General features: G+C 72.8%; 53 protein-coding genes (1 of these 53 cut by a window edge). 19 read left to right on the forward strand and 34 right to left on the reverse strand.

What is annotated here, in order from left to right; translation table 11 throughout:
• Positions 1-312 precede the first annotated feature (312 nt).
• A complete protein-coding gene (locus BLW43_RS18260) occupies positions 313-1,689 on the reverse strand; it encodes a FliI/YscN family ATPase (protein WP_093255662.1) in 1,377 nt (458 codons plus the stop codon).
• A 98-nt stretch (positions 1,690-1,787) separates the two neighbouring features.
• Here BLW43_RS18260 and BLW43_RS18265 point away from each other — a divergent pair, with 98 nt between their 5' ends.
• From BLW43_RS18265 to BLW43_RS18305, 9 genes are all read left to right on the forward strand, one after another.
• Positions 1,788-2,165, forward strand: coding sequence for a FlgB family protein (locus BLW43_RS18265; RefSeq protein WP_093255663.1), 378 nt, complete (start codon positions 1,788-1,790; stop codon positions 2,163-2,165).
• 16 nt (positions 2,166-2,181) lie between these two features.
• Positions 2,182-2,562: a flagellar basal body rod protein FlgC gene (flgC, locus tag BLW43_RS18270; protein WP_093255665.1), complete on the forward strand. Its 381-nt coding sequence runs from the start codon at positions 2,182-2,184 to the stop codon at positions 2,560-2,562.
• Between the two features lie 5 nt (positions 2,563-2,567).
• Positions 2,568-2,870 (forward strand): flagellar hook-basal body complex protein FliE, encoded by a 303-nt coding sequence (gene fliE, locus BLW43_RS18275; RefSeq protein ID WP_093255666.1) that lies wholly within the window; start codon positions 2,568-2,570, stop codon positions 2,868-2,870.
• A 6-nt stretch (positions 2,871-2,876) separates the two neighbouring features.
• Positions 2,877-3,143, forward strand: coding sequence for a flagellar biosynthetic protein FliQ (locus BLW43_RS18280; protein ID WP_093255668.1), 267 nt, complete (start codon positions 2,877-2,879; stop codon positions 3,141-3,143).
• A gap of 1 nt (position 3,144) precedes the next feature.
• A complete protein-coding gene (locus BLW43_RS18285; protein ID WP_093255669.1) occupies positions 3,145-3,930 on the forward strand; it encodes a lysozyme family protein in 786 nt (261 codons plus the stop codon).
• A 111-nt stretch (positions 3,931-4,041) separates the two neighbouring features.
• The gene (gene flhA / locus BLW43_RS18290; RefSeq protein ID WP_093255735.1) at positions 4,042-6,102 is read left to right on the forward strand and encodes a flagellar biosynthesis protein FlhA; all 2,061 of its coding nucleotides are present in this window, start codon (positions 4,042-4,044) and stop codon (positions 6,100-6,102) included.
• A gap of 12 nt (positions 6,103-6,114) precedes the next feature.
• Positions 6,115-6,897 carry a flagellar biosynthetic protein FliR gene (locus BLW43_RS18295; protein ID WP_093255671.1) on the forward strand — a complete coding sequence of 261 codons (783 nt, stop codon included), beginning with the start codon at positions 6,115-6,117 and terminating at the stop codon, positions 6,895-6,897.
• 9 nt (positions 6,898-6,906) lie between these two features.
• Positions 6,907-8,016 (forward strand): EscU/YscU/HrcU family type III secretion system export apparatus switch protein, encoded by a 1,110-nt coding sequence (locus BLW43_RS18300; protein WP_093255672.1) that lies wholly within the window; start codon positions 6,907-6,909, stop codon positions 8,014-8,016.
• The gene (locus BLW43_RS18305) at positions 8,013-8,438 is read left to right on the forward strand and encodes a hypothetical protein (protein ID WP_093255674.1); all 426 of its coding nucleotides are present in this window, start codon (positions 8,013-8,015) and stop codon (positions 8,436-8,438) included. Before BLW43_RS18300 ends, BLW43_RS18305 begins: the two co-directional genes overlap by 4 nt.
• 45 nt (positions 8,439-8,483) lie before the next feature.
• Here the strand turns inward: BLW43_RS18305 and BLW43_RS18310 are convergent, their stop codons facing one another.
• The gene (locus BLW43_RS18310) at positions 8,484-12,758 is read right to left on the reverse strand and encodes a chemotaxis protein CheB (protein WP_175478992.1); all 4,275 of its coding nucleotides are present in this window, start codon (positions 12,756-12,758) and stop codon (positions 8,484-8,486) included.
• A gap of 197 nt (positions 12,759-12,955) precedes the next feature.
• Here BLW43_RS18310 and pgi point away from each other — a divergent pair, with 197 nt between their 5' ends.
• Positions 12,956-14,554 carry a glucose-6-phosphate isomerase gene (pgi, locus tag BLW43_RS18315; RefSeq protein WP_093255737.1) on the forward strand — a complete coding sequence of 533 codons (1,599 nt, stop codon included), beginning with the start codon at positions 12,956-12,958 and terminating at the stop codon, positions 14,552-14,554.
• A gap of 8 nt (positions 14,555-14,562) precedes the next feature.
• On the opposite strand, the gene BLW43_RS18320 is transcribed toward pgi, so the two are convergent.
• The 11 genes from BLW43_RS18320 to msrB all read right to left on the reverse strand — a co-directional run bounded on the left by BLW43_RS18320 (position 14,563) and on the right by msrB (position 25,491).
• A complete protein-coding gene (locus tag BLW43_RS18320; RefSeq protein WP_093255677.1) occupies positions 14,563-15,348 on the reverse strand; it encodes an XdhC family protein in 786 nt (261 codons plus the stop codon).
• A gap of 15 nt (positions 15,349-15,363) precedes the next feature.
• Positions 15,364-16,548: a vWA domain-containing protein gene (locus BLW43_RS18325; RefSeq protein WP_093255678.1), complete on the reverse strand. Its 1,185-nt coding sequence runs from the start codon at positions 16,546-16,548 to the stop codon at positions 15,364-15,366.
• Positions 16,549-16,629: 81 nt separating this feature from the next.
• On the reverse strand, positions 16,630-17,499 hold the full coding sequence (locus tag BLW43_RS18330) for an AAA family ATPase (protein WP_093255680.1): 870 nt from the start codon (positions 17,497-17,499) through the stop codon (positions 16,630-16,632).
• A 4-nt stretch (positions 17,500-17,503) separates the two neighbouring features.
• The gene (locus BLW43_RS18335) at positions 17,504-19,924 is read right to left on the reverse strand and encodes an aerobic carbon-monoxide dehydrogenase large subunit (RefSeq protein WP_093255681.1); all 2,421 of its coding nucleotides are present in this window, start codon (positions 19,922-19,924) and stop codon (positions 17,504-17,506) included.
• On the reverse strand, positions 19,921-20,415 hold the full coding sequence (locus tag BLW43_RS18340; protein ID WP_093255683.1) for a (2Fe-2S)-binding protein: 495 nt from the start codon (positions 20,413-20,415) through the stop codon (positions 19,921-19,923). Before BLW43_RS18340 ends, BLW43_RS18335 begins: the two co-directional genes overlap by 4 nt.
• 14 nt (positions 20,416-20,429) lie before the next feature.
• On the reverse strand, positions 20,430-21,287 hold the full coding sequence (locus BLW43_RS18345; protein WP_093255684.1) for an FAD binding domain-containing protein: 858 nt from the start codon (positions 21,285-21,287) through the stop codon (positions 20,430-20,432).
• Positions 21,288-21,383: 96 nt separating this feature from the next.
• Complete coding sequence (locus tag BLW43_RS18350; protein ID WP_093255686.1) at positions 21,384-22,373, reverse strand: ABC transporter transmembrane domain-containing protein; 990 nt, start codon at positions 22,371-22,373, stop codon at positions 21,384-21,386.
• Positions 22,374-22,461: 88 nt separating this feature from the next.
• Entirely contained in the window at positions 22,462-23,079 is a 618-nt protein-coding gene (locus BLW43_RS18355; protein ID WP_425441196.1) for a dimethylsulfonioproprionate lyase family protein, read from the reverse strand.
• 155 nt (positions 23,080-23,234) lie between these two features.
• Entirely contained in the window at positions 23,235-24,437 is a 1,203-nt protein-coding gene (locus tag BLW43_RS18360) for an FAD-dependent monooxygenase (RefSeq protein WP_093255690.1), read from the reverse strand.
• 12 nt (positions 24,438-24,449) lie between these two features.
• A complete protein-coding gene (locus BLW43_RS18365; protein ID WP_093255691.1) occupies positions 24,450-25,115 on the reverse strand; it encodes a pyrimidine 5'-nucleotidase in 666 nt (221 codons plus the stop codon).
• Positions 25,099-25,491 carry a peptide-methionine (R)-S-oxide reductase MsrB gene (gene msrB, locus BLW43_RS18370; protein WP_093255693.1) on the reverse strand — a complete coding sequence of 131 codons (393 nt, stop codon included), beginning with the start codon at positions 25,489-25,491 and terminating at the stop codon, positions 25,099-25,101. The genes BLW43_RS18365 and msrB overlap by 17 nt, the downstream gene beginning before the upstream one ends.
• A 119-nt stretch (positions 25,492-25,610) precedes the next feature.
• On the opposite strand from msrB, the gene BLW43_RS18375 reads away from it, so the two are divergent.
• From BLW43_RS18375 to BLW43_RS18390, 3 genes are all read left to right on the forward strand, one after another.
• Positions 25,611-26,375 (forward strand): GNAT family N-acetyltransferase, encoded by a 765-nt coding sequence (locus tag BLW43_RS18375; protein WP_093255694.1) that lies wholly within the window; start codon positions 25,611-25,613, stop codon positions 26,373-26,375.
• A gap of 202 nt (positions 26,376-26,577) precedes the next feature.
• Entirely contained in the window at positions 26,578-27,558 is a 981-nt protein-coding gene (locus tag BLW43_RS18385; RefSeq protein WP_093255697.1) for an alpha/beta hydrolase, read from the forward strand.
• Between the two features lie 60 nt (positions 27,559-27,618).
• Positions 27,619-27,894 carry a hypothetical protein gene (locus BLW43_RS18390; protein ID WP_093255699.1) on the forward strand — a complete coding sequence of 92 codons (276 nt, stop codon included), beginning with the start codon at positions 27,619-27,621 and terminating at the stop codon, positions 27,892-27,894.
• Between the two features lie 5 nt (positions 27,895-27,899).
• Here the strand turns inward: BLW43_RS18390 and BLW43_RS18395 are convergent, their stop codons facing one another.
• The 4 genes from BLW43_RS18395 to BLW43_RS23720 form a co-directional block, all read right to left on the reverse strand.
• Positions 27,900-28,697 carry a TSUP family transporter gene (locus BLW43_RS18395; RefSeq protein WP_093255701.1) on the reverse strand — a complete coding sequence of 266 codons (798 nt, stop codon included), beginning with the start codon at positions 28,695-28,697 and terminating at the stop codon, positions 27,900-27,902.
• The gene (gene dusA, locus BLW43_RS18400) at positions 28,694-29,713 is read right to left on the reverse strand and encodes a tRNA dihydrouridine(20/20a) synthase DusA (RefSeq protein ID WP_093255702.1); all 1,020 of its coding nucleotides are present in this window, start codon (positions 29,711-29,713) and stop codon (positions 28,694-28,696) included. Before dusA ends, BLW43_RS18395 begins: the two co-directional genes overlap by 4 nt.
• 452 nt (positions 29,714-30,165) lie before the next feature.
• A complete protein-coding gene (locus tag BLW43_RS18405; protein ID WP_093255703.1) occupies positions 30,166-31,197 on the reverse strand; it encodes an L-idonate 5-dehydrogenase in 1,032 nt (343 codons plus the stop codon).
• A gap of 10 nt (positions 31,198-31,207) precedes the next feature.
• Positions 31,208-31,441: a hypothetical protein gene (locus tag BLW43_RS23720; protein WP_175478993.1), complete on the reverse strand. Its 234-nt coding sequence runs from the start codon at positions 31,439-31,441 to the stop codon at positions 31,208-31,210.
• Between the two features lie 356 nt (positions 31,442-31,797).
• On the opposite strand from BLW43_RS23720, the gene BLW43_RS18415 reads away from it, so the two are divergent.
• From BLW43_RS18415 to BLW43_RS18435, 5 genes are read left to right on the forward strand one after another with little or no spacing between them, the layout of a single operon-like run.
• Entirely contained in the window at positions 31,798-32,571 is a 774-nt protein-coding gene (locus BLW43_RS18415) for an SDR family oxidoreductase (RefSeq protein WP_093255738.1), read from the forward strand.
• Between the two features lie 5 nt (positions 32,572-32,576).
• Entirely contained in the window at positions 32,577-33,095 is a 519-nt protein-coding gene (locus tag BLW43_RS18420) for a gluconokinase (protein WP_217632231.1), read from the forward strand.
• Positions 33,074-33,973, forward strand: a complete 900-nt coding sequence (locus BLW43_RS18425) for an NAD(P)-dependent oxidoreductase (protein ID WP_093255704.1) — start codon at positions 33,074-33,076, stop codon at positions 33,971-33,973. The genes BLW43_RS18420 and BLW43_RS18425 overlap by 22 nt, the downstream gene beginning before the upstream one ends.
• Positions 33,970-34,308, forward strand: coding sequence for a hypothetical protein (locus BLW43_RS18430; RefSeq protein WP_093255705.1), 339 nt, complete (start codon positions 33,970-33,972; stop codon positions 34,306-34,308). Before BLW43_RS18425 ends, BLW43_RS18430 begins: the two co-directional genes overlap by 4 nt.
• A 5-nt stretch (positions 34,309-34,313) precedes the next feature.
• Positions 34,314-35,330, forward strand: a complete 1,017-nt coding sequence (locus BLW43_RS18435; protein WP_245731125.1) for a LacI family DNA-binding transcriptional regulator — start codon at positions 34,314-34,316, stop codon at positions 35,328-35,330.
• 3 nt (positions 35,331-35,333) lie between these two features.
• Here the strand turns inward: BLW43_RS18435 and BLW43_RS18440 are convergent, their stop codons facing one another.
• The 8 genes from BLW43_RS18440 to BLW43_RS18475 all read right to left on the reverse strand — a co-directional run bounded on the left by BLW43_RS18440 (position 35,334) and on the right by BLW43_RS18475 (position 43,551).
• Positions 35,334-36,317, reverse strand: coding sequence for a DctP family TRAP transporter solute-binding subunit (locus tag BLW43_RS18440; protein ID WP_093255707.1), 984 nt, complete (start codon positions 36,315-36,317; stop codon positions 35,334-35,336).
• A gap of 20 nt (positions 36,318-36,337) precedes the next feature.
• Positions 36,338-37,618: a TRAP transporter large permease subunit gene (locus BLW43_RS18445; RefSeq protein ID WP_093255709.1), complete on the reverse strand. Its 1,281-nt coding sequence runs from the start codon at positions 37,616-37,618 to the stop codon at positions 36,338-36,340.
• On the reverse strand, positions 37,615-38,097 hold the full coding sequence (locus tag BLW43_RS18450; RefSeq protein ID WP_093255711.1) for a TRAP transporter small permease: 483 nt from the start codon (positions 38,095-38,097) through the stop codon (positions 37,615-37,617). Before BLW43_RS18450 ends, BLW43_RS18445 begins: the two co-directional genes overlap by 4 nt.
• Before the next feature lie 99 nt (positions 38,098-38,196).
• Complete coding sequence (locus BLW43_RS18455) at positions 38,197-38,514, reverse strand: hypothetical protein (protein ID WP_093255712.1); 318 nt, start codon at positions 38,512-38,514, stop codon at positions 38,197-38,199.
• 795 nt (positions 38,515-39,309) lie between these two features.
• On the reverse strand, positions 39,310-40,596 hold the full coding sequence (gene arsJ / locus BLW43_RS18460; RefSeq protein WP_093255714.1) for an organoarsenical effux MFS transporter ArsJ: 1,287 nt from the start codon (positions 40,594-40,596) through the stop codon (positions 39,310-39,312).
• Positions 40,593-41,603: an ArsJ-associated glyceraldehyde-3-phosphate dehydrogenase gene (locus BLW43_RS18465; RefSeq protein ID WP_093255716.1), complete on the reverse strand. Its 1,011-nt coding sequence runs from the start codon at positions 41,601-41,603 to the stop codon at positions 40,593-40,595. Before BLW43_RS18465 ends, arsJ begins: the two co-directional genes overlap by 4 nt.
• 10 nt (positions 41,604-41,613) lie before the next feature.
• Positions 41,614-42,663 (reverse strand): ACR3 family arsenite efflux transporter, encoded by a 1,050-nt coding sequence (gene arsB / locus BLW43_RS18470; RefSeq protein ID WP_093255717.1) that lies wholly within the window; start codon positions 42,661-42,663, stop codon positions 41,614-41,616.
• A 39-nt stretch (positions 42,664-42,702) separates the two neighbouring features.
• On the reverse strand, positions 42,703-43,551 hold the full coding sequence (locus BLW43_RS18475; RefSeq protein ID WP_342741627.1) for a metalloregulator ArsR/SmtB family transcription factor: 849 nt from the start codon (positions 43,549-43,551) through the stop codon (positions 42,703-42,705).
• Positions 43,552-43,752: 201 nt separating this feature from the next.
• Between BLW43_RS18475 and BLW43_RS18480 the strand changes: the two genes are divergently transcribed.
• Positions 43,753-45,633: an SLC13 family permease gene (locus tag BLW43_RS18480; RefSeq protein ID WP_093255721.1), complete on the forward strand. Its 1,881-nt coding sequence runs from the start codon at positions 43,753-43,755 to the stop codon at positions 45,631-45,633.
• A gap of 29 nt (positions 45,634-45,662) precedes the next feature.
• Here the strand turns inward: BLW43_RS18480 and BLW43_RS18485 are convergent, their stop codons facing one another.
• The 9 genes from BLW43_RS18485 to BLW43_RS18525 form a co-directional block, all read right to left on the reverse strand.
• Positions 45,663-47,051: a glutamine synthetase family protein gene (locus BLW43_RS18485; RefSeq protein WP_093255722.1), complete on the reverse strand. Its 1,389-nt coding sequence runs from the start codon at positions 47,049-47,051 to the stop codon at positions 45,663-45,665.
• Positions 47,044-48,444, reverse strand: coding sequence for an aspartate aminotransferase family protein (locus BLW43_RS18490; protein ID WP_093255724.1), 1,401 nt, complete (start codon positions 48,442-48,444; stop codon positions 47,044-47,046). The genes BLW43_RS18485 and BLW43_RS18490 overlap by 8 nt, the downstream gene beginning before the upstream one ends.
• A 202-nt stretch (positions 48,445-48,646) precedes the next feature.
• On the reverse strand, positions 48,647-49,669 hold the full coding sequence (locus BLW43_RS18495) for an ABC transporter substrate-binding protein (RefSeq protein ID WP_175478994.1): 1,023 nt from the start codon (positions 49,667-49,669) through the stop codon (positions 48,647-48,649).
• Between the two features lie 14 nt (positions 49,670-49,683).
• Positions 49,684-50,505, reverse strand: coding sequence for an ABC transporter permease (locus tag BLW43_RS18500; protein ID WP_093255725.1), 822 nt, complete (start codon positions 50,503-50,505; stop codon positions 49,684-49,686).
• Positions 50,498-51,418 carry an ABC transporter permease gene (locus tag BLW43_RS18505; RefSeq protein ID WP_093255727.1) on the reverse strand — a complete coding sequence of 307 codons (921 nt, stop codon included), beginning with the start codon at positions 51,416-51,418 and terminating at the stop codon, positions 50,498-50,500. The genes BLW43_RS18500 and BLW43_RS18505 overlap by 8 nt, the downstream gene beginning before the upstream one ends.
• Positions 51,419-51,514: 96 nt before the next feature.
• Positions 51,515-52,591, reverse strand: a complete 1,077-nt coding sequence (locus BLW43_RS18510) for an ABC transporter ATP-binding protein (protein WP_093255729.1) — start codon at positions 52,589-52,591, stop codon at positions 51,515-51,517.
• A gap of 248 nt (positions 52,592-52,839) precedes the next feature.
• Positions 52,840-54,168 carry a CoA transferase gene (locus tag BLW43_RS18515; protein ID WP_093255730.1) on the reverse strand — a complete coding sequence of 443 codons (1,329 nt, stop codon included), beginning with the start codon at positions 54,166-54,168 and terminating at the stop codon, positions 52,840-52,842.
• Positions 54,169-54,233: 65 nt separating this feature from the next.
• Positions 54,234-55,034: an aldolase gene (locus BLW43_RS18520; protein ID WP_093255732.1), complete on the reverse strand. Its 801-nt coding sequence runs from the start codon at positions 55,032-55,034 to the stop codon at positions 54,234-54,236.
• 225 nt (positions 55,035-55,259) lie between these two features.
• On the reverse strand, positions 55,260-55,720 hold the end of the coding sequence (locus BLW43_RS18525; RefSeq protein WP_175478995.1) for a CHASE2 domain-containing protein. Its footprint extends 1,831 nt past the window's final position; the window shows 461 of its 2,292 coding nt (coding positions 1,832-2,292); its start codon lies beyond the right edge, outside the window; its stop codon occupies positions 55,260-55,262.

Here is a 55,720-nt window from a genome sequence, read left to right on the forward strand (position 1 = left end):
GGCGCGCTGGCCCATGTCGAGGAAGCCCGCTTCTACCCCGCGCTCCGAGCCCTCCGCACCCTGCTGCCAACCGAGGAGCGCCTGCTCAACCCCGACGGTGACGGGGGCGACGCCGCGCGCGGGACCGCTGGCGGGCCCGCCGCCGGAACGCACGCGGCCGAGTGACGGGCAGCCTCGCGGAAGCTGCGCGCCGCCTCGAGCGAATTGCGAGCCGACCGGATCAGTCGGCGACATCAAAACCGCGACGTGGCGGCGGCGCGGAGCGGCGGACCCGACGCAGTCGGGTCGAACGCCGCTCCAGGAGGGCGCCGATCAGTCGGCGTCGACCTTCTCCGCCTGCGCCGCGGCGTCCACGCCGAGCGCCTCGCCCAGCCGACGGAACGCGTCCGACGCTCCGTCGGGGCTGTTCGAGGCGACGAAGGCCTCGAGGGCCTCCCGCGCCGCCACGGCCGCGTCTGCCTCCGGATCGGCGCCCGCCGCGTAGAGCCCGGTGCGGATCATCGGCTCGATGTCCTCGTAGGCGGCGATGCGGCGGCGGGCGAGGGCGATGAGGGCGTTCTCCGGCTCGCTGGCTGCGTCGGGCAGCGAGCGCGAGACGGAGCGGCGCACGTCGACGGCCGGGAAGCGGCCCCGCTCGGCGATGGCGCGGTCGAGCACCAGATGACCGTCCAGCACGCCGCGCGTGATGTCGGCGACCGGCTCCTCCATGTCGGAGCCGGCGACAAGGACGCTGTAGATCGCCGTGATGTCGCCCTGCGCGCCATGGCCCGGCCCCGCGCGCTCCACGAGCTGCGCGATGGCGTGGGCGGTCGAGGGCGGATAGGCGCGCAGCGACGGCGCCTCGCCGGCGGCGAGCGCGACCTCGCGGTGCGCCTCCGCGAAGCGCGTCACCGAATCGATCAGGAGCAGCACATGCAGGCCCTGGTCGCGGAAGCTCTCGGCCACCGCGGTCGCGAGCCACGCCGCCTGCCGCTTGGCGAGCGGCGCCTGGTCGGACGTCGCGGCGACCACCACGGCGCGCTTCATGCCGTCGGGCCCTAGGCCGCGCTCGACGAAGTCGCGCACCTCGCGGCCGCGCTCGCCGATGAGGCCGACCACGACGACGTCCGCCGCCACGCCGCGCGCAAGCTTGCCAAGCAGCGTCGACTTGCCGACGCCGGAGCCCGCGAAGAGGCCGACGCGCTGTCCGCGCACCAGCGGCAGAAGCGTGTCGAAGGCGCTGAGGCCTGTGTCGAGGCGCGATCCCAGTCCGCGGCGCAGGGCCGGCGGCGGCGGCGCGCGGCGCAGTGGGGCGGGGCGCAGCCCCTCGTCGAGCGGCGCGCCGTCGAGCGGCGCGCCGAACGCGTCGACCACGCGCCCGATCCAGGCGGGGCAGGGGCGCACGCCGGCCTGCGGCTCGAGCCAGGCGCGGTCGCCGACGGCGACGCCCTCCCCGGTGCCGAACCACATCGCCCGGGCGCCCTCGCCGTCGACGGCGACGATCTCGGCGAGAACCTCGGGGCGCCCTTCCGGCGCGATTCGCACCCGGTCGCCCCGCCTGCCGGAGCGACCGAGGCCGCGCAGCCGCAGGGCCGCGCTGTCCACCGCCGCCACCTCGCCCCAGCGCCGCACGGGGCGCAGCGCGGAAATCCGCGCCGTCAGCCCGTCGAGGCCGCGCGCATCCTGCGCGCTCGCCGACGTCCCATCCATCTTTTCCGCCCGTAAATCGCCGCGATGCCGTTCGCGGACACGTTTGAGTAACCGCTTCGGGCTTAACCAGCGGTTGCGAAGCGAGGGGAGAACCCTGAATGAACGACATCGCGATTCTCAAGATGGCCGACGCCATGGCCCGCCATGCGGCGGGACGCCATGCGCTTGTCGCGCGCAACATCGCCAACGCCGATACGCCCGGCTACGCCGCGCAGGATCTCAAGCCCTTCGAGGCGGTGGTCCGGGAGCGGGAGGCGCTTCGGTCCACGCGACCGTCCCATCTGGCCGGCGGCGCGACCGTCCGGCTCGATCCGCACATGGAGACCGCGCCCGACGCGGCCAGCCCCAACGGCAACACCGTGTCGCTGCCCGACCAGGTGGCCCGCGGCTCGCAGGCCATGGGCGCGCACGACCGCGCGCTCGCGATCTACGGCAAGACCATGGACATCCTGCGCGCCGGCCTCGGCCGGCGCTGACCAGAAAGGCTGAGGGATGGTTGATTTCAGCGACGTGCAGAAGGTGGCCAGCTCGGGGATGCAGGCGCAGAGCCAGCGCCTCCGGGTTATCGCCGAGAACATTGCAAACGCGGATACGCCGGGTTTCCGGCGCAAGATGCTCGCCTTCGGCGTGGAGCGCGGGACGGGCGGCGTGGCGGTGGACGCCATGGCGTTCGACAACGCCGAGCTGCCGAAGGTCTACGACCCCTCGCACCCGATGGCGGACGCCGAAGGATACTACGAGGGCTCTTCGGTCCGCCTCATGGTCGAGGTGGCCGACGCGCGCGAGGCGCAGCGCAGCTACGAAGCCAACCTGCGCATCTTCGACCAGACCCGACGCATGTCCGCGTCGGTGCTAGATCTCATCAAACGGTGACCAGGATGGACATCCGCTCAGCCCTTGCGGGGCAACTCTACACTGACATCAAGCCGGCGGCGCGGGCGGAGCCCTCGCTGCGCGGCGCGAAGCTCGACTTCGGCCAGGCGCTGCGCGACAGCGCCATGGAGACGCTGCAGGGCATCCGCCAGGCCGAGCGCACGACCATCGCCGGCATCTCCGGCAAGGCCGACGCCCAGTCCGTGGTGCAGGCGCTCGCCGCCACCGAGCTCGCGGTCGAGACGGCCACGACGGTGCGCGACAAGGTCGTGGAGGCCTACAACGAAATCCTCCGCATGCCGGTCTGACGCGCCATGAGCGAGGGCGACATTCTCGATCTCATGCGTGAGATGCTGTGGACGACCCTTATCATGGCGAGCCCCATCCTCATGGTGGCGCTCGTGGTCGGCGTAGTGATCGGCCTGCTGCAGGCCCTGACGTCGGTGCAGGAGATGACGCTGACCTTCGTGCCGAAGCTCGCCGCGATCGCCGTCACCTTCTGGATCACCATGGGCACCACGGGGCGGCTCCTGGTGGAGTTCTACCAGCTGCGGATCCTCAGCCTCGTGGCCGGGGGCTGAGATGGCGCGCCGGGGAGCAGCGGCGGCTTCGGGCCTCTACGGCGCTCTCGCGCCGCTGAAGGTTCTGGCGGCGCTTGCCTGCCTCGCGGCCTTCGCGCCGGCCTCGGCAGGGGCCGGCGGCCTGCTGCGTCGCGCGGCCGCGCCCGATCCCGCGGCGACATGCATCGCGGAGGCCGACCGCGCCGCCGACAAGAATGGCGTGCCGCGCGCGGTGATGCGCGCCATCACCCGCACCGAGACCGGGCGCGCCGTCGACGGCGCGCTCCAGCCCTGGCCCTGGACCGTGAACATGGAGGGCGTGGGCCGCTGGTTCGACGACCTCGACGCGGCCCTGGCCTATGTCGCGCGGGAGCAGGCGCGCGGCGCGACGAGTTTCGACGTGGGCTGCTTCCAGCTCAACCACCGCTGGCACGGTCAGGCCTTCGCCTCCGTGCGGGCGATGTTCGACCCGGCGGCGAACGCGGACTATGCGGCCCGCTTCCTGGTGGAGAACCATGCCGAGACCGGCGACTGGACGCTCGCCGCCGGGCTCTACCACTCCCGGACGCCGGAGTTTCGCGACCGGTACGCGGCGCGCTTCGCGCATATCCTCGCGCGGGGCGAGGGCGCGGCCGGGCCTGTCGACACGGCGCGCGCCGAGGCGCCCGGGGAACGCGCGGGCCGCCGCGCGCCGTCGCTCTGGCGGGCCGCCGATCCGCCGCCGCGGACGGCCGGCGGCGTCGCGCTGGTCGCGCTTCGCGGCGGGCTCTCGCCCCTTCGCGCCGCGCGGGGGGGCCTGATCAACTGAGGCGACGCCCCCTCGCGCAGAAGCGCGGGGGACCGTTTGACGTGGAGCCGAGTAGAAACGATGGCCGACCCCGCAGAAAGCGCCGCAGGTCTGACGCCGCCGCGGCTGTCCATGGACATGCTGCGCCAGCCCACGGTGTTCCTCGCCGTCGCGCTGATGGCGGTGATCGCGATGATGGTGCTGCCGATGCCGGCGTTCCTGCTGGACATCGGTCTCGCGGCGTCGTTCGCGCTCGCCATCCTGATCTTCACCACCACGCTGTTCATCCAGCGCCCGCTCGACTTCTCGTCGTTCCCGACGCTGCTGCTGGCGGGGCTGATGCTGCGGCTCAGCCTCAACGTCTCCTCCACCAAGCTCATCATCGGCCAGGGCCACACCGGCACCGACGCGGCCGGCTCGGTGATCGAGGGTTTCGCGATGTTCGTGATGGGCGGCGACGTCCTGCTCGGCCTCGTGGTGTTCGGCGTGCTGCTGATCGTCAACTTCATCGTCATCACCAAGGGCGCGGGCCGCATGGCGGAGGTCGGCGCCCGTTTCGCGCTCGACGCCATGCCCGGCAAGCAGCTCGCGATCGACAGCGACATGGCGGCCGGCGCCATCAGCCATGAGGAGGCGCGCGAGCGGCGCAAGACCGAGCAGGAGGAGACGACCTTCTTCGGCTCGCTCGACGGCGCCTCGAAGTTCGTGAAGGGCGACGCCGTCGCCGGCCTGCTCATCACCCTGCTGAACCTCGTAGTAGGTCTGGCGATGGGCGTGATCGTCCACGGCATGAACGTCGGCGACGCCTTCACGACCTACGCCATCCTGACCGTGGGCGACGGGCTGGTCAGCCAGATCCCGGCCGTCATCATCTCAATCGCCACGGCGCTGCTGCTCTCGAAGGGCGGGGTGCTGGGGTCCGCCGACAAGGCGCTGAGCGCCCAGCTCGGCGCCTATCCGCTGGCGCTCGCGACGGTGGCCGGGCTGATGGCGCTGTTCGCCTTCGTGCCGGGACTGCCGTTCCTGCCCTTCATGATCGGCGCCGCGACGCTCGGCGCCGCCGCATGGCTCGCCTATCGCGAGGTGCAGGCGAAGGCCGCCCGGCCGGAGCAGGCGGAGGCGGACGCCGCGCCGGCGAAGCGCACGATCGGCGACACGCTCGACCTCGACGAGATCCATGTCCAGTTCGCGCCCGATCTCGTCGCCTCGGTGATGGACGCCGCGACCGGTCTCGACGCCCGGATCGCCAACATCCGCAATCACATCGCCTCGACCTTCGGACTCGTGATCCCGGAGATCCGCCTGACCGACGAGCCGACGCTGCCGGAAGGCGCCTACGCCATCCGCATCCACGGCGTCGAGGTCGCCCGCAGCATCCTGCGGCCGGACAAGGTTCTGGCGCTGCTGTCGGAGACCATGCCGCTCGCCGCCGCCGGCGAGGACGTCAAGGAGCCGGTCTACGGCGCGCCGGCGCGCTGGATCTCCGAGGTCGACCGCGAGGAGGCGGCGCTGACCGGCATGGCGGTCGTCGGCCCGGTGGAGGTGGTCGCGACGCATCTGCTCGAGACGCTGAAGGAGAATTTCGGCCGGCTGATGACCCGACGCGTGCTGCGCCGCCTGCTCGACGGCTTCGTGCAGGTCTCCGACCCCGTCCGCGCCGAGGCCAACAAGCGCATCCTCGACGAATTCGTGCCCGACAAGGTGCCGGTGGAGCTGCTCCAGTCGGTGCTGCGGCTGCTGCTCGAGGAGCAGGTCTCGGTGCGCAACCTGCCGCTCATTCTCGAGGCGATCGCCGAGGGCCGTTCGCTGGGGCAGGCCGACGTGGTCGCCGAGCATGTCCGCCGCCGCCTCGGCTTCCAGCTCGTCGCCGAGCTGCGCGACGAGGACGGCGCGCTGCCGCTGGTGCAGCTCGGCGCCGAGTGGGAGACGCTGTTCCAGCGCTACGAACTGCCGATGGAGGGCGGCGGCGCCGACGTCGCCCTGCCGCCGGAGGACTTCAACCGCCTCGCAAGAACCGTGGGCGAGAAGCTGGCGGAGGCCGCGCGCCTGGGCCGGCGGGCGGTGGTGGCGACGTCGGCGCGGCGTCGACGCTTCGTGCGCGGCGTCCTCCAGGCCAAGGGTCTGCCGACGCCCGTGATGAGCTACGAGGAGATCGGAGCCGACGCGCGCCCGGCGCTCGTCGGCGTCGCCTGAGAGGGGACCGCGATGGACTTCCTCGCGCCGCTCGCTCCCTTCCTCGCGCTTGGCGGCGACGCCGCGCTCGCCGCGCTCGCCGTCTTCGCGCGCGTCGCCGCGGCGGTCGCCCTGCTGCCCGGCTTCGGCGAGCGGTCGCTGCCGTCGCGCGTCAAGCTCGGGGCCGCGATCGCCTTCACCATGGTCGTGTTTCCCATGGCCGACGCGCCGGGAGACCTCGGCCGGACGGGGGTCGCGGAGTACGGCCTGATCGTCATCGCGGAGGCCGCCGCCGGCGTCATTCTCGGCCTGTCGGTGCGCCTGATGATCATGGCGCTGCAGACGGCCGGCTCGATCGCGTCGCAGAGCGTCTCTGTCAGCCAGATGTTCGGCGCGGGCATGACTGCCGAGCCGCAGCCCGCCTACTCCAACGTCCTCACCGTCGCGGGCATCGCGATGGCCTTCGCGCTGGGTCTGCCCGAATACGCCGCCTCCGCTATGATCGGGAGCTACGACTCGATCCCGTTCGGCGCCCTGCCGGTCAGCGCCGAACTCGCCGACTGGGGCGTGAGCCGGGTGGCTGGCGCCTTCGCCAGCGCGGTCGGCCTCGCCGCGCCCTTCATCGTCGCCGCCTTCGCCTACAACCTCGCGCTCGGCGCGATCAACCGCGCGATGCCGCAGCTGATGGTGGCCTTCGTGGGCGCGCCCGCCATCACCGCCGGCGCTATTCTGCTGATGGCGCTGGCCACGCCGCTGATGCTTCAGGTCTGGAGCAGCGCGTTCGTGGCCGTCATCTCCGCGCCCTATGCGCGGTAGGGGGAGCGCATGAGCGAAGGCGCCGACGAGGGCCAGGAAAAGAGTTTCGAGGCGACGCCGCAGAAGCTCCAGAAGGCGCGCGAGCAGGGCAATGTCGCCGTCAGCCAGGACGTTCACGCCGCGGCGGCCTATATCGGCATGATCGCGGCGCTCGTGGCCTTCGGCGCGGCGGCCGTGGCGGCGTTCGGCGCGGCGCTGACGCCGTTCATCGCCAGCGTCGATCGGCTCGAAGGGCGCATCCTCGGTCCGGGCGGCCTGATGCTGTCGGCCCTCATGGTCGCCACGGCCTGCGTCGCCGTGCTGCCGCTTTTCATCGGGCCGGCGCTGGGCGCGCTCGGCTCGCTGCTGGCGCAGCAGGCCGTCGTGGTCGCGCCGTCGAAGCTTGCGCCGAAGTTTTCGCGGCTTTCGCCGATCGAGACCGCGAAGAAGAAGTTCGGGCCCACCGGGCTGATGGAGTTCCTCAAGAGCGCGGTGAAGCTGTTCGTCATCGGCACGGTGACGTGGTTCTGGCTGGAGGGGCGGGCCGCCCAGATCATCGGGCTCGCCGCCGCCCCGCCGCGCGAGATCGGCGTGGCGCTGGGCGAGGCGATGCTCTCGCTGCTGACGATCGTCGCGATCGTGGCGGCGGCCATCGCGGCGATCGACATGGTCTGGCAGCGCTTCGACCATGCGCGCCAGCAGCGCATGACCTTCGAGGAGATGAAGAAGGAGAGCAAGGAAACCGAGGGCGACCCCGCGATGAAGCAGAAGCGTCGTGCGCGGGCCCAGGAGATCGCCTCCAACCGGATGCTCGCCGACGTGCCCAAGGCCGACGTCGTCATCGTCAACCCGACGCACTACGCCGTCGCCCTTAAATGGACGCGCGCGCCGGGCGAGGCGCCGGAGTGTGTCGCCAAGGGCGTCGACGAGATGGCGCGCAGGATTCGCGAACTCGCCGCCGAGGCGGGCGTGCCGATCCACCGCGACCCGCCCACGGCGCGCGCGCTCCACGCCGAGGTGGAGATCGGCAAACAGGTGCGCCCGGAGCACTACCGCGCCGTCGCCGCCGCCATCCGCTTCTCCGACCAGATGCGGGCGAAGGCGCGCCGCCGGAAGGGCGGCGGAGGCGATGCGGCGTGACGCCGAAGGCGCTCCGCACGCTCCAGCGCCTCGCCGCGCTCAAGGCGCAGCGCGCGCTCGGCGAACTCGCCGTCGCGCGGGCCCGCGCCGCGCAGGAGAGCGCCGTCGCGCGGGCCGCCGAGGCCGCCGCGGCGCGCTGCTTCGAGGCCGGCGAAGGAGGCCTCGGCGACGTCGTCCTGATGGGGGACGTGCGCGAAAAGCTGGAACGGCGCGCGCGGATCGCGCGGGCGGCGCATCTCGCGCTCGAACGTGAGGCGCAGGCCGTTGAGCGGCGCGCCGGCGCCGCCGTCGCGCGCGAACTGGGCGCAAAGGCGCTGTCCGACGCCGCCGCCGCCGAGGCCGCCGTGGTCGAGGCCCGGCGCGCCGAGCGCGGGGAGGGCGTGCTCGCGGCGCTGCGGCCCCGCTCCCCCGCCGGCGGCTAGAGCGTCTTCCGAGCTGACTGAGGCGGCGGAGAGAGGAGAGCCGCTCTAGAACAGCTCCGACGGCAGCATCACCACGACCCGTCCCGGAAAGTCGGCGTCTTCCTCCAGGCCCGCGCCATGGGCGTCGAGCACGCTGCGCAGCAGCGCCCCGCCAAGCTCCCAGCCGCCAACGGGCGACGACGGCCGCATGGCGGCGTCGAGGCCCGGCGCGACGGCCGGCGTCGCCTCCACCACGATGCGGTCGCCTTGCTCCGCGTCGACGCATACCCGCAGGGTCGGCCGGCTGTCGGGCGCGCGGCCGGCGAGCGCCTTCTCCATCATCACGCGCAGCGCGAAACGCAGGCCCTCCGGTGAGCCGCGCACGACCGGTAGCGCCTCGATCTCCACCGCCGCCCCGGCCTCCTCGATCGTCGCCGCGCAGGCGACGGCGGCGGCGCGCGCGGCGTCGGCCAGATCGACGCGGCGGAAGGTCTCGCCGGCGCCCCCGGCGCCCGTCTTGCTCCGGGCGAAAGCCATCAGATCGCGCACATGCCCCTGCAGCCGCGCCGCCAGCGCGGCCTGCTCCGCCAGCGCCGTCGCGTCCGCCCCGCCGCGCGCAGCCGTCGCGACGCCGTCCGCCAGCCAGCCGAGCGGCGCGATCAGTTCGTGACCGGCGGCCAGCGCGATCTCCTCGAGGTCGCGGCGCGCGCGCGCGAGCGCCTCGGTGCGCCGTCGCAGCGTGTCCTCCGCCTGCCGCCGCGCCGTCGCGTCGCGCCCGACCGCGGCGATGCGCGCCCCGCCGGCCATGGGCCTCAGCGCCAGCGTCAGATCGTAGGTCGAGCCGTCCCGCCGCAGGGCGAAAGTCTCGAGCCGCACTTCTCCCGTTGCGCCGTCGCGCAGCGGGGCCAGCGCCGCCTCGAACTCGGCGGCGTCGAACTCCGGCAGGAGGCTTGCGTAATGCCTGCCGCGCAGGGCGTCCTCCTCGTAGTTGAGGTTGCGCAGCGCGGCGGCGTTCGCACGATCCACGCAAAGGGTCTCGGCGTCCAGCACGACGACCTCGACCGGGCTGGAGCGAAGGATCTCCTCCGCCAGCGCGGCGTCGGCCGTCGCCTCGTCGAGCGGCTGGAAGGCGCCGACCAGCATCCCGCCCGGCGTCGGCGCGCCGACATCGCGCATCAGCGTCTCGGCGCCGTCCTCCGCGACGAAGCGGACCTCGGCGGACCACCGGCCCCCGCGCAGCCCGCGCGCCGCCAGCGCCTCGGCCCGCGCTCGCCGGCTCTGCGGCGTCATGCGCGCCTCGAACGCCTCGGTCGTCATCCGACCCCGCGGCAGCCCCAGGGCGGCCGAGAGCCTGTCGTCGGGCTCCACCCAGCCTTCGACGGGATCCTGAGCGTAGGAGCCGGCGAAAGCCATCTCGGCCAGCGCCGCCGCACGGGCCTGGGCGTCCCGGCGCGAGGCCTCCGCGATCGCGGCTTCCTCGGCGTCGCGCAGGTAGAGATACCAGCCGATCACCGCCGCGCCCTCGCGCGTCGGCCCGCCGGCGAGCGTGACGGTGCGCCAGTCGCCGCAGGCCTTGCGCAGCCGCGCCGAGAGCTCGAACCGCTGGGACGCCGCATGGGCGTCCCGCCATGCCGCGGCCACCCGCCCCCGGTCGTCGGGATGGATCGCCGCAAGCCATCGCTCGTCCGGCGCCGAGGCGGTCTCCTGCCCAGGCTCCGCCGCCTCCACCGTGAACGCGCGCCAGCGGTCCAGCCCGCCGATCAGAGCGCCGGACGCCGAGAAATGCAGCGAGACGGCGCCGACCCAGTCCAGCAGTTCGCGCAGTTCCGCGCCGCGCGCCCGCGCCTCGGCTTCCGCCTTCACGAGGCGGGAGACCTCGATCAGGCTGACCACCGCGCCGGTGACGAGCCGCCCGTCGCGCATCGGCGCGGCGCGGACGGTCCACACGGCGCCGTCGGCGGCCTCGCGCTCCTCCTCGACCATGTCGCCGGCCTCCATCACGCCCTCGAGCCAGCCGCTGAGGTCGAAGCCCCGCAGCGCGTGGGTGATGTGGTCGAGCCGCCGCCCCTCGTCGCCGGGCATCAGGTTGACCACCCGCGTCGCGGTCGGCGTGAAGCGGCGCACCCGCAGATCCCGATCCACGAACACCACGCCCACGCCGGTCGCCTGCAGCAGCGACGAGACGTCCTTTGTAAGTTGGGTGAGCTCCTCGTTCTTGCGCTCGTACTCGGCGTTGACGGTGTAGAGCTCCTCGTTGACGGAGTGCAGCTCCTCGTTGGTGGATTGCAGCTCCTCGTTCGAGGTCATCAGCTCCTCGTTGGTGGACTGCAGCTCCTCGTTGGAGGTTTCGAGCTGTTCGAGCATCGCCTGGAGGTTCTCGCGCTCCTGCCGCAGCGCGTCCTCGAGGTAGGCGATGCGCTCCTCGACGATGCGCTCGAGCGGTGCGCCCTGCGCGGCGGGCGGCGCCTCGGGCGTCGGGCCGAAGGCGACGAACACCTTGTCGGGCTGGCCGTCGGGCCCCGCGAGGGGATGGGCCGAGACGCGGGCGCCGGCCTCGCCGTCTCCGGCGCCGAAGCTCACGGGGTGTCCCGTGCGCAGCGCGCGGTCGATGGCGGTGGCGAGCGCGGCGCGAAGCTCCGGGCGCGTCAGTTTCACCGCGTCGCGCGTGAACGGCCCCGACTGCGGCGGCGCGAGATAGCGCTGCACGTCGCCGACGACATGCAGGAGTTCGCGCTCGCGCCCGACGAGCAGCCCCGGCGGCGCGAACAGCTCAAGCAGCGGCTGCAGCGCGATGGCCCCGTGGCCGCGTCCGGGCTGGGGCCCCGCGGCGACGACGCGGCGGCTGGGCGGCGGCTCGGGCCGGCGCGAGCCCGCGATCAGCTCGCCCATCGCCGCTGCATCGCGCCGGTCGGCGCCGCGCTTGCGAAAGAGCCGCCAGCGCGGGTCGACGGCGTCGAAGCGCCCGGTGTCCTCGCCGATCGACTCGCTCGGGCCAAGCAGCAGATAGCCGCTCTGCGCGAGGCTGAAGTGGAACAGCGACAGCGCCTTGTTCTGGGCCGACGCCTCCAGGTAGATCAGCGCGTTGCGGCAGCTGATGAGCTGCGTGTTGATGAAGGGCGGGTCGCGCAGCATGTTGTGCTGGGCGAACACGATCCCGCCGCGCAGGTCGGGCGAGACCTGCCAGGCGCCGTCCTCGGTCCGCGTGAAGAAGGCCTTGCGGCGCTCGGCCGAGACCGCCGCCATCTCCGCCTCGGTGTAGACGCCGGCCGCCGCGCGCTCCAGCGCGCCGGGACTGATGTCGGTCGCGAAGATCTGCACGCGCGGCTCGCGGCCGATGCGCTGGGCCGCCTCCCGCAGGATCATCGCGATCGAATACGCCTCCTGCCCGGTGCCGACCGCAGGCGTCCAGATGCGCACGGGGCGCTCCTCGGCCGCGGCGAGCAGTTCGGGCGCCACGATCTCGTCGAGCAGCGCGAAGGCCGGCGGGTCGCGGAAGAACTCGGTGACGACGATCAGCAGGTCCTCTGAGAGCGCGCGCACCTCGTCGGCGTCGCTCTCGAGGTCGGCGACGTAATCCTGCAGGGCGCTGACGCCGCGGTTCTGCATGCGCCGGGCGATGCGCCGCAAAATGGTCGTCTTCTTGTATTCGCTGAAGTCGACGTTTGAGCCGCCGAGCACCAGCTCCAGCACTCTCGCCACGCCGTCGGAGTGACCGGACACGATGGCGGGCGCGGTGTCCTCGGCGTCGAGCCGCGCCATGCGGGCGATGATCGCGCCGCCCATCGCCTGCGGGGCGAGCACGGCGTCGACGACGCCGGCCTCCGCCACGGCGCGCGGCATGCCGTCGAAGCGCGCCGTCTCAAGCGACTGGGCGATGATGTAGCCGCCGCCCGCGCGCAGGGCGCGCGCGCCGCGGGCGCCGTCGGCCCCGGTGCCGGACAGGATCACCGCGGTCGCGCGCCGGCCATAGGCGCGCGCCAGCGCTCCGAGGAAGAGGTCGATGGGCGCCGCCGGCGCTCCGTGCCCCTCGCGATCGGTGAGAAACAGCCGGCCGGACTGCACGATCATGTCCTTGCCAGGAGGAATCACGAACACGTTGTTCGCGGTCAGCGACTGGCCGTCCTCCACGACATGCACCGACATCGCGGTTCGCCGCGCGAGCAACTCGTCCATGATGCTCTTGAAGTCGGGCGACAGGTGCGTGATCACCACGAAGGCCGCGCCGGTGTTGGCCGGCAGGTGATCGAAGAGCTGTTCAAGCGCCTCCAGCCCGCCCGCCGACGCGCCGATGGCCACGACATGCTCCACCGCTTCCATTTCGGCAGGCGGCTGGGCGTTCATCGACGATCTTCTCCTGATCGGCCCCTCGCGGCCGGCGGCGCCGTCGCGATCATGACGTTGGTTTCGATCCCGCACCATAAAAACATGTGCGCTCCGCGGTCAAAGGCTTCACAACCGGCGCGGGCGCCGTCCGGTTCGCGGCGCCCTTGGCTTGAGCGTGATAAGGAGACGCGGCGATGGGCGGACACGGTCAGGAGATGGCGGCGGCGTGGCTCGCCGTGACGGACCATGCGGACAGGCTCAGGCCGCAGCCGCTGCGGGCGCTGGTCGCCCAGCCGGGCCGGGCGCAGGCGCTGACGGCGGCGCTGGACGACCTGACGCTCGATCTCACGAAGGAGAAGCTGGACGCCGGCGCGCTGGCGGCGCTGATCTCGCTGGTGCAGGCGTCGGGCGCGCCGGCGCTGCGCGACGCCATGGCCGACGGCAAGCCGGTCAACAACACCGAGAACCGCCCGGCGCTGCACATGGCGCTGCGCGGCTCCGTGGCCCCTGACACGCCGGGCGTCGCGGAGGTCGCCGCGGTGCGCGCGCGCTTTCTCGCCTTCGCCGAGGCCGTGCGCTCGGGCGCCTACGTCGCCGCCGACGGCGGCCGCTTCACCGACGTGATCAACATCGGCATCGGCGGCTCCGACCTCGGCCCGGTGATGGCCGTGCGCGCGCTGGCGGCGGACGCCGACGGGCCGCGCGTCCACTTCGTCTCGAACGTGGACGGCGCGCATCTGGCCGACGTCACGCGCGGGCTCGACCCCGCGCGCACCATGGTGATCGTCGCCTCCAAGACCTTCACGACGCAGGAGACCATGACCAACGCGCACTCCGCGCGGGCGTGGCTGCGCGCGGCGGCGGGGGAGGCGGGCGACGGCCACCTCGCCGCCGTCTCGACCAACCTCGACGCCTGCGCGGCGTTCGGCGTGCCGGAGGACCGCGTGTTCGGCTTCTGGGACTGGGTGGGCGGGCGCTATTCGCTCTGGGGCGCCATCGGGCTGCCCATCGCCATGGCGGTCGGCGGCGCGCGCTTCGAGCGGCTGCTCGCCGGGGCGGCGGCCATGGACCGGCATTTCCTGGAGGCGCCGCTGGAGGCAAATCTCCCCTTCCTGCTCGGCATGGTCGGGGTCTGGCGTCGGGCGATGGGTTGGCCGACCGTGGCGCTGATCCCCTACGATCAGCGGCTGGAGCGCTTTCCCGCCTATGTGCAGCAGCTCGACATGGAGTCGCTCGGCAAGGGCGTCGCGCGGTCTGGCGCGCCGCTGGAGCGGTCGTCCGGCCCGGTGATCTGGGGCGAGCCCGGCACCAACGCGCAGCACTCCTTCTTCCAGCTTCTGCACCAGGGCACGGACGTCATCCCGGTCGAGTTCATCCTCGCCGCCGAGCCGCGGGAGACGATGGACGACCACCACGCCAAGCTCGTCGCCAACTGCCTCGCCCAGAGCGCCGCGCTCGCCTTCGGTCGGAGCGAGGAGGAGGCGCGCGCCGAGATGGCGGCGAAGGGGATGGACCCCGCGGAGATCGCCCGCCTCGCGCCGCACCGCGCGTTCCCCGGCGACCGGCCGTCGCTGACCATCCTGCACCGGCGGCTCGACGCCTTCGCGCTGGGCCGGCTGATCGCCCTCTACGAGCACCGCGTCTTCGTGGAGGCGGCGGTCTGGGGGATCAACCCGTTCGACCAGTGGGGCGTGGAGCTCGGCAAGGCCATGGCAAGCGACCTGCTGCCGGCGGTGAAGGGCGGCGACGCCTCGGGCTTCGACGCCGGCACGCGCTTCCTGCTGGACCGGCTCGCCGCGCTCTCGGCGGGCTGAGGCGGCGTTCAACCCGCGGCGCCGCTGCACGCGGCGGCGAGGCGGCGGGCGGCGACCATCTCCGCGAGGATGCTGACGGCGATCTCCTCCGGCGCCAGCGCGCCGATCTGCAGGCCGACCGGGCTGCGCAGCGCGGCTAGGCGGCCCGGCTCCGCCCCCTCGGCGGCCAGCCTCGCGCTGAGCGCGGCCGCCTTGCGCCGGCTCGCGACCATGCCGAGGAAGCCGGCGCCGCTCGCCAGAGCCTCGCGCAGCGCCGGGAGGTCGCCGAGGCCCTGCGTCGCGACGACGGCGGCGTCGCGCGGCCCCAGCGCCGCGTCTCCCGCGCCCTCCGCGCCCTCCGCGCGCGTCGCCGCGTCGCGCGCCTCGGACCGCAGGCCCATGCCGGCGCCCAGCGTCAGCAGCGCCTGCGCCACCGCGCCGTCGCCCCAGACCGCCAGACGCGGCGCCGGCGCGAAGGGCTCGACCAGCAGCTCGACCGAACCGCCAGAGGGGCAGCCGGAGCGGTAGACCGCCGCGCCGTCGGCGTCGGTCAGGTCCACCACGCGGTCGGCCGGGCGCACGCGGATGACGCGCGGGGTCGCGCCCTCGGCCAGCGCCGCCGCGGCCTCGCGCGCCGCGCGCCGCACGCAGGCGCCGCCGAGATGGCCGATGATCGCGCCGTCCGCGTCGATCGCCGCCTTGTCGCCGGGGCGCGCCGAGGTCGCGTCCTCGGTGCGCAGCACGGTGACGACGGCGAAGGGGCGCCCGCCGGCGCGCAGGGCCTGGATGGCGTCGAACACTGCGTCGGGCCCCATGGCGCGCTTCTCCCCTCAGAGCCTTGCGAACTCGCCTTCCAGCGCCGCGAGCTGGTCGAGCGTCGCGGCGGGCAGGAAGGCGTCGAGATGCGGCAGCGCGGCGGCCATCGCGGCGGCGGTCGGCGCGTAGTCGCGCCAGCCCTTGAGCGGGTTGAGCCAGACGATGCGCCCCGCGCGCCGCCGCAGCCGCGCGAGCGCGGCGCCGATCTCTCCCGCCGGCGCGGCGTCGCAGCCGTCGGACAGTATGACGACGACCGTGCGCCGGTTCACGGCCTTTGCCGCATGGCGCTCCACGAAGTCATGAAGGCACCCCGCGAGCCGGGTGCCGCCGCCGAAACCCTGCGCCATCAGGCTCAGCCGGTCTGCCGCGCGGAGGCGGTCGCGGTCGGTGAGCGCCGGCGTCGCGTCGATCAGCCGGGTGTGGAACAGCCAGGCGCGCGCCGTCTCCTGCGCACCCATGAGCCCGCGCAGGAAGGCGAGGAACACGCGGGCGTGGACCTCCATGGAGCCCGAGACGTCGAGCAGGCAGACGATGCGCATCGGCCGGTCGGGGCGGCGACGGCGGCGCAGGTCGATGGGCTCGCCGCCGCGCTGCAGGCTGGCGCGCAGGGTGCGGCGCAGGTCGAGCGCCCCGCCCCGGTTCGCGGCGCGATGGCGGCGCGAGCGCCGGTCGCGGATGGCCTTGGCGAGCCGCCCGGCGATGCGCTCGGCCTCCGCGAGGCTCTCGGGATCGGCGTAGGCGCGCAGGTCGCGGGCGGTGTCCACGCTGCGCAGCGACGCGGCGAGGCGGCCCTCGCCGCCGGCGTCCGCGGCGCCGTCGCCGTCGTCCGCCTCCGCGGCGGCGCCCGCGGCGCAGGCGGCGCCGTCTGCCGGCGCCGCGAAGGGCTGCGGCGCGCGGGTGGGGCGCTCCTGCGAACGGCGCGGGGGCGGGGCGGGGCGCGCGCGGCCGCGATTCAGCCAGAAGGCGTCGAACAGGTCGTCGAAGCGCGCGTGCTGCTCGGCATTCGCGACGCAGACCGCCCGCAGCGCCATCCGCGCCGCCTGCGGCGTCGGCGGCCCGGCGGCGGTCAGCGCCGCCAGCGCGACGCCGGTTTCGCCCGGCCCCAGCGCGAAGCCGTTGAGCCGCAGGTGGTCGATGAAGTCCGACAGCCGCGCCGCCGGGCCGCCGGCGCGCGCCGGAAAGCGGGTGACGCGGCTCATGACCTGACCGGCGCGGGGTTCATGGCGCGCTTCGCGCTGGGGCTCACGGCGCGCTTCGCTCGGGGGCTCACGGCGCGCCGCTCACGCCGCCCGCCCGGCGAGGCGCTGGACCACCTCGGGCGTGATCGCGGCGCTGTCGGCCTCGGTCTTGAGCAGGCAGACCATCGTGGCGTGCAGGGCGGCGGGGTCGTCGGTCAGGTCGTTGACGCCGAGGCCCGCCAGCGCGGCGGCGAAATCCAGCATCTCCGCGACGCCCGGCTTCTTCTCCAGCGCCTCGCGCCGCAGCGCCTGCACGAAGCCGACGATCTGGCCGGCGAGCTTCTCCGCGACGCCCGGCCCCCTGGCGGCGAGGATCGCCGCCTCGGTCGCGCGGTCGGGATAGTCGATCCAGGCGTAGAGACAGCGCCGCCTCAGCGCGTCCGACAGGTCGCGCGCGCCGTTGGCGGTGAGGATGACATGGGGCCGCGACGTCGCCGAGATGGTGCCGAGTTCCGGTATCGACACCTGGAAATCCGACAGGATCTCCAGCAGATACGCCTCGAACTCCTCGTCGGCGCGGTCGATCTCGTCGATCAGCAGCACCGGCGGCTCGGGCTGGCGGATCGCCTCCAGCAGCGGGCGCGTCAGCAGGAACTCCTGCGAGAACACGCGTGTCTCGTCGGCGTCGCCGCCAGCGCGGATCGCAAGCAGCTGCCGCTGGTAGTTCCACTCGTAGATGGCGTGCCCGGCGTCGAGCCCCTCGTAGCACTGCAGCCGGATCAGCCGCGCGCCCAGCATTCCCGCCAGCGTCTTGGCCAGTTCGGTCTTGCCGACGCCGGCGGCGCCCTCCAGCAGCAGGGGGCGGCCCAGCGTCAGCGCCAGATGCAGCGCCATGGCGAGCGCGTCGGAGGCGACATAGCCCGTCGCCGCCAGCCGCGCCCGCAGGTCGGTCCAGCCCGAAGCCCCGGCCATCGCCTCAGCCGTGCAGGCCGAGGCCGTTGGCGATGCGCCACACCCGCCAGTGGTCATGCGGCATGTGGGCGTGGGTCAGGCCGAAGGGCTTGAACGCGTCCATCACCGCGTTGGAGAACATCGGCACGCCGCCGACATTGGGGCTCTCGCCGACGCCCTTGGCCCCGATGGGGTGGTGCGGCGAGGGCGTCACGGTGTGGTCGGTCTCGTAATGCGGCGTCTCGACGGCGGTGGGGATGAAGAAGTCCATCAGCGTGCCGGTGGTGACGTTGCCGTCCTCGTCATAGGCGATCTCCTGCCCCATCGCGATGGCCAGCGCCTCGGTCAGCCCGCCATGCACCTGACCCTCGATGATCATAGGGTTGATCCGCGTGCCGCAATCGTCGAGCGCATAGACGCGGCGCACGTCGCAAACGCCGGTGTCCACATCCACGTCCATCACGCAGATGTAGGCCCCGAACGGATAGGTCATGTTCGGCGGGTCGTAGTAGCTGACGGCCTCCAAGCCCGGCTCCAGCCCCGGAATCGCCTGATTGTAGGCGGCGAAGGCGATCTCCTTCATGGTCTTGAAGCGCTCCGGCGCGCCCTTGATCTGGAAGCGGTCGACGTCGAACTCCACGTCGTCGTCGTGGACTTCGAGCAGATACGCCGCGATCATCTGGGCCTTGGCCCTGATCTTGCGCCCCGCCATCGCCGTCGCCGCGCCGGCCACCGGGGTCGAGCGCGAGCCGTAGGTGCCGAGGCCGTAGGGGGCCGTATCGGTGTCGCCCTCCTCCACGGTGATGTCGTCGGCTGGGATGCCGATCTCGCTGGCGAGGATCTGCGCGAAGGTCGTCGCGTGGCCCTGGCCCTGGGAGATGGTGCCGAGCCGCGCGATGGCCGAGCCGGTGGGGTGGATGCGGATCTCGCAGCTGTCGAACATCCCCAGCCCGAGGATGTCGCAGTTCTTGACCGGCCCGGCGCCGACGATCTCGGTGAAGAACGCGACGCCGACGCCCATGAGCGAGCGCGACTCGCCGCGCTTGAAGGCTTCCAGCCGCTCCGCCTGCTCGGCGCGCAGGCCCTTGTAGTCGACCGCCGCCAGCGCCTGTTCCATCGCCGTGTGATAGTCGCCGCTGTCGTATTCCCAGCCCAGCGCGGAGTGGTAGGGGAACTGGTCCTTGCGGATGAAGTTCTTCAGCCGCAGCTCGACCGGGTCCATGCCGAGCTTGATGGCGAGGATGTCCACCATGCGCTCGATGAAATAGGCGGCCTCGGTCACGCGGAACGAGCAGCGATAGGCGACCCCGCCGGGCGCCTTGTTGGTGTAGACGCCGTCCACCCCGACATAGGCCACGGGAATGTCGTAGCTGCCGGTGCAGATGTTGAAGAAGCCCGCCGGGAACTTGGTGGGGTCGGCGCAGGCGTCGAAGCCGCCATGGTCGGCGGTGACGTGGCACCAGAGCCCGGTGATGCGCCCGTCCTTGGTGGCGGCGATGCGGCCGTCCATCCAGTAGTCGCGCGCGAAGGCGGTGGTCATCAGGTTGTCCATCCGGTCCTCGACCCACTTCACGGGCCGCCCCGTTACGATGGACGCGACGATGGAGCAGACATAGCCGGGATAGACGCCGACCTTGTTGCCGAAACCGCCGCCGATGTCGGGCGAGATCACGCGGATGTTGTGCTCGGCGATGCCGGAGATCAGCGAGGCGACCGTGCGCACGGCGTGCGGCGCCTGGAACGTGCCCCAGAGCGTCAGCTTGCCGGTGATCTTGTCCATGGAGGCGACGCAGCCGCAGGTCTCCAGCGGGCAGGGATGGGTGCGGTGGTAGTGGATGCGCTCCTCGGCCACCACGTCGGCGCCGTCGATCACGGCTTCGGTTGCGGCCCTGTCGCCCTGCTCCCACAGGAAGATGTGGTTGTGGTGGCGGCGGGGGCCGTGGGCGCCCTCGGTCTTGCCGGCGAGGTCCTCGCGCAGCACCGGGGCGTCGGGCTCCAGCGCCTTGAAGGGATCGGTGACGACGGGCAGCGCCTCATAGTCCACCTCGACCAGCTCGATGGCGTCGGCGCAGGCGTAGCGGTTCTCGGCGACGACGAAGGCGACTTCCTGGCCCTGGTAGAGCACCTTGCCGTCGGCCAGCACCATCTGCCTGTCGCCCGCCAGCGTCGGCATCCAGTGCAGGCCGAGCGGCGCGAGGTCCTCCGCCGTCAGCACCGCGATCACGCCGGGCACTGCAAGGGCGGCCTCCTTGTTTACCGAGACGACGCGCGCATGGGCGTATGGCGAGCGCACGAAATCGCCGAAAACCATGTCCTTGAGTTTGATGTCGTCGACATAGGCGCCCTTGCCCTGCGTGAAGCGCACGTCCTCGACGCGCTTGCGCGACGAGCCGAGGCCCTTGAGCGCGGCGGCGCGGTCGCCGGCCGGGGGGATCATCTCGTTCATTCGGCGGCCTCCTTCTGCGCCTGCATCACGGGCGCGGCGGCGAGAACCGCCTTGACGATGTTCTGGTAGCCGGTGCAGCGGCAGAGGTTGCCGGCCAGCCCGAAGCGCACTTCCGCCTCGGTCGGGCTGGGGTTCTCCTGCAGCAGCCTGTAGGCGCGGGTGATCATGCCGGGGGTGCAGTAGCCGCATTGCAGCCCGTGATGCTCGCGGAACGCTTCCTGAAGCGGGTGCAGCGTCCCGTCCGCCGCCGCCAGCCCCTCGACCGTGGTGATCTCGGCGCCGTTCGCCTGCGCCACGAACATGGTGCAGGCCTTCACCGAGCGGCCGCCCATGTCCACCGTGCAGGCGCCGCAATGGGAGCTCTCGCAACCGATATGCGGCCCGGTGATCCCGAGCTCCTCGCGCAGGAAGTGGATGAGCAGGGTGCGCGGCTCGGCGAGCGCCTCGACGGCCTTGCCGTTGACCGTGAGCTTGACGTGCATCTTCGACATCTGGCTGACCCTCCTCAGGCGCGGCTGGCGGCGCGGGCGACGGCCCGGCGCAGCATCACGCCGGCGACGTGGCGCTTGAACTCCACCGGCCCGCGCGTGTCGGCGCCCGGTGCGATGTCGCCCTGCATGGCGGCGACCGCCGCATCCAGCGCGGCGGCGTCGAGCGGCGAGCCGACCAGCGCATCCGCCGCGGCCTGCGAGAAGATCGGCCGGTCGGCGAGGTTGGTCATGGCGACGGACGCCGCCGCGCAGCGCCCGCCCTCCATCCGCAGCAGCACGGCGGCGGCGGCGGTGGCGTAGTCGCCGATCTTGCGCTTCTGCTTCTCGTAGGCGTAGCCGGCGCCCGCATGGCCGGAGAAGGCGATCTCGCTGAGGATCTCGTCCTCTGCGCGCGCGGTGTCGTAGGCGCCGAAGTAGAATTCCCGCGCCCTCACCTGCCGCGCGCCCTCCGGGCCGACCAGCGTGAAGGCGGCGTCGAGGCACTGCATCAGGCCGGGCATGTCGTTGCCGGGGTCGCCGTTGGCGAGGTTGCCGCCGATGGTGCCCATGTAGCGCACCTGCGGGTCGGCGATCTGCAGCGCGGCCTCGCGCACCAGCGGCGCGGCCTGCGCGAGCGCGGCGTCCTCGATCAGCATGTGCTGCGTCGTCATGGCGCCGATGCGGACCTCGCCGCCCGAGACCGCGATCCCCGCCAGCCCCTCCACGCCCTGGAGGTCGATGAGATGCGCCGGCGCCGCCATGCGCAGCTTCATCATCGGGATGAGGCTGTGGCCGCCGGCGACCACGCGCGCATCCTCGCCCAGCGACGCGACAAGGCGCGCAGCCTCCTGCACCGTCGCGGGACGGTGGTAGTCGAACGATCCGGGGATCATGCCCCCTCCCTGATGTTGTCTTCGCGCGTTTTGATCGCGCCTGACCTAGAGCTAGCGCGACAGTGCGCCGCAGGAAAGCGGGAATCGCGCCGCCCTTCAGGGAAGCCGGAGCGTGACGGCGGGGCCGGGGTCGACGTCGGGCGCCAGGACGAGCTCAGGCGCCGTCGCCTCGCGGATCAGCCGGTACTTCACCAGCGCGTCCGAATACTCGCGGTAGAACGCAAGCACCGCGTCCCACGGCCCGCTGACCTGACGCATCCCCGAGATGAAGGCCACCAGCACGCCGACGGTCGTCTCGCCCCTGACGGCCATCGCCCCGCCGACCAGCAGCACCAGCATCAGCGCGCCCTTCTCCGTCGCGCTGAGCAGGGCCTTGAGGGTCGCCTTGAACACGTTCATGCGCAGGCGCAGCCGGTATGCGAGGCGCAGCTCGCCGAGCGCGAGACGGCCGGCGCCGCGCGCCGCGCCGGCGCCGATGTCCTGCGCCGCGCGGCGGACCGCCTTCACCCGCCGCGCCGACATCCGGTTGATGCGCTGCTGGATCAGCGGGGTCATGAGCGCCTGCAGCGCCAGGCCGCCCACGCCGATCGCCGCGAGGCCCGGCTCGGTCGCCGCCATGAAGCCGAAGACGCCCAGCAGGGCGCCGCCCTCCACCAGCGGCACGTTGATCGCCTCCGCCGCGAAGCCGCCCAGCGGATAGGCCTCCTCCGCGACGATGGCCGTCACGGGGCCGGCGGCCCGCGCCCGTTCCGGTTCCCCGCGTCTGAGCTGGGCGTCGAGCACGCGCTGCCGAAGATACCGCGCGACATGCGCGGCGATGAGGCCCCTTGCGTAGTAGATCGCGAACTTCACGCCCGCGGCCGCCAGCATGGCCGCGGCGAAGGCGAGGACGAGCAGCCCGAGCAGCGAGAGGTCGCCGGCAGGGATCGCGTCGTCGATGATCCGCCGCTGCACCTCGAGCGGCAGCACCGAGAGCGGCGGGATCAGCAGCGCCATCAGGATCACCGCGACCTGCTGGGCGGCGCTGCGCCGAAGGATCAGCGTGTAGATGCTCTCGGGCAGGGGCCCGCGGTCGAAACGCCGCACTCGTCGCTCCTCCGACGGGGTGCGCCGACGCCGGCGCGAGATGAAGGAACTGTGAACATCGGGCGCCGGGGAACCGCCCGCAAGCGGCTCACGCCTTGCGGGGCGGCTTGCCGAAGCGCATTCCCGGCGCCGACAGCCGGTCCGCCCCGCCGATCCAGGCGTAGGCGAGCAGGCATGGCGCCTTGTCGCCGACCGTGATGCGGTGGTGCTGGCCAGGGCGGTTGAGGATCAGCGACCCCGGCGCGTACACCGCCGCGTCGTTCTCCGACCACGCGCCGGCGAGCGAGACGTAGCTCTCCTCGATCCCCTCATGGGCGTGCTGCGGATAGACCGCGCCGGGACTGAACAGCACGAGCCCGAGGATGACCTCGTCCGAGGCGACAGGGCCGCGCGGCCCGGCGAGCTCGGCGAAGGCGTAGCGGCTCGCGAGCGCGCCGGGCATCCGGTCATAGCCGTACTCCCACGCGAGCTCGGGCGCGACGCGGCTCAGCGTGCGCCCCATGGAGGCGAGCGGGCCGTTGGCCGCGAGGTCGAGCGCCCGCGGCAGATGCGCGGTGACGGGGCGGCTTTCCGGCTGGCGCGGGATGAAGGGCGGATTTGACTGCATCAGCCGCCCCAGCGCGTCGCGCACCCGCTTCTGGTGGCTGCGGATGATCGCGCTGCCGCCGGCTGAGCTGCGCCGGTAGACCTCGTCGAGGTCGGTCAGAAGCCAGCGCCAGTCCGCCCATTGCGAGAGGCGCTGGGGGGCGGGCTCCGGCGCCGGGGCAGGTTCGGGTTCGGGCTCGGGTTCCCGCGGCGCCCCGGTCGCCCCGTCGCAGGCGCTGCCGGTCGCGGTTTCGGCCGCGGGTCCGGCCGCGCCGGTCACGACGCGCCCATCCCGATGCGCATGGCCAGCCGGCGCGCGAAGGGCAGGCGGGCGACGGCGGCGAGACCCAGCCGGCGCAGGTCGCGCAGCGGCTGCGCCTCGGCGCGCGCCGCGCGGTTCAGAGCGTCCACCCCGGCCACCCGCGCGAGCGTCTCGGGCTGGCGCCGGCGGGCGTAGGCCGAGAGCAGCGCGGGGCCGCCGATGTCCTCGCCGCGCTCCCGCGCCGAGGCGAGGCGGCCGGCGAGATCCTCCAGATCGGCCAGCGACATGTTGAGCCCCTGCGCCCCGATGGGCGGGATGACGTGGACCGCCTCGGCGATCAGCGCGGTCCGGCGCGCGGTCATCGCCGTGGAGACCTGCCCGACGATCGGCCAGGCGGCCATGCGCCCGACGCGCTCCAGCCTGCCGAGCACGTCGAGCCCGCGGTAGTTCAGCGCCCCGTGGAAGGCGGCGTCGTCCATCGCCGCCAGCCGGTCCGCCTCGGCCGCGGGGGCCATCCACACGACCGAGGACATGTGGCGCCCGTCATGGTCCTGCATCGGCACCAGCGTGAACGGCCCGCCGGCGCGGTGGATCTCCGTCGAGACGCCGCCATGGGGGCGGGGGTGGCTCACGGCGAAGACCAGCGCCTTCTGGCCGTAATCCCAGCGCCGCGCCGAGACGCCGGCGAAGCGCCGCACCGCGCTGTCGCGCCCGTCCGCCCCGATCACGAGGCGCGCGCGCAGCGCCGTCCCGTCGCCGAGCCGGGCGAGCGCGGCGTCCTCCCGCAGGGTCAGCGCCTCCAGCGCCGCGGGCGCGCGCACCGGGACGTCGAGCGCGGCCAGACGCTCCTGCAGCGCCGCGCGCGCGGCGGCGTTCTGCACGTTCCAGCCGAACGGGCGGTCGCCGACCTCGCCGCTGTCGAAGTCCGCCGTCTCCCGCGCGACGTTCTCCCGCCCGCCGGCGTCGAGGATGCGCATGGTCCAGAGCGCCTCGGCGCCGGCGCCCATCGCCTCCCAGGCGCCGGCGCGGCGCAGCGTCTCGACGGCCGGCTGCAGGAAGGCGGTGGTGCGCAGGTCTGCCCCCGCCTGCGCCACGTCTGTCGGCGGCGGCGCGGCGCGGTCGGCCAGGACGACGGAGAAGCCGTCCGACGCCAGCCGCGCCGCCGCCGCCATGCCGGCGAGGCCGCCGCCGACCACGAGGATGTCGATGCGCTCCATGGGCGGTCCCTCTCAGGCGGCGATTCGGGTCAGGAAGGCGGCGAGGTCGTCGGCGACGTGGTGGACGTGATCCTGACGCGCCTCGGCCGCGTCGGCGGGACGCCAGATCGTCGCCATGCCGAGCTCGGACGGCACGCGGAGGTTGCGCTGACAGTCCTCCACCATCGCACCGAGCAGCGGGTCGAAGCCGTCGGCGCCGAAGACGGTCTCGAAGGCGGCGCGCTGGGGCTTCACGACATAGCCGGCGTCCTCGACGCCATAGACCGCCTCGAAACAGCCCGAGAGCCCGAGCGCGGCGGCGACGCCGGCGCCATGGGCGCGCGACCCGTTGGTGTAGATCACCTTGCGGCCCGGCAGCGCGTCGATGGCGTCGCGCAGCGCGTGATCCTGCGCGACGGCGCTGAGGTCGATGGCGTGCACGTCGTCGAGGAACGGGTCCGGCGCGACGCCGTGCCGCGCCATCAGCCCCGCCAGCGTGGTGCCGTGGGCGTGGAAATACTCCACCCGCAGGGCCTCCGCCGCCTCGCGGCTGATCGAGAGCGCGCGCATCACATAGTCGGTGATGCGCGCGCTCACCTGCTCCCACAGGCCGAGGCCGGGGGCGTAGAGGGTGTTGTCGAGATCGAACACCCAGGTTTCGACGGCGCGCAGGCCGTGCGGCTCAGTCCAGCGGGTCATGCTTCAGCGCCACGCCGTTCATGCAGTAGCGCAGGCCCGTGGGCTTCGGCCCGTCGGGAAAGACGTGGCCGAGATGGGCGTCGCAGCGGGCGCAGAGCACCTCCGTTCGCCGCATCAGCCAGCTCCGGTCCTCCTTCTCCGCCACCGCCTCGTGGTCGATCGGCCGGAAGAAGCTCGGCCATCCGGTGCCGCTGTCGAACTTGGCGTCGCTCTCGAAGAGCGGCGCGTCGCAGCATGCGCAGCGGTAGACCGCGGCTCCCTTGGGGAAGTCGTCATGGGTGAAGGCGCGTTCGGTGCCGTGCTTGCGTGTCACGCGGTAGGCCTCGTCCGAGAGCTGGGTGCGCCACTCCGCGTCGGTCTTGACGATTTTATCCATTCCATCCCACTCATTTTTTGCGCCTTCGTGACGCGGCTGCGCGGCGCGTCACGCCTATGTCGCAACGGTGTTGTATCGCAGGCTCGACATAGCTCGCAAAGACGGTGTGCGGAGGGGTGATGCCGGTCTTTTTACGGGGACGCTACGCGGTTCGGCTTGCGATGGGCGAGGAGGACGTGCGGGCCGCCCAGCGCCTGCGTTACCTCACCTTCATCGAGGGCCGCGGCATGGCGCCGGCGAAGGAGGGGCCGCGGGCGCAGGGGCTGGACGCCGACGATCTCGACGCCGCCTGCGACCACATGCTGGTCGAGGACAAGCGCTCGGGCCAGCTCGTGTGCTGCTTCCGGATGATGCGGCTGGACGACGGCTCCCAGATCGCCCGCAGCTACTCGGCGCGCTACTACGACCTCTCCGCGCTGGCGGACTATCCCGGCCCGATGGTCGAGATGGGGCGCTTCTGCATCCACCCCGCCTTTCGCGACCCCGACGTGCTGCGCGCGGCCTGGGGCGCGATGACGCGCTACGTCGACGAGCGCAAGGTCGGGATGCTGTTCGGCTGCTCCAGCTTCGAAGGGGTGGACGCCGAGGGCTACATGGACGCCTTCGCTCTGCTGAAGGAGCGCCATCTCGCGCCGCCGCGGTGGCTGCCGCGCGTCAAGGCGCCCAAGGTGTTCCGCTTCGCCTCGATGCTCGGCCTGCGCCGGCCCGACATGAAACTCGCGATGCGGCGCATGCCGCCGCTGCTGCGCACCTATCTCGTGATGGGGGGGTGGGTCTCCGACCACGCGGTGATCGACAACGACCTCAACACCCTGCACGTCTTCACCGGGGTCGAGATCGCGCGCGTGCCGGAGGCCCGCGTCAGGCTGCTGCGCGGGGCGTGACCGTCCCGGCTCCGATCGCGGGGGGCCGCGCTGGACTGGATCGCGCCGGCCTGAGCTGCGCCGGCCTGAGCTGCGCCGGCCTGAGCTGCGCCGGCCTGAGCTGCGCCGGCCTGAGCTGCGCCGGCCTGAGCTGCGCCGGCCTCGACCGCGCCGGACCGGGCCGCGCTGGACTGGGCGCGCCGCCTGGCGCAGTCTGCCGGTCATGATCCGCCATCCCTTCCTCGCGGCGCTCGCCGCACCGCCCTCGGCCGAGACCGCCGCCTTCAACGCCGCGCTGGAGGCGCAGCTCGCCGTGCTGCCGGCGACCCATGAGGCGCCGCCCGAAGTCACCCGCGCGGCGCGCGCCGCCGGCAAGGGCGTGTTTCCGCCCGGCGGGCCGCTCGACAGCGCCGCTTGGCGGCCGGCCCCGACGCCGCAGGGCCGCGTGCGGGTGACGACGCCGCGCGGCGCGGCGGGCGCCGCCCCGCGCGGCGTGTTCCTCCATGTCCATGGCGGCGGCTGGACGCTGGGCGCGCCCGAATACTGCGATGTGGCGAACGCCGCGCTCGCGGAGGCGACCGGCTGGACGGTCGTCTCGGCCCCCTACCGCCTCGCCCCGGAACATCCCTGGCCGGCCTGCGCCGACGACGTCGAAGCCGCGGCGCTTTGGCTGGCGCAGGAGGCCGGCGCATCCTTCGGGACCGAGCGGCTCGCCATCGGCGGCGAGAGCGCCGGCGCGCATCTGGCGATGGTGGCGCTGCTTCGCCTGCGCGACCGTGGCGCGACCTCGGAGGGCGCAGTCGGCGGGCCGGGCGGGACGTTCCGCGGCGCCGTCCTGAACTACGGCGCGTTCGATCTGTCGATGACGCCCTCCATGCGCGCATGGGGAGAGCGCAAGCTCGTGCTGTCGACGCCGACGGTGGCGTGGTTCGTCGCCAACCTCGCGCTGGACGATCCGGCGAGCCCCGCCGTCTCGCCGCTGCGCGCGGCGCTTCGCGGGCTTCCCCCGACGCTCCTGCAGGTCGGCACCGCCGATCCGCTGATCGACGACACCACCTTCATGGCCGCGCGGCTCGCCGCGGCCGGCGCGCCCGTCGATCTGCGCATCCACCCCGGCGGCGTGCACGCCTTCGACGCCTTCGACCTCGCCATCGCGCGCGACGCCCGCGCGGCCGCAGCCGGTTTCCTCAACGCAATCGCGTGAGCGCGCTGGCGTCGCGGGGTCCGGGCGCGTAGCTGAGGCGCAGGCGAGGGGAGTGGGCCAATGATCCGTTTCATCGGCGCCGCGCTGCTGATCGCAGGCGCGGCGGGGCTGGCGTGGGACGTCGCTTCATGGCTCGGCGGGGCCGGCTTCCGGCTGCATGCGATCGGCGAGGCGTGGTTCACGCTCCACCCAGACAGCCTGCAACTCGCTCAGCCGGCGCTGGAGCGCCATGTCGCGCCGTTCCTTTGGGATCCGGTGATGCTGACGATCCTCGAGGCGCCCGTAGTCTCCGCCGGCGGCGTCGGGCTCCTGCTTCTCCTGCTCGCGAGGCGCTGACGCCCTCAGAGCAGCGCGAGCCCGCTGACGCAGAGCAGGAAGGCCGCCGCGGCGCGGATCACGCCGCCGGGCGCGGACCGGGCGGCCCTGGCGCCGAACGGCGCCGCGCCTGCGGCGGCGGCGGCGGCGGCGAGGCCCGCAGGCAGGTTCACCGCCCCCAGTGAAAAGGGCGCGGCCGCCGTCGGGGCGAGCAGCGCCAGCGGCAGGAGCGCGGCGCCGCAGGCGAGGGCGCCGAGCGCCGCGCCCGCCGCGGCCCGTCGCGTCTCGCCTTCTCCGAGCCGCGCCAGCAGCGCCGAGTAGGTCGCGCCGCCCCCCAGCGCGCCCATCGCCGACACCGCGCCCAGACCCGCGCCGAGGCCGAAACGCAGCACGCGGCCCGGCGCGGCGATGGCGCGGCCGTCGTCGAGCAGGAGGCGCGCGCCGGCCGCGAGCAGCGTCGCGCCGGCCGCGCCCGCGACGAGGGCGGGCGACAGCAGCGCCGCCCCGACCCCGGCGGCGAGGCCGCCGAGCGCCGCGGCGGGCGCCCAGCGCCGCAGCGTCTCGACGTCCAGCGCGCCCGAACGCCAGTGCGCCGCCGCGGCTTGCGCCGAGAGCAGCGTCACCGCGAGCAGGGCGGCGCCGAGGCAGAGCTGGAAGCCGGCGGGCGCGGGCGGCGCTGCGCCCGCCGCTGGCAGCATCTGGCACAGGAGCGCGAGCGCGAAGCCGCCGCCGCCGACGCGCAGCGCCCCCATCGCCGCGCCGGTCAGGCCGCCTGCGAGCGCCGCCGCCCCCAGCAGCGCCGCGAGTTCGAGCCAGCTGTTCACGCCGCCCGCGCCTCTGGCGAGACCGCGCGGAGCGCCGCCAGCACCAGCTCCGGCCCTGCGCCGGGGGCGCGCGCGTCCTCCGTCAGCATCCGACGCCAGCGCCGCGCGCCCGGCCGACCGGCGAACAGCCCCAGCATGTGGCGCGTGACGACGGTCATCGGCGCCCCTTCGCTCACGGTCGCCTCGATGTGGTCGAGCATCCCGCGCGCCGCCGCCTCGGGGGACACCGGCGCCGTGAACTGGCCGAAGATCCGCGCGTCCGCGTCGCCGAGGATCGCCACGGGGTCGTGATAGGCCGCCCGCCCCACCATCGCGCCGTCGAGCCCGTCCGCCAGCCGGTCCTCGACCGCTGCCAGATCGCCGAGGCCCCCGTTCGCGACGATGGTCAGGTCGGGCCGCGCGCGCTTGAGCTGCGCGACGAGCGGATGGTCGAGCGGGGGAATGTCCCGGTTTTCCTTCGGACTGAGCCCCTTGAGCCACGCCTTCCGGGCGTGGACCGTGAAGCGCCGGACGCCCGCCGCCGCCACTGCGTCCACGAAGGCGGGCAGGGTGGTCCGCGGATCCTGCTCGTCGACGCCGATGCGGCACTTCACGGTGATCTCCACGCCCCCCGAGGCCTCGATCATGGCGGCGACGCAGTCGGCCACCAGCGCCGGCTCGCGCATCAGGCAGGCCCCGAAGGCGCCGGACTGAACCCTGTCCGACGGGCAGCCGACGTTGAGATTGATCTCGCAGAAACCCATCGGCGCGGCGATGCGCACGGCCTCGGCCAGCTCGCCCGGGTTCGAGCCGCCGAGCTGCAGCGCCAGCGGATGCTCCATCGCGTCATGGCGCAGCAGGCGCGAGGCGTCTCCCCGCGCGACCGCCGTCGCCGTCACCATCTCCGTATAGAGCAGCGCCCGGCGCGACAGCAGCCGGTGCAGCCGACGGCAATGCCGATCCGTCCAATCCATCATGGGCGCAACACTTAATCTAGATGATGAGGTTTTAGGATAAGTGTCTGTTTCAGCAGTCATTTATCCAGGTCTCTCAAGGTTGCTCTCTGCTGGTCTGGACGGCCGAATCGGCCTCAATCGGGATGAATCAGGTGTGCGTCGGAGAGCGCCGTGTCAGGCTCGGACTATGACTTCAATCATCAAGGGAGTCACGACGACCGGTGCGACCTAGCGGGTCCAGGTCCGCCGGAAATGCGAGGAGCCGATCTTCAGGACGGGTAGAGGACGAAGGGCCAGGCGCGTCGGCGTCGACACAGGCGAGTGGATGAGGCGGTGGAACACGGCCCTCGCCTACGCAGACGACATCGGTCCCGTCCCGCCGGTTCCAGGCCTGGCATGCCCGACGCCGTCCGCTCGTCCGCGACGCAGCCTGCGGTTTCGGCGCCGAAGCGCACGTCAAGCCGTTGATTGCAAGGGCAGGGGCGTTATCCGGGGCCAGAGTTCATCCAGGTTCGGGATGCGGGCGGGCAGGTTCAGTCGAAGGCGATCTGGACCTTCATCGCGCGGGTGCGGTCGCCGGCGAGCATGAACGCCTGCTCCGCATCCGCCAGCGCCAACGTGTCGGTGATCAGCGGCTTTGCGTCGATCAGTCCCTTGCGCATCATGTCGACTGCGGTCGCGAACTCGGCGTGGAAGCGGAAGGAGCCCTTCAGGACCAGCTCCTTGGCGGTCAGGGCCTGCATCGGCACGGTCATGTCGCCGCCAAGGCCGAGCTGCACGATGGTCGCCGCCGGCCTCAGCGCGCCGATGGCCGCGGCCAGCGCCTGCGCCGCGCCCGAGCATTCCAGCAGGACGTCGAACGTCCCCTTGTCGGCGCCGAACGGGGCCAGCGCCTGCGGATCGGCGGCCATGTCGAGCGTGACGTCGGCGCCGGCGGCGCGCGCCATGCCCAGCGTGAAGGCGGTGAGGTCCGTCGCGACGATCTCCTGCGCGCCGGCGCGGCGCGCGGCGAGGATCGCCAGAAGGCCGATCGGGCCGCACCCCGTCACCAGCACGCGCCTGCCGACCAGCCCGCCCGCCTGGCGCACGGCGTGGAGGCAGACGGCGAGCGGCTCCGCCATCGCCGCCTCGCCCGGCGTCAGTCCGTCGGCGGGCGCGCATTGCGCCGCATCGGCGATCAGGCGGTCGCGGAACGCTCCCTGGATGTGCGGGAACGGCATCGCAGAGCCGTAGAAGCGCATGTCGAGGCAGTGGTTCGGCAGTCCCTCGAGGCAGTAGCGGCACGCGCCGCAGGGCCGCGACGGCGAGACGGCGACCAGCTGCCCTTCCGAGAGCCCCCTGACGCCCGGCCCGAGCGCGGCGATGCGCCCGGCCACCTCATGTCCGAGGATCATCGGCTCGCGCAGCCGCACCGCGCCGAAGCCGCCGTGGTTGTAGTAATGCAGGTCCGAGCCGCAGACGCCGCCCGAAACGATGCGCACCAGCACCTCGCCGGCGCCGGGGGCCTCCTCGGGCCGCTCCTCGATCCTCAGATCCTTCGGGCCGTGGATGACGATGGCTTTCATGGCGGCGACCTCAGACCATTGTGGCGGGGATGGGGCGGCCTGTGAGATGGGCCGCCAGGTTTTCGCGCATCGGCCGCACCATGTCGCGGCGCGTCTCGATGGTTCCCGATACGTGATGCGGCTGGGGCAGGCGGTACGGCGCGGCCAGCATCCACCTGTCGCCGGCAAGCGCGCCGCGACGCAGCGCCAGCGCCACGGCGAGATCGGCCGCGGCCTCCGTCAGGTGGTCCGGCGCGTTCGCCATCCGCGCGCGGCGCTCGGCGCGCCGCGATGTCCACGGCGTCGAAGCCGACGCCTTGGATCGACACGATCTCCGGTCGCCGGCAAGCCTCGATCAGGCTCCACGAGGCGCCGAGGTCGCCGCGGCGGACGACCCGGCGGGTCTCCGGGCCGACGCGCGCGAGAAAGGCGTCGCGATGGTCGGCGTCGAACAGCCGGCGGCCGGTGTGGTTCTCTGCCAGCGCCGCCTCGTCCCAGGCCGGGAGCGGGGCGACCTGCAACGGCGCCGGGTGGATCATCGCAATCCCTTGACTTGTGTTTGTTATCGATACCATACCTTGGGGCGCGGATGTTTGTCGAGAGCGCGGGGAGATGGCGGCGATGCGCAGGGGCGCCGGGCTTTTCGATCTTACCGGGCGGCGCGCGCTCGTCACGGGGTCGTCGCAGGGGATCGGCTTCGCGCTCGCCCGCGGTTTGGCCGAGGCGGGCGCGGCGGTGGCGCTGAACGGGCGCGACGCCGCGAAGCTGGACGCGGCGACCGCCGCGCTGGCGGCGGAGGGTCACGATGCGGCGGCGCTGCCTTTCGACGCGACCGACCATGCCGCCGCGCGGGCGGCGGTGGACGGGTTCGAGGCCGCCGTCGGAGCCATCGACATCCTCGTGAACAACGCCGGGATGCAGCACCGCGCGCCGCTGGAGGAGTTTCCGGCCGAGGCGTTCGAGCGGCTGATGCGCACCAACGTCTCGACCGTGTTCAACGTCGGGCAGGCCTGCGCGCGCCACATGATCGCGCGCGGCGCCGGGCGCATCGTCAACATCGCGAGCGTGCAGACCGCGCTCGCGCGCCCCGGCATCGCGCCCTACACCGCGAGCAAGGGCGCCGTCGCCAATCTCACCAAGGGCATGGCGACGGACTGGGCGAGGCACGGTCTGAACGTGAACGCCATCGCGCCGGGCTATTTCGACACGCCCCTGAACGCCGCCCTCGTCGCTGACCCCGCCTTCAGCGCCTGGCTGGAGAAGCGCACGCCGGCGGGCAGGTGGGGCAGGGTGGAGGAACTGGTGGGCGCCTGCGTGTTCCTCGCCTCCGACGCATCGACCTTCGTCAACGGGCACACGCTGTTCGTGGATGGCGGCGTGACGGCCTCGCTCTGAGCGCGATGCGCCGCGCGGTGGTCATGGGCGTGGCGGGCTGCGGCAAGTCGCTGGTAGGCGCTGCGCTGGCGTCGCGGCTTGGCGCCCTGTGGCGCGACGGCGACGACCTGCACCCGGCCGAGAGCATCGCGAAGATGGCGCGGGGCGAGCCGCTGACCGACGCGGACCGCGCGCCGTGGCTTGCGCGGGTCGGCGAGGCCCTGCGCGACGCCGATGGGCCGGCGCTGATCGGCTGCTCGGCGCTGACGCGTCGCTACCGCGACGCCATCCGCGCGGCCGCGGGCGGCGCGGTGGCGTTCGTGCATCTGAGCGGCTCGCGCGAGCTGATCGCCGGGCGCATGGCGGCGCGGAAGGGGCATTTCATGCCGCTGTCGCTGCTGGACAGCCAGTTCGCGGCGCTGGAGCCGCTGGCGGCGGACGAGACCGGTGTGGTCGTGGAGATCGACGCGGCCCCGGCCGCGGTTACTGCCGCCGCGCTAAAGGGATTGCGGGAGGGGTGCGGATGGACGGACGCTGCTTGCTGATCGGGGCCGGGGCGATGGGGGGCGCGATCGGCGCCCGGCTGCTCGCCACGGGAACGTCGCTGACGGTATTCGACCTCGACCCCGCCCGCGTGGCCGCGCTGTCCGACGCGGGTTCGGCGGCCGCGGGTTCGGCAGGGGAAGGGGCCGCTGGGGCCGAGTGGGTGCTGACCAGCCTCAATTCGGCGCGAATCGTCGAGGCCGCGGTGTTCGGTCCCGGCGGCGCTGCCGAGGGCGCGCGGCCGGGAACGCTGATCGTGGACATGTCCTCGATCGACCCCGAAGCGACGAAGGCGCTCGCCGCGCGCGCCGCGGACCGGGGGCTGCGCTGGGTCGACAGCCCGCTGTCGGGCGGCGCGCCGAAGGCCGCGCTCGGCCAGCTCACGCTGATGATGGGCGGGGCGGAGGCCGACGTGGCCGAGGCGCAGCGCCGCCTCTCGAACGTCGCGGCCAACATGACGCGCATGGGGCCGGCGGGGGCCGGGCAGACCACCAAGCTGATCAACCAGGTGCTCTGCGGCCTCGGCTTCCTCGCCGTGGCCGAGGCGACGCGGCTGGCGCTCGACGCGGGCGTGGACGCCGCGCGCATCCCGCAGGCGCTGAAGGGCGGGCGGGCGGACAGCGCGATCCTGCAGGAATACATGCCGCGCTTCGTCGCGAAGGACTATCGCCGCACGGGCCGCATCGACAACATGGTGAAGGATCTCAACGCCGCGCAGGGTCTCGCCCGACGCACGCACACCGCCATGCCGCTGACCGCCGTCTGCGCCGAGGTGCACCGGATGCTCACCGCCGCGGGTCTGGGCGGCGAGGATCAGGCGGCGCTGATGGAGTTCCTCGGCGGTCCCGACCGGTCGCTGTTCGGGGAGCGCCCGGCATGATCACCCGCTACGCCCTGTTCGAGGGTGCCGTCGCCGAGGGCGCCGAGACCGCCTTCCGCGCCGCCGTGCTGGCGGAGCTTGTCCCTGCGTGGCGGGCATTCCCCGGCGCCGTCGCCGTGCGCGTCGCCTTCGCCGACGGGCGCGACGAGGGCGCGCCGGCAATCCCGCTCATCCTCGCGGTGGACTACCCCGACCAGGCTGCGCTCGACGCCGCCTTGGCGAGCCCGGAGCGGCTGGCGAGCCGGGCCGCCACCGAGCGCGTGACCGCGCGCTTCTTCGCGGGCCGCATCCATCACCATCTGACCGACGCCCACGCCTTTTCCGCCGGAGGCTGAGGCCGGTGTCGCGACGGCCGGTGCGGATGGCTGACGTGGCGCGGGCGGCGGGGCTCTCGCCCATGACGGTCTCGCGCGCCTTCCGCGCCGACGCCGCTGTGGGCAAGGAGACGCGCGCGCGCATCCTGCGCATCGCCGAGGAGATGGGCTACGTGTTCGACGCCGCCGCCTCGGGCCTGCGCTCCCAGCGCACCGGCTTCGTGGCGGTGACGGTGCCCTCGATCAACAACGCCAACTTCGCCGACACCGTGAACGCGCTGTCGCGGGAGCTGGGCCGCGCCGGGCTGCAGGTGCTGCTCGGCTATGACCTCTACGACCCGGCCGAGGAGGAGGCGCTGGTCGAGCAGCTTCTGCGGCGCCGGCCCGAGGCCGTGGTGGTGACGGGCGGCGCGCACACGCCGCGCACGCGGCGGCTGCTGCAGGCGGCCGGGACGCCCGTGATCGAGACCTGGGATCTGCCGGAGCGGCCGGTGCGCCATGTCGTCGGCTTCTCCAACGCCGCCTGCATGGAGACCATGGTCGATCATCTCGTCGCCCGCGGCGCACGCGCCATCGCCTTCATCGGCGGCGACATCAGCGACGACACCCGCGGCGCCGACCGCCGCCGAGGCTTCCAGACCGCGATGCGCCGCCATGGGCTGGACGCCTCGCGCCTGCTGCCGATCGGCGCGCCGCCGGCCTCGATGGCGACCGGCGCCGCGGCGATGGCGGCCGCCCTCGACGAAGGCCTGCGTCCCGACGCGGTGATCGGCGTGTCGGACCTCGCCGCGTTCGGCGCGCTCACCGAGTGCCAGCGCCGGGGCGTGCGCGTGCCGCAGGACGTCATGATCGCGGGCTTCGGCGCCTACGAGATCGCCGCCGTCAGCGTCCCCACCATCACCACCATCGACCCCCACCCTGCCGAGATCGGCCGCGAGGCCGGGGCGCTGGCCGTTCGGCTGCTGGCCGACCCCGCCGAGGACAGGGGCCCGATCCGCATCGAGATCGCGCCCCTGCTGCGCGTCGGCGGCTCGACCTCCTGAGCCTCAGGGCTTCGAGGCTTCGAGGATCGCGTCGACGATCTCGGAGCCGTTGGCCTCGGTGAACCCGGTCCAGACCGACCGGGTCGCCTCCTGGAACGCCGCGCTGTCCACGTCGCGGTTGACCTGCATCCCTGCGGCCTCGAGCGCCGCGACCATCTCCGCCTCCTTCGACGCGGCGAGCGCGCGCTGCATGGCGACGGCGTCGGCCGCCACGTCGACCACCACCTGCCGCAGCTCCGGCGACAGGCCGTCGAAGCGGTTCAGGTTCATCGCCAGCGACAGCGGCGAATAGGCGTGGTTGGTCAGACTCAGATAGTCCTGAACCTCGTGGAACTTGAACGACAGGACGATGGCGACGGGGTGATCCTGGCTGTCCACCACGCCAGTCTCCAGCGCGGTGTAGAGTTCGGCCACCGGCAGCTGCTGCGGGGCGGCGCCGAGGGCGGAGAACATGTCGCCGAGCGCGCGGCTGTTGTTCACCCGCATCTGAAGGCCCGCGACGTCGCCCGGCTCGCGGATCGGGCCGCGGTTGTTGGTCATCTGGCGGAAGCCGTTCTCGGGAAAGCCGAGGCTCTTCATGCCGTGCTGCTCGAACTCCGCGGCGATCGACTGGCCCACCGCGCCGTCGAGCACGCGATAGGCCGTGGCGCGGTCGGCGAACATGAAGGGCAGCTCGAACGCCGAGGCCTTCGGCATCAGCCCAGTCATGTTGTTGAGGCCGACCATGGTGAGGTCGATGATCCCCGAGCGCACGCCGTCGATCATCTGCGCGTCGTTGCCGAGCTGGCCCTGCGGAAAGATCTGCACCGTCAGCGCGCCGTCCGAGCGTTTCTCGAGCTCGTCCTTGAAGAACAGCGCCATCGCATGCTGCGGATCGGACTCCGGCACCGGATGGGCGAACTTCAGCGCCGTCTGCGCGCTGGCGAGATGCGCCCCGCCGAGGGCGAGGACGGCCGCGAGGCCGAGACCGCGAAGCATGGATTTCATGGAACTTCCTCCGGTTGTTTTCACCCGATGAACCAGCGCATCGGGACGATGATGAGCGCGGGGAACGCGATGAACGCCCCGAGCAGGACGGAATAGGCCAACAGGAACGGCGCCGTGCCGCGCACCGCCTGCGAGACGGGCACGCGGCCCACCCCGCACACCACGTTCAGCACGTTGCCTACGGGGGGCGTGATCAGGCCGATGGAGGTGTTGATCACCATCATCAGCCCGAAATAGACGGGGTCGATGCCCGCCAGCTTCACCACCGGCATCAGCAGCGGCGTCAGGATCAGGACGGTGGGCGCCAGATCCATCACCATGCCGACCGCCAGCACGATCAGCATGATGACCAGCATCAGCAGCCGCGGGCTCTCGATCAGCGGCCCGAGAAGCTGGGCGAGCTGCTGCGGCAGCTGCGCCACCGTGATCAGCCACGCCGCCACCATGGCGCAGCCGACGAGGAACATCACCATCGCCGTGGAGCGGCCTGCGTTGATCAGCACGCGCACGAACATCGCCCAGGTCATCTCGCGATAGACCAGCGTCGAGACGGCGATGGCGTAGACTGCGGCGACCACCGCGGCCTCGGTCGGGGTGAACACGCCGAAGCGGATGCCGCCGACGATGATCACCGGCAGCAGCAGCGCCCAGAATCCGTCGCGCAGGGCCAGCAGCCGCTCTCGGGCCGAGGCGCGCGGCAGGACGGCGACCGCCTCGCCGCGCATCAGCCACCACCAGACGGCCATCAGCGTCGCGCCCATCATCAGGCCCGGCGCGATGCCGCCGAGAAACAGGTTCTTGATCGAGATGTTGCCTGCCACGCCGATCAGGATCAGCGGCAGCGATGGCGGGATCACCGGCGCGATGATGCCGCCCGAGGCCAGCAGGCCCAGCGACCGACCCTCCGGATAGCCCGCCTTGCGCATCATCGGATAGAGGATCGAGACCAGCGCCGCAGCGTCCGCCACCGCCGAACCCGACAGGCCCGCCAGCAGCACCGCCGTGAACACGGCGACGTAGCCGAGGCCGCCGCGGCGGTGGCCGACCAGCGTCATCGCCAGCCTGACGATCCGCTGCGAGAGCCCGCCGCACGACATCACCTCGCCCGCGACGAGAAAGAAGGGGATCGCCAGCAGAGGGAAGCTGTCCACGCCGTTCAGCAGCGACTGCGCGAGGATGTCGGCGCTGAACAGGTCCATCTGAAGCATCAGCGCCATCGAGGAGAGCAGCAGCGCGAAGGCGACCGGCAGGCCGAGCAGGATCGAACCGACGAGGACCGCGAGAAACAGGACGAGAGTCATGCGTCGTCGTCGCTCTCGGTCAGGGCCGCGGGATCGACGATGCGCACCGCGGCGACGAAGGCCATCAGGACCGACGAGACCACGCCCGCGAGATACATCAGCGCCGACGGCAGGCCCGTCAGCGGCGAGATGTTGGACCAGTTGGCGTTCATCTGCCGGAATGCGCCCCAGAACAGCATCAGCACCGAGACGAGGATCACCGCATGGGCCAGCCGCCGCAGCAGCGGCATGGCGCGCGGCAGCAGCGCCTCGGCGAACTCGGAGACGGCGAGGTGCTCGCCCCGGCGCAGAACGACCGCCGCGCCCAGCATCACGAGCCAGACGAGGCCCAGTCGCGACAGCTCTACCGACTGGCGCAGGCCGGTGGCGAAGCCGTAGCGCAGCACGACATTCGCGAACACGATAACGATCATGAAGGCGAGAAGCGCCGCCATCACCACGTCGACGGTTCGCCACAACCAGCGAAGGCCCCGGATCATCGGCGCACCCTCCATGCTGCCGCCGTCGCGCCACGGCGGGTTTCGACGCGCGACTTCCGGGGGGCGGGGAGGGGAGCGCGCCGCGCCGCCCCGAGGATGTCAGCGCTCATGGGCGCCCACGGGGGAGAAGCGGAACGCCTCCCGCCCAGGCGCGTCGGTCTCCTCTTCCGACCTGCCGCCATGCGCGACGAGGATGCGGCGGAGGAACACGAAGGGCGGTTCGTCGGCGCGGCCCCCTCGGCGCGGCCCGATGGCCTCGGCGGTCGCCGCCCCCGCGTCGTCGCCCATGCGCATCAGGGTGGCGCCGAGTTCCCTGCGCCGGATTGCATCGATATCCCGCCCGACGCCGCCCCGGTCGGGCGAGACGATGTCGCCCTGCCTGGCGCCGGGAAGCGCCTCCACGCCGGTCATCGCCATCGCTGCGCCGGCGTCTTGGATTGGCCGCGCTGGGCGCCGGAGCGGATGGACCAGCCCGCCGCCAGCGCGACCAGACCGTTCCCCACCGGCGCGGTCGTCACCGGAGATCGTCGGGGCCCCGCCTGCGTAGAGGTCAGGATCGACGCCATTCGGCGCGGTGACGCCGCGCATGCGCGCGACCGGCTGTCTCGCCTCCGGCATCTGCGCCCTTCCTCCCAGCTCCGGCCGGTCGCTGGAGGCGTTCTCCCTCCTCGACGCCGGCTCTGTGTTATCGATACCATATGGATCGGGGGTTCACTCTGTCAACGGTGGATCGACGTGCGCGCACCGCGGACCGGCGGCCTGGCGGCGCCGGCTCGGCCATGTTCGTTCTTGACGCTGAAACGGCGAATGAGGGGCGCGAGACCGACGCCATCCTCGACGTCTAGACGGGCTCGGCGCCATCGACCCCGGCGGCGCTCTCGATCGGCTGGACCGCCGCGGCGGTTCTGCTGGCGATCGGCGAGGACGCCGACCGCGTCATCGTCCGCGGCGTCACTTCCGCCGACGGCATTCCCTTCGCCTGACGATCCGCGGTCGCGCCGGCTGGACGAGGCCCCTTCGAAGGCCGGTGGACGCTTGGGCGCGTCCTGGCGCGCGCCCGACCATCGCCGGCGCCCCGGACCAGCGAAATGCCTGGGGCAGAACGCTCAAGTCGCTGTCCGCCGCGCCGCGCCCTGGGGCCCTCCGGTTCGAGCCGCCGGACGGGCGCGGCGGCCCCCGATCTCGTCGCCCTCGATCTGGCCGGCGTCGTGGTCAGGAAGCGTCGCGCAGCCCCCGCGCGCAGACCCAGCTCGCAAGGGCCATGGCGGCGGCGGTCGCGAGGCAGAGCGGCAGGCCGCCCCACTGGAAGCTCAGGCCCGAGAGCAGCGTGCCGAGCAGCCGCCCGGCGGCGTTGGCGCCGTAGTAGAAGCCGACATCCATCGTCACACGGTCGGATCTCGTGAAGGCCAGGATCAGGTAGGAGTGCAGCGCGGAGTTCAGCGCGAACACCACGCCGAACATGAGCAGCCCGCCCACCAGCGTCGCCGTCAGCCATGGCGCGGGCTCGCCCAGCGGCGCGGTCCAGCCCTGCGTCGCTGCCCAGGCCGCCGCGGCGAGGCCGGCCGGGATCAGCGCCAGAACGAAGGCCAAGGACGCGGCGAGCCGCGCGATCTCCGCCACCGGGCGCTCCCTCGCGCGCAGCAGCGCCGGCGCCGCCGCCTGCACCGCGCCGTAGCCGATGATCCAGAGCGCCATGAACGTCCCGACGAGAAAGAACGCCTCGCGTCGCCCCTCCGCCGTGCCGTCCGACAGCACGCCGTAGAAGTAGATCGGGACGCCCACCACGAACCACACGTCGCGCGCGCCGAACAGGAACAGCCGCGCCGCCGACAGTCGGTCGATGCGCGGATCGCCCGAGCGCAGGCGCCCGATCTCGTCCTTCGGGCGGCCCCGCGGCAGGCCCGCCGGCATGAACAGCGCCACCGCCCCGAGGATCGCCGCCAGCACCGCCGCCATCCCGAGCGCCGCGCCGTCGAAGCCCGCCGCGCCGAGCAGCGCCGCGCCGAGCAGGAAGCCCAGGCCCTTCACGGCGTTCTTGGAGCCGGTCAGCGCCGCCACCCAGCGGAACAGGCCCCCGCCCTCGGCCGGCGCCAGCAGCTTCACCGCACTCTTGGCGCCCATCTTGGCGAGATCCTTCGCGACGCCGGAGACGCCCTGCGCCACCATGACGAAGGCCACGGAGACCGCGACCGTCCATGACGGATCGAGCTGCGACAGCGCGATCAGCGCCACGATCTGCAGCGACAGGCCGGCATAGAGCGTCGTCGTCAGCCCGAAGCGCGCCGCGATCCAGCCTGCGCAGAGGTTGGTGACGATGCCCGCGACCTCGTAGAGCAGGAACAGCCAGGCCAGCGTGATCGGCGAGAAGCCCAGGCTGTTGAAATGCAGCAGCACCAGCATCCGCAACGCGCCGTCGGTCAGCATGAAGGCCCAATAGGCCGCCGTCACCGCAGCATAGGCCGCCAGCGGGCGCGGCGGCGCCGTCAGCGGCGCGTTCATGTCGCCGCCGCCATCATGCGCACGACGTCGGCCAGCCGGAAGGCGTAGCCCATCTCGTTGTCGTACCAGGCGTAGACCTTCACCTGCGTGTCGTTGACGACCATCGTGCTGCCGGCGTCCACGACGCCGGAGCGGGTGTCGTTGAGATAGTCCGCGCCCACCAGCGGCCGGGTCTCGAAGCCGAGCACGCCCTTCAGCGGGCCGTCGGCGGCGGCGGCGAACAGCGCGTTGACCTCCTCGACCGTCGTGGCGCGCTCCACCTCGAACACGCAGTCGGTGATCGAGGCCGTCACCAGCGGCACGCGCACGGCGTGGCCGTTCAGCCGGCCCTTCAGCTCGGGATAGATCAGCGTGATCGCGGTCGCCGAACCGGTGGTGGTGGGGATCATCGAGGTCAGCGCCGAGCGGGCGCGGCGCGCGTCCTTCATCGGCCGGTCGAGGATGGTCTGGGTGTTGGTGACGCAGTGGATGGTCGTGATCGAGCCGTGGCGGATGCCGAGCGCCTCGTGGACGACCTTCACCACCGGCGCGAGGCAGTTGGTGGTGCAGGAGGCGGCCGTGACGATGCGGTGCGCCGCCGGGTCGAACAGGTGCTGGTTCACGCCCCAGACAAGGTTCAGCGCGCCGCCGTCCTTCACCGGCGCCGACACGGCGACCCGCTTCACGCCGGCGGCGAAGTAGGGCGCGATCTTCTCGGCGGTCTTGAAGACGCCGGTGCAGTCCACCACCAGATCGACGCCGAGATCAGTGAGCGGCAGATCCTCGATGCGCTTCTCGCAGGCGACGCGCACGCGGCGGTCGTTGATCGCGAGCCTGTCGCCATCGGCTTCGAGCCGGGCGCCCCAGCGGCCGTGGATGCTGTCGAACTCCAGGAAATGCGCGTGGGCGGCGGCGTCGCCCACCACGTCGTTGATCAGCACCAGCTCATGGCCGAGCCCCTCCGCCTCAAAGGCGCGGAGCACGAGCTTGCCGATGCGGCCGAGGCCGTTGAGGGCGATGCGGGCCATGGGGCCTCCGTCAGGGGAACCAGTGTTTCGTGCGGTTGGCGAAGGCGACGAGCGACAGCATCACCGGCACCTCGACCAGCACGCCGACCACGGTGGCCAGCGCCGCGCCTGAGCCGAGGCCGAACAGGCTGATCGCCACCGCCACCGCCAGTTCGAAGAAGTTCGACGTGCCGATCAGCGCGCAGGGCGCGGCGATGCTGAAGGGCAGCCGCCAGAGCCACGCCGCGGCGTAGGCGAGCGCGAAGATCAGGTAGGACTGCAGCACCAGCGGCGTCGCGATCATCGCGATCACCGCCGGCCGCTCGAGGATCACGCCGCCCTGGAAGCCGAAGAGCAGCACCACGGTCCCGAGCAGCGCCGCCACCGTCACGGGCTTGAGCCGCGCGCCGAAGGCCTCCACCGCCATCGGCCCGCCCGAGCGCATCAGCCGCCCCCGCGTCAGCGCCCCCGCGATCAGCGGGATCACGATGTAGAGCAGCACCGACAGCAGCAGCGTCTCCCAGGGCACGACGATGTCGGTGAGACCCAGCAGTAGCGCGACGATCGGCGCGAAGGCGAACACCATGATCACGTCGTTCACCGACACCTGCACCAGCGTGTAGGCGGGGTCTCCACGCGTCAGCTGCGACCAGACGAACACCATCGCCGTGCAGGGCGCGGCGCCGAGCAGGATCACCCCGGCCAGATAGGCCTGCGCGTCCTCCGGCGGGATGAAGCCTGCGAAGACATGCTCGAAGAACAACACCCCCAGCGCGGCCATGGTGAAGGGCTTGACCAGCCAGTTGACGACCAGCGTCACCACGACGCCCTTGGGCTTGCGCCCCACCTCGGCGATGGCCGCGAAATCCACCGCGACCATCATCGGATAGACCATGGCCCAGATCAGCACGGCCACGGCGAGGTTGACCGACGCGACCTCGAACGCCGCCAGCGCCGCGAAGAGCCCCGGCGCCAGCGCGCCGAGGATGAGGCCGGCGGCGATGGCGAGCGCGACCCAGAGCGAAAGCCAGCGCTCGAAGGGTCCCAGCCCGCCCGGGGCGGCGGCGACGGCGTCGGTCATGCTCGGCCTTTTTGTCGGGGATGTCGGGCGGCGCTGGCTTCAGGCGACCGGGACCGCCTGGGCCCCGCCGATGTCGTCGACCGCCTTCTGGAGGGCGATCCGGTCCAGCTTGTCGAAGGACAGGTTCACGAAGGCGCCGATGCGGTGCTTCAGCATCCGGTAGGCCTCGGCGAAGGCGACGGCGCGCTCGGCCTCCGTCCCCGTCGCCGCCACCGGGTCGGGCACGCCCCAGTGTCCGGTGATGGTCTGACCCGCCCAGGGCGCGCAGTCCTCGTTCGCGGCGTTGTCGCAGACCGTGAAGGCGAAGTCGAAATGCGGCGCGCCCGGCCCCTGGAACTCCGAGACGTGCTTGGCGCGCAGGCCCGAGACGTCGTGGCCGAGCTTCTCCAGCTGGGCGATGGCGAAAGGATTGAGCTCGGAGCGCGGCCGCGTCCCGGCGGAATGGGCGACGAAGCGGCCCGCGCCCTCGCGGCTCAGGATCGCCTCGGCGAAGATGGAGCGGGCGGAGTTGCCGCTGCAGATGAACAGCACGGTGTAGCTCTTGTCGCTCATGACGTCCTCCCCCGGGGCGTGCAGGCGCCGCGCGGCCGCAGCGCAGAGATCAGGCCGACCGCGGCAGCAGTCGAGCGCGAGATAGTCGATCAGGCCCCCCGTCGCCGCGAGGTCGAGGCGGTAGCGGATCAGTTTGCCGTCGCGCTCGCCGCGGATCAGCCCGGCGCGCGCCAGATGCGCGAGATGCGCCGAGGCGTTGTTGGGCCGCAGACCCACCGCCGTCGCGATCTCTCCGGCGGGCACGCCCTCCGGGGCGCGACGCGCCAGCAGGCGGAAGATCGCCAGCCGGTGCGTCTGGCCAAGCGCGGCGAAGAGGTCGGAGGGGTCTTGCATCATGTCCATACGATACAACGATTCATGATTCGTGGAAGTGAAATCGACGCGCCGCACCCGCCCGCCGACGTCGCGCGGGGCCGACCGCTGCTACCGCGGGCGTAGGGCGGCGCCCCTGCAAAATCCGCGAAGGGCGTGCGGCGCGTTGATGGGATCGCGCGTATCTGTTCGAGTGGACCCGACCTCAGCGCGGACGAAGCCTCCATGGACGCTACCCAGATCACGATATCGGCGATCCTGATCGCCACCATGGCGCTGTTTCTCTGGGGGCGGTTTCGCCATGACGCCGTGGCGCTGGCGTCGCTCATGGCCTGCGTCGTGGCGGGGCTCGTTCCCGCCGCCGACGCGTTCGCCGGCTTCGGCCACCCGGCGGTGATCACGGTCGCCTGCGTGCTGGTGCTGAGCCGGGGGCTGCAGAGCACCGGCGCCGTCGACTGGCTGGCGCGCGCCGTGCTGCCGCGCGAGGCCGGTCGGCTCACGAGCATGGCCGCCCTGATGGGGCTCGGCGCCGTGCTCTCCGGCTTCATGAACAATGTCGGGGCCATGGCGCTGCTGATGCCGGTCGCGGTGCAGGTGGCCGGCCGGCACGGGCTGCCGGCGGGGCGGCTTCTGATGCCCCTTTCCTTCGGGACGATCCTCGGCGGCATGACCACGCTCGTCGGCACGCCGCCGAACCTCATCGTCTCCGGCTTCCGGGCGGAGGCGGGCGGCGGCCACTTCGCGATGTTCGACTTCTCGCCGGTGGGCGCGGCGGTCGCGCTGGCCGGCGTGCTGTTCGTCTCGCTGATCGGCTGGCGGCTCGTGCCCGCGCGCAAGTCCGCCGCCGGCCAGAGTTTCGACACGGGCGCATATCTCACCGAGGTGCGCGTTCCGGAGAAGAGCAGGGCCGTCGGGCTGACGCTGCGCGCCTTCGAGCAGGCGATCGAGGGCAGCGATGCGCAGGTCGTCGCCCTGGTCCGCAACGAGGTGCGGATGAACGCCCCCCATGGCGGCAGGTCGCTGCGCGCCGGCGACGTCGTGGCGCTGGAGGCGGATGTCGACGGCCTCGCCGAGGCGCTCTCGGTGTTCGACATCAGGCTCGAGGCCGAGGAGGGGTCGGGCGCGGCGGCGGAGAAGCCTGCCGACGGCAGGCCCGAGGCGGAGCGGGCGGCCGACGGCGACGAGGCGGCCGGGCGGGGGGCGCCCGCCGGGGGCGACAATGGCGCCGCAGAGGACAGAGCGCGCGACGAGGAACTCGTGCTGCGCGAACTCGCGGTGCTGCCGGGCTCCACCATCGTCGGACGATCGGCGCGCGATCTGCACCTGCGCACGCGCTACGGCCTCAATCTCCTCGCCGTCTCGCGCGCCGGGCGGCCGCCGCGTGCGCGGCTTCGGTCGCTCCGCATCCGCTCGGGGGATCTTCTGCTGATGCAGGGGCCGCAGGAGGTGCTGGCGGACTTCATCTCCGAGACGGGCTGCGTGCCGCTGGGCGAGCGCGACCTGCGCATTCCGGACCGGCGCAAGGCGATGGTTGCCGGCGCGATCATGCTCGGCGCCGTCGGCCTCGTCGCGCTCGGTCTGCTGCCCGCCGCGCCGGCCTTCGTCCTCGGCGTTCTCGCCTCCATGCTGATGCGCACCGTGCCGCCGAGGCAGGTGTACGACGCGATCGACTGGCCGGTGATCGTGCTGCTCGCCGCGCTGCTCCCGGTCGCAGGCGCCATGCAGGCCACCGGCGCGGCCGATCTTCTCGCGACCGGCGTGGTGGGGGCGCTGGCGCAGGGCGACGCCGTCGCCGCGCTGGTGGTTGTGATGGTCATCACCATGTTCCTGTCGGACGTGATGAACAACGCCGCCACCGCGGCCGTTATGTGCCCCATCGCCATCGGCGTGGCCAACAGCCTGGGCGCCGATCTCGACGCGTTCCTGATGGCCGTCGCAGTCGGCGCCTCCTGCGCCTTCCTCACCCCGATCGGCCACCAGAACAACACGCTGATCCTCGGCCCCGGCGGCTTCCGGTTCGGCGATTACTGGCGTCTCGGCCTGCCGCTGGAGGCGCTCGTCGTCGCGGTCAGCGCGCCGCTGCTGCTGATCGTCTGGCCGCTCTGAAGCCGCGGCCGTTCGCAGGCGGCGAGGGGTCAGACCCGGTGCAGGTACAGCTCGTAGTCCACGTCCGGCACGGCGCGCGCGACGCGGGCGTGTTCGGCGGCCTTCACCGCGACCAAGGTGCGGCGCATCTCCTCGCCGAGCGCCTGCCCGAGAAACGTCGAATTCGTCGCCGCGTCGATCGCGGCGGCCCAGTCGCGCGGCATGTCCGCGCCGCGGCCGTCGCGGTAGGCGTCTCCGGTCGTCTCCGGGCCAGGGTCCAGGCGCTCCACGAGCCCCTTGCGCATCCCCGCGAGGACGGCGGCCGCGACAAGGTAGGGGTTGGCGTCGACGCCCGACAGCCGGTGCTCGATGCGCCGGGCGTCCACTTCCCCCGCCGGCACGCGCACGGCCACCGAGCGGTTGTTGGCGCCCCAGCTCGGCGACACGGGCGCGTAACTGCCGCGCGCGAAGCGCCGCCAGCTGTTGGCGTGGGGCGCGAACACCAGCATCGACTCCGCCATGGTCGCCAGCACGCCGCCGATCGCATGGCGCAGCGCGTCGGTCCAGCCCGCGCCGGGGGCTTCGGCGAGCGCGTTGCGGCCCTCGCCGTCGCGCAGGCCCAGATGAAGGTGCATGCCCGAGCCGGCCTGGTCCGCGAACGGCTTGGCCATGAAACAGGCGAGCACGCCATGGGCCCTCGCCTGCGCCCGCACGATCCGCTTCAGCCGCACGAGGTCGTCGGCGGCCCGCACCACGTCGTCGCGATGGCGCAGCGTCAGCTCGTACTGGCCCGGCGCATACTCGGAGATCAGCGTCTCGACCGTGATACCGGCGAGGCCGGCGGCGGCGTAGACGTCGGCGAACAGCGGCTGCATCCCGATCAGGTGATCGACGGAATAGACCTCGGTGCGGCCGGAGCGCCGGCCGTCCAGCACGTCCCGCGCGGGCTGGAGCCGGCCGCCGCCGTCGCGCTCGGGCTCCAGCAGGAAGAACTCCAGTTCGAAGGCCGCGGTCGGATGCAGGCCCAGCTCGGCCATCGCCGCGACCTGCGCCGAAAGCGCGTGGCGCGGGTCCGACAGCATCGGCGCGCCGTCGAGATGGTGTTGCGACAGGAACAGCTCGGCGCGCGCGGGAACGGTTCCGTGCAGGGCCGCCAGCGTTCCCGGAACCGGCCAGGCGCGCATGTCGGCGTCGCCTGCGTCCCAGATCAGCCCGGTCTCGTGGACGTCCTCGCCCACGATGTCGAGGCCGAGGATCGAGATCGGCAGGTGCCGCCCCTGCCGGTAGAGCGCAAGCAGCTCGTGGCGCCGGATGATCTTGCCGCGGCCGACGCCGTTGCTGTCATGCAGCAGGATGTCGACCGCCTCGATCCCGGGATGCGCGGCGAGGAACGCCTCGGCCTCCTCCGGCGCGGCCCCTGTCGGGGAGGTCTCAGCCATGACGGGGCGACGTCAGGTCGTCGAGCACGTCGCCGAAGGCGCGGATCAGGCGGTCGACCCGCGCCCGCCCGGTCGCCGGGCTCACCAGCATCATGTTGTGGAACGGCGCGATCAGGCAGCCGCGGTTGAGCAGCCCCAGGTGAACGGCGGCTTCGACCGCCGGCCGGTGCGCCGCCGCGGCCTCGCTTCCGTTGCGCAGGGGGCCGGGCGCGCAGATGAACTCGACGCGGGCGCCCACGCGGACGACATGCCACGGCAGCACCGCCGCCACGATCGCCCGCGAGAGCCCCTCCGCGAGCCGCGCCGCGCCCGCCTCCATTAGCGCGAAGGCCTCCTCTGTGGCGACTTCGGCGAGCGTCGCCTCCAGGCAGGCGAACTGCACCGGGTTGCCGGCGAGCGTCGTGCCCATGCCGGAATGGCCCGGCGGGCGCGCGGCGTCATAGGCCCGGAACCGGGCTGCGACCGCCTCCGTCATGCCCCAGAGCGCGGTCGGAACGCCGCCGGCGACGCATTTGCCGATCACCAGCATGTCCGCCTCCAGCCCGTGCGGCCTTGCGTAGCCCCCCGGGCCGGAGGACTGCGTGTGCGTCTCGTCGATGATCAGCAGCGCGCCATGCGCGTCGGCCAGTCGGCGCAGCCCTTCGAGAAAGCCGGGCTCGGGCAGGACCATGCAGCAGTTGGTCATCACCGGCTCGGTCAGGATCGCCGCCACGTCGCCGGTCGAGAGCGCGGCCTCGACCGGCGCGAGGTCGTTGAACTCCACGCAGACCGCGCCCTCGGTCAGGTCGAATCCCTGGCCGACGAGGCCCCGCCGCGCCGCCGTGCGCCCGTCGCGCAGCTCCACCATCGCCTCCTCGAGCGCGCCATGGTAGCAGCCGTTGAAGACCAGCGTCTTGCGCCGGCCCGTGACGGCGCGCGCCGCGCGCAGGGCGTGGCGGTTGGCGTCGCTGGCGCTCAACGTCACCTGCCAGAGAAACGGGCCGAAACGGTCGCGCAGCAGCGCCCCGACGCGCAGCGCCGCCTCGGAAGGCAGCATGCAGGTCAGCCCGCGCGTCGCCTGGCGCCGCATCGCGCGCGCGACCGGCGCCGGGGAATGCCCGAACATCGAGCCGGTGTCGCCGAGGCAGAAATCGTCCAGCCTGTTGCCGTCGAGATCCGTGAGCGTCGCGCCCTTGGCCCTCGCGACCACGAGGGGGAAGGGCGACGGCCAGTCCCGCATCCAGTGCATCGGCACGCCGTCGAGCCATGGCGCGGCCCCTGCCGCGAGCGCCGTGCGGCACCGGGGCCGCGCCGCGACGAAACGCTCGGCCTCCCGCGTCCTGAACGCTTCTAGGCGCGCGGTTTCGACGCCTGCGACGGCGAGCGGCTGCTGTTCTGCGGGGATGGCCGACATCGGGGTTTCGCACCGCTCAACTGCGTCTGCGCAACTTGGTAGGTCCGCGCGCGACGAGAACGCAAGACCCGTGGCGGACAGGGCCGGACGGCGCGCCCGGACCTGTCGCGGCGGTTCCGCGCTTCGGCCCTGGCGCAAGGGCTCAGCCCGCACGCCGCCGCGAAGCGGCGCCGCGCCGGAGGCGAGGGGCGCGGCGCGGGCGTCACTTCTGCAGTTCGGTCCAGATCGCCGTGTAGAACTGCACCGCCTCCGAGGGGCAGGTCGGCAGGAACACCCCGGCGGCGGCCAGCTCCGGCGACGGGAAGATCTCGGGCGCCTCCTTCATCACGTCGTCCATGAACGCCTCCGAGCCCGTCACGCCGTTGGCGTAGCGGGCGAAGTTGGAGATCATCGCGGCGTTCTCGGGCGCCATGATGAAGTTGATGAAGGTCTTGGCCTCCTCGACGTTTCGCGCGTCCGACAGGATGCCGACGCTGTCCATCCACAGCGGATAGCCTTCCTTCGGGTAGCCGTAGACGACGTCGGGGTTCAGCAGCCGGGCGCGGAAGGTGGAGCCGTTCCAGTTGACCGACGCCGCGACGTCCGCCGCGCCGAGGCGCTCGGTCATGCCGTAGTCCATCGACATCCAGCTCTGCTTGGCCTCCATCAGCCGGTCGCGGACGCGGCGCAGCAGCTCGCGGTCGGTGGTGCAGGGCTGGCCGCCTTCGTAGAGGATGGCCAGCGCCATGACGTCGTTCATCTCCGGCACGACGTTGATCTTGCCCTTCAGCGCCTCCGGCGGGTTGAGCCAGATGTCGGAGGTGTTGGGGTCGCCGTCGTAGACCGAGGTGTTCACCGCCACGCCCGTCGTGCCCCACTGCCAGGGGATCGTGTAGCGGCGGCCCTGGTCCCACGGCACGTCCACCCAGCGCGGATCGAGGTTCGAGAAGTTCTCCATCGCGGAATAGTCAACCTCCATCAGAAGGCCCTTCGCCACGAAGATCGGCACGTAATTGGCCGACGGCACGACCATGTCGAAGCCGTGGGCGCCGGCCTCGATCTTGGTCAGCGCCGTGTCGTTGCTGTCGTAGTCGGTGACGGTGACCTTGATGCCGGTCTCCGCCTCGAACTTCGCCAGCAGTTCGGGGCTGGTGTAGTTGCCCCAGTTGTAGAGTTGCAGCTCCTGCGCCGAAGCGCCCCCGGCCATAAGGGCGAGGGCGGCGGCCCCCATCATCAGTCTCGACATGCGCTGTCTCCCTGTCAGTTGTCCCTGGTGCGCGTCAGAAGAAAGAAGCAGGTCAGCAGGACCAGCGTGGCGCCGAGCAGCGCGGTGGAGATGGCGTTGATCTCCGGCGTCATGGCGCGGCGCAGCTGGCCCAGCATGTAGGTGGGCAGCGTGTCCTGCCCGGCGGACTTCACGAACTCGGTGATGATGACGTCGTCGAGCGAGATGACGAAGGCGAGCATCGCCCCCGCCGCGATCCCCGGCCCCATCAGCGGCAGGGTGATGCGCCGGAACGTGCGCCACGGGGTGGCGTAGAGGTCGGCGGCTGCAGTCTCCAGCAGCGGGTCGAGGCCCTTGAGGCGGGCGCGGATCGGCAGGTAGGCGAAGGGGATGCAGAAGGCGGCGTGGGCGGCGATCAGGTAGCCGAGGCCCTGCACGCCGGTGATCAGCTTCACCTGCGCGAACACGATCAGCAGGGCGACGGCGGTGACGATCTCCGGCGCCATCAGCGGCTGGTTGATCGCGACATAGACCGCGGTGCGCCCGCGGAAGCGCCCGCGGGCGGTGGCGACGGCCGCCATCGTCGCGAGCGTCGTCGCGATGGCGGAGGCGGAGGCGGCGAGCGCGAGGCTGCGGGCGGTCGCGTCCTGCACGGCGCCGTTGTCCCACGCGACGGCGTACCAGCGCAGCGAGAACCCCTCCCAGACCTGGATGGAGGCGCCGGCGTTGAAGGAGTAGGCGACGACCACGAGGATCGGCGCGTAGAGGCACAGGATCGTCGCCGCGGCGACCGTCGCGAAGCCGGGCATGGCGGTGACGGAGAAGGGGCGCGTGCGCCGCATCGGGGCGTCAGCCATCGCGCTCCTCCCCCTCGGCGTAGCGGACGTAGAGGATCAGCGCGACGGCGACCATCAGCAGCAGCGTCATCGACAGCGCCGCGCCCAGCGGCCAGTTGCGGCCCTGGCCGAACTGCAGCTCGATGAAGTTGCCGAGCATCATGTTGCGCCCGCCGCCCAGCACCCGCGGCGTGACGTAGGCGCCGATGGCCGGCACGAAGACGAGGATCGAGCCCGCGACGAGGCCGGGGCGCACCAGCGGGACGATCACCCGGCGCAGCACGCGCCAGCGGCTGGCGTAGAGGTCGTGCGCCGCCTCCACCAGCCGCAGGTCCACCCGCTCCATCGCGGCGTAGAGCGGCAGCACCATCAGCGGCAGATAGACGTAGGCCATCCCGATCAGCACCGCGGCGTCGGTGTAGAGGATCTGGACCGGCTCGGTGATCGCGCCCGACCACAGCAGCAGGGTGTTCAGCACGCCCTGGTTCCGGATCACCTCCATGATCGCGAAGGTGCGGATGAGCAGGTTGGTCCAGAACGGAATGGTGATCAGGAACAGCCACAGCGCGCGGTTCCGGCGCGGTCGCGTGGCGATGAACCACGCGGTCGGAAAGCCGAGGAGCAGCGTGATCAGCGTCGTCAGCAGCGACAGGCGGATGGAGCGCCAGAAGATCGACAGATGCGCGTCGGCCGGCCGCCACACGTCGTCGAAGATGTCCTTCGTCCAGAACACCTGCCGCCACGCGTCCAGCGTGAAGGTCCACTCGACGCCGGAGTATTCGCCCGCGGTCAGGAACGAATAGAGCGCCACCACCAGCAGTGGGCCGGAGGCGGCGCAGAACAGCAGGATCAGCGCAGGCAGCGTCAGCAGCCAGCGGCGGCGGGCCTGCGCCGCGCGGGCGGCGGCCTCGGCGTCGGAGGGGGCGAGGCTCATCGCCCGCCATCCCCGCGCGGACTCGGGGCCGGGCGCCGAGCGCCGCCGAGGCGGTCGGACGGAGCGGGCGGCGTGCGCGGCGACGGCGCCATGGCGTCAGTCCTTCAGCATCTGCGCGATCCCCGGGCGGATCAGCGCGCCGAGGCGGTCGCCGGGCCTCGGTTCCGCCGCGCCGTCGCCCCGGTTGGGCAGGCGCACCAGCAGCGTCGGCCCCGCGTCCAGCGTGAGATGCGCGTGCGTCTCGGGCCCGACATAGACGATCTCCGACACCGCGCCCGTCAGGGCGCCGGGCGCGTCGGCGTCGGTCAGCGCCACATGTTCGGGCCTGACGGCGAGCGTCGTCCGGGCGCCGGTCGCCGGCGGCTCGGCGCGCGCGGCGGCGGTCACCGTCCCGCCGCCGTCCAGCGCGACGCGGACGAGCGGGCCGTCCATGCCCGCGACGCGCCCTTCGAGGAAGTTCGTCTCGCCGATGAAGCCCGCCACGAAGCGGTCGGCGGGATGGGCGTATATGTCCCTCGGCGCGCCGACCTGCAGCACCCGGCCCGCCGACATGACCGCGACGGCGTCTGACATGGTCAGCGCCTCCTCCTGATCGTGGGTCACGAACACGAAGGTCACGCCGGTCTCGCGCTGCAGGCGCTTCAGCTCCGACTGCATCTCCTTGCGAAGCTTGAGATCGAGCGCCGAGAGCGGTTCGTCCAGCAGCAGCACCTTGGGCTTCGGCGCGAGCGCGCGCGCCAGCGCCACGCGCTGCTGCTGCCCGCCCGAAAGCTGCGCGGGGCGGCGCCTCGCCAGCGCCTCCATCTTCACCAGCGCCAACATCTCCGCCACGGTCGCGCGCACCTCGGTCCTGGGCCGGTCGAGCATCTCCAGACCGAAGGCGATGTTGTCGGCGACCGTCATGTGCGGAAACAGCGCATAGGACTGGAACACGGTGTTCACGGGCCGGCGGTTCGGCGGCATCGCCGCGATGTCGGCCCCGTCGAGCAGGATCGCGCCCTCGGTCGGATACTCGAAACCGGCGATCAGCCTCAGCAGGGTGGTCTTGCCGCAGCCGGACGGGCCGAGCAGCGTGAAGAATCCGCCGCCGGGCAGGGCGAGAGAGACGTCGTCGAGCGCGGTGAAGTCGCCGAAGCGCTTGCTCACCCGGCGGATCTCGATGGACGCCGTCATTCAGCGTCCGCGCTCGAGCCCGGCCGGGCCGCGCTTGCGTCGGGGCGGCCGGCGCCCGCGTGGCGAACGGCCTGATGCATCGGCGCCGGCGCCATGCGCGTCTCCGCTTCGACTAAAACGCCAGCGTGGCGGATGCCGCGATGCAGCGCAAGCCTCGGTTCGGGCGCGCGAAACCTGTGGCGCATCGGCGGGCGCCGGCGGGAATTCGGCGGGCGCCGGCGGCCTTTCGGCGGGCGCGTGCAGGGGCGCTACGCCCATTCGGGCGCGTCGCATCGCAGCAGGCCCGCGGGGTGCGGCCAGTCCGGCCCCCGCGCGTCGACGTCGAACGGAAAACGCACGCGCCGCGCGGGCCCCCAGCCCGTGGCCTCGATCCCGTCGCAGAGATCCGCCGGCCCCGCCGGCGCCGCCGCGTCGCCGAAGGCCCGCACCCCGGCGGCGGTCAGCAGCGCGGCGGTCCTCGCCAGCGAGAGCCGCGCGGAGAAGAGCCGCCCCGTCGCCCCGCGGCGTCGCAGCGCGCGCAGCAGCGCCGCGGCCATCAGATGACCGGTCGCATGGTCAAGCGCCTGCACCGGCAGGGGAACCGGGCGCCCGCTTCCCGAAAGCCGCATTCCCGCATCGGCGATCCCGCAGCTCATCTGCACCAGGCTGTCGAAGCCCCGTCGCCCGGCCCATGGCCCCGTCCACCCATAGGCGCTGAGGCTGACCTCGATCAGCTCCGGGGCGAGGGCGCGGCGGCGTTCCGCGTCGTAGCCGAGCGCGTCCAGCGCGCCGGGGCGATAGCCGTGGACCAGCGCGTCGGCCCCGGCGAGCAGGGTCTCGAAGACGCGGCGATCCTCCCGGCGCGTCAGGTCCAGCCCCGCGCGGCGCTTGCCGAGCGTCGTGTCGGGCTCGACGCCCGGTTCGTCCCACCATGGCGGGTCGATGCGCAGGACGTCCGCGCCGAAACCCGCCAGCAGCCGCGTCGCCACGGGGCCGGCGAGCACGCGCGTGAGGTCCAGCACCCGCAGACCGTGCAACGCCGCCGGCCGCGCGCCCGATCCGGTCTCGCGCCAGGCGATCAGCGGCTCCGCGGCGACGGCGCGGCCCTGCGGGCTCGCCGCCCAGTCGTCGAGGCCGCGCATGGCGGCGGCGGCGCCGCCGGCCGCGACAACGGCCTCCTCCAGATCGACGCGCCCCCATTCGGCCGTCGCCGCCGCCGCGCCCGCCCGGTCCGTGGGCGCGCCCAGAACCCGCAGGGCGGCCGAGCGATGGCGCGGCGCGTTGGTGTGCAGGCGGATCCAGCCGTCAGCCGCGCGGTAGTCCCCGGCCAGCGCGTCCCAGGGCGACGGCGCCTCCCAGCCCTCGGGGCGCAGCGTCGTCCCGAACCACAGCAGCGCCAGCCGCCTGTCCAGCGCGACGCGCCGCGCGCCCTCCAGCGCCGCAAGCTCCCGCGCCGCCGCCCTGACCGAGGCGACCGCCAGATCGGCGGCGGCGAAGCAGGAGGCGAGCCCGGCCTCCGACGTCTCGCGCACGGCGAGCTCCGGCGTCAGGTCGGACCCCAGCGCGTCGTCGATCGTCTCTGCGAATGGGTCGGTCATCGCTGCGCTCCGCCCGTCGCGCCGTCGCGCACCCGCCTGCTCTCGACCGCTCCCGAGGCCGGGCGTCAGCGCCGGTATGCCGGTTCCTCCGCGTCGAGCTGACGCCTGATCGAGGCGAGATGCAACCGCGCCGACCGGGCGTCGCCCTCGCGCATCTGGAGAGAGGTCGCCTGCGCCACCTCCGGCGCGACGGGCTCGACCCTGCGGCCGGTGGACATCGCGAGCACCTGAACCTCGGCGGCGCGCTCGAGATAATAGAGGTCGTCCCAGGCCTCGGCGATCGAGGGAGCCAGAACCAGGACGCCGTGGTGCTTCATGAACACGATGTCGGCGTCGCCGACCGCGCCGGCGATGCGGGCGCCCTCGGAGCTGTCGAGCGCGAGGCCGTTGTACTCGCGGTCCACCGCCGTGCGGCCGTAGAACTTGAGCGCGGTCTGGCCCGCCCAGACCAGCGGCTCGCCCTCGGTCATCGACAGCGCGGTGGCGTAGGGCATGTGGGTGTGGAACGCCGCCCGCGCCCGCGGCAGGCGGCGATGCAGCTCGGCGTGGATGTGGAACGCCGTCGCCTCCGGCTCGCCGTCGCCGTCCACGACGGCGCCGTTGAAGTCGCAGACCAGCAGGCTGGAGGCGGTGATCTCGCGGAACGCGAAGCCGAAGGGGTTGACGAGGAACAGGTCGTCGCAGCCGGGCACGACCGCCGAGAAATGGTTGCAGATCCCCTCCTCGAATCCGTTGCGGGCGGCCGCGCGGAAGCAGGCGGCGAGATCCTCGCGCGCGGCGCGCACGGCGTCCGAGCCCAGGTCGGGCAGGTTGGGCCGCGCGTCCGCGGCGGTCTGCGTCTTCTTCTCGCTCAGGCCGTGGGCCATGTCTGGTCTCCGTGGGAAGGTCGCGAAGCGCGGATGGCGACAGCCTACACGCTCCGGCCGGCTCGATCAGCCGCGTAGCGCCGCGCGGCGCGCGCGTGGCGGCCGCGCGCCGGAGCGGCGCCGTCGGGCCCATGGTCCGGGTCGTGGCCGCCCCCGTGACCCGCGCGAACGGCAGGCGCCTGCGGCGCGGCGGATCCTCGCCTGCCGCGACGGGAGAAGGGTCGCCTACTGCGACAGGCGGATCGTCACGACCGCGCCCTCGCCGGGCGCCGAGGCGATGTCGAGCGTCCCGCCATGGCGCTCCACGAAGGCCTTGGCGACCGTCAGCCCCAGCCCCGCGCCCTCATAGCCGCGGGTCGCCGAGCGCACGGCCTGTTCGAAGGGCTCGCAGCAGCGCTTCAGGAAGTCCGGCTCCATGCCGACGCCCTGATCGCTCACGACGATCTCGACCCGCCGCCCCTCCAGCGTCCGCAACGCAACCCGCACGACGCCGCCGGCGGACGAGAAGCGGATCGCGTTGCCCAGAATGTTGCCGAAAGCCTTGTCGATGGCGATGGGGTCCACCATCGCGACGGTCGGCAGTCCCGGCAGCTCGGTCTCCATGACGACGCCGGCCCGCTCGGCGCGGGCGTCCTGGCGCGCCACCGCCTCGGCGAGCAGCGCGTTGAGGTTGACGGGTCTGGGCT

The sequence above is a fragment of the Rubrimonas cliftonensis genome, from assembly GCF_900107585.1.
GTDB lineage: Bacteria > Pseudomonadota > Alphaproteobacteria > Rhodobacterales > Rhodobacteraceae > Rubrimonas > Rubrimonas cliftonensis.

Bases quoted from the DNA above. Each gene is read 5' to 3' on its own strand.
- BLW43_RS18285 (WP_093255669.1), top strand. From the start codon at position 3,145: ATGGCGCGCCGGGGAGCAGCGGCGGCTTCGGGCCTCTACGGCGCTCTC.
- BLW43_RS18510 (WP_093255729.1), bottom strand. From the start codon at position 52,591: ATGACGGCGTCCATCGAGATCCGCCGGGTGAGCAAGCGCTTCGGCGAC.
- BLW43_RS18390 (WP_093255699.1), top strand. From the start codon at position 27,619: ATGATCCGTTTCATCGGCGCCGCGCTGCTGATCGCAGGCGCGGCGGGG.
- BLW43_RS18420 (WP_217632231.1), top strand. From the start codon at position 32,577: ATGCGCCGCGCGGTGGTCATGGGCGTGGCGGGCTGCGGCAAGTCGCTG.
- BLW43_RS18265 (WP_093255663.1), top strand. From the start codon at position 1,788: ATGAACGACATCGCGATTCTCAAGATGGCCGACGCCATGGCCCGCCAT.
- BLW43_RS18320 (WP_093255677.1), bottom strand. From the start codon at position 15,348: ATGGGGCCCGACGCAGTGTTCGACGCCATCCAGGCCCTGCGCGCCGGC.
- msrB (WP_093255693.1), bottom strand. From the start codon at position 25,491: ATGGATAAAATCGTCAAGACCGACGCGGAGTGGCGCACCCAGCTCTCG.
- BLW43_RS18405 (WP_093255703.1), bottom strand. From the start codon at position 31,197: ATGAAAGCCATCGTCATCCACGGCCCGAAGGATCTGAGGATCGAGGAG.
- BLW43_RS18445 (WP_093255709.1), bottom strand. From the start codon at position 37,618: ATGACTCTCGTCCTGTTTCTCGCGGTCCTCGTCGGTTCGATCCTGCTC.
- BLW43_RS18475 (WP_342741627.1), bottom strand. From the start codon at position 43,551: ATGATGCAAGACCCCTCCGACCTCTTCGCCGCGCTTGGCCAGACGCAC.
- BLW43_RS18430 (WP_093255705.1), top strand. From the start codon at position 33,970: ATGATCACCCGCTACGCCCTGTTCGAGGGTGCCGTCGCCGAGGGCGCC.
- BLW43_RS18520 (WP_093255732.1), bottom strand. From the start codon at position 55,034: ATGGCCCACGGCCTGAGCGAGAAGAAGACGCAGACCGCCGCGGACGCG.
- BLW43_RS18295 (WP_093255671.1), top strand. From the start codon at position 6,115: ATGGACTTCCTCGCGCCGCTCGCTCCCTTCCTCGCGCTTGGCGGCGAC.
- BLW43_RS18450 (WP_093255711.1), bottom strand. From the start codon at position 38,097: ATGATCCGGGGCCTTCGCTGGTTGTGGCGAACCGTCGACGTGGTGATG.
- BLW43_RS18325 (WP_093255678.1), bottom strand. From the start codon at position 16,548: ATGAGCCGCGTCACCCGCTTTCCGGCGCGCGCCGGCGGCCCGGCGGCG.
- dusA (WP_093255702.1), bottom strand. From the start codon at position 29,713: ATGACTGCTGAAACAGACACTTATCCTAAAACCTCATCATCTAGATTA.
- BLW43_RS18495 (WP_175478994.1), bottom strand. From the start codon at position 49,669: ATGTCGAGACTGATGATGGGGGCCGCCGCCCTCGCCCTTATGGCCGGG.
- BLW43_RS18425 (WP_093255704.1), top strand. From the start codon at position 33,074: ATGGACGGACGCTGCTTGCTGATCGGGGCCGGGGCGATGGGGGGCGCG.
- BLW43_RS18385 (WP_093255697.1), top strand. From the start codon at position 26,578: ATGATCCGCCATCCCTTCCTCGCGGCGCTCGCCGCACCGCCCTCGGCC.
- BLW43_RS18335 (WP_093255681.1), bottom strand. From the start codon at position 19,924: ATGAACGAGATGATCCCCCCGGCCGGCGACCGCGCCGCCGCGCTCAAG.
- flgC (WP_093255665.1), top strand. From the start codon at position 2,182: ATGGTTGATTTCAGCGACGTGCAGAAGGTGGCCAGCTCGGGGATGCAG.
- arsJ (WP_093255714.1), bottom strand. From the start codon at position 40,596: ATGAACGCGCCGCTGACGGCGCCGCCGCGCCCGCTGGCGGCCTATGCT.
- BLW43_RS18440 (WP_093255707.1), bottom strand. From the start codon at position 36,317: ATGAAATCCATGCTTCGCGGTCTCGGCCTCGCGGCCGTCCTCGCCCTC.
- BLW43_RS18415 (WP_093255738.1), top strand. From the start codon at position 31,798: ATGCGCAGGGGCGCCGGGCTTTTCGATCTTACCGGGCGGCGCGCGCTC.
- BLW43_RS18375 (WP_093255694.1), top strand. From the start codon at position 25,611: ATGCCGGTCTTTTTACGGGGACGCTACGCGGTTCGGCTTGCGATGGGC.
- pgi (WP_093255737.1), top strand. From the start codon at position 12,956: ATGGCGGCGGCGTGGCTCGCCGTGACGGACCATGCGGACAGGCTCAGG.
- BLW43_RS18280 (WP_093255668.1), top strand. From the start codon at position 2,877: ATGAGCGAGGGCGACATTCTCGATCTCATGCGTGAGATGCTGTGGACG.
- flhA (WP_093255735.1), top strand. From the start codon at position 4,042: ATGGACATGCTGCGCCAGCCCACGGTGTTCCTCGCCGTCGCGCTGATG.
- BLW43_RS18480 (WP_093255721.1), top strand. From the start codon at position 43,753: ATGGACGCTACCCAGATCACGATATCGGCGATCCTGATCGCCACCATG.
- BLW43_RS18455 (WP_093255712.1), bottom strand. From the start codon at position 38,514: ATGGCGATGACCGGCGTGGAGGCGCTTCCCGGCGCCAGGCAGGGCGAC.
- BLW43_RS18505 (WP_093255727.1), bottom strand. From the start codon at position 51,418: ATGAGCCTCGCCCCCTCCGACGCCGAGGCCGCCGCCCGCGCGGCGCAG.
- BLW43_RS18490 (WP_093255724.1), bottom strand. From the start codon at position 48,444: ATGTCGGCCATCCCCGCAGAACAGCAGCCGCTCGCCGTCGCAGGCGTC.
- BLW43_RS18345 (WP_093255684.1), bottom strand. From the start codon at position 21,287: ATGATCCCCGGATCGTTCGACTACCACCGTCCCGCGACGGTGCAGGAG.
- arsB (WP_093255717.1), bottom strand. From the start codon at position 42,663: ATGACCGACGCCGTCGCCGCCGCCCCGGGCGGGCTGGGACCCTTCGAG.
- BLW43_RS18360 (WP_093255690.1), bottom strand. From the start codon at position 24,437: ATGGAGCGCATCGACATCCTCGTGGTCGGCGGCGGCCTCGCCGGCATG.
- BLW43_RS18365 (WP_093255691.1), bottom strand. From the start codon at position 25,115: ATGACCCGCTGGACTGAGCCGCACGGCCTGCGCGCCGTCGAAACCTGG.
- BLW43_RS23720 (WP_175478993.1), bottom strand. From the start codon at position 31,441: ATGGCGAACGCGCCGGACCACCTGACGGAGGCCGCGGCCGATCTCGCC.
- BLW43_RS18500 (WP_093255725.1), bottom strand. From the start codon at position 50,505: ATGGCTGACGCCCCGATGCGGCGCACGCGCCCCTTCTCCGTCACCGCC.
- BLW43_RS18260 (WP_093255662.1), bottom strand. From the start codon at position 1,689: ATGGATGGGACGTCGGCGAGCGCGCAGGATGCGCGCGGCCTCGACGGG.
- BLW43_RS18485 (WP_093255722.1), bottom strand. From the start codon at position 47,051: ATGGCTGAGACCTCCCCGACAGGGGCCGCGCCGGAGGAGGCCGAGGCG.
- fliE (WP_093255666.1), top strand. From the start codon at position 2,568: ATGGACATCCGCTCAGCCCTTGCGGGGCAACTCTACACTGACATCAAG.
- BLW43_RS18330 (WP_093255680.1), bottom strand. From the start codon at position 17,499: ATGGCCGGGGCTTCGGGCTGGACCGACCTGCGGGCGCGGCTGGCGGCG.
- BLW43_RS18310 (WP_175478992.1), bottom strand. From the start codon at position 12,758: ATGAACGCCCAGCCGCCTGCCGAAATGGAAGCGGTGGAGCATGTCGTG.
- BLW43_RS18340 (WP_093255683.1), bottom strand. From the start codon at position 20,415: ATGTCGAAGATGCACGTCAAGCTCACGGTCAACGGCAAGGCCGTCGAG.
- BLW43_RS18515 (WP_093255730.1), bottom strand. From the start codon at position 54,168: ATGACCGACCCATTCGCAGAGACGATCGACGACGCGCTGGGGTCCGAC.
- BLW43_RS18300 (WP_093255672.1), top strand. From the start codon at position 6,907: ATGAGCGAAGGCGCCGACGAGGGCCAGGAAAAGAGTTTCGAGGCGACG.
- BLW43_RS18465 (WP_093255716.1), bottom strand. From the start codon at position 41,603: ATGGCCCGCATCGCCCTCAACGGCCTCGGCCGCATCGGCAAGCTCGTG.